Below are 57671 nucleotides of genomic sequence, written 5' to 3' on the forward strand. Positions count from 1 at the left end.
CCCACCCGGGCCGGTCCGCGCGGCGCGGCCGTACGGCTGCGGGGCGGCGGACATCGGATACCTCCGGAAGGGTCGTGGTTGCACCCGACGCCACGAACGAGACACCGGACCGCGAGCCCGACGCGGCAAGGGCAAACCGCGCCGGATCCGGTGTACCGCACGATGCGAAGGGGGCAATCCTGCGGCGCCGGGTGCTACTTCCAAGCGTGCGCGCTCGCGGCGGCCCGGTCACTGCCCTTTCAGTGGCCTTCCGATGCCCCTGGGGCGTCAGCCCCTGTCCGCCATGGGAACTATCGCCAGGTCACGGCCGTGACGACGAGAATCAGATACAACACCAGTACGAATACCACAGCCGGGATGACGGGATACGCCCGGGTGGCAGAATCCGACTCCCTGCCCGATTCACCGGGCGACGCCGGACCGGCTCGGACAGGTTCGCGCGGCGACGGCGAGACCGATGTCCGGGTGAGGAACGATCCCGCCGCGAGGGCCGGAAGTATCAACAGTCCCACCGGTATCCACAGCAGCAGCGCCCACGGCAGCGGATGGTCCCACGGTCGGCTCAGCAACACATCGGCACCGACCGCGAGGGCCGCGAAACCCACGGTCGCGACGACGCTCCCCCGCACTCCCAGCACATTCGAGTAGTACCACTGCCCCGGCCTGACGTCGGCCACCGTCTTGCGCGCGAATTCGAAGTGCAGGAAGGCGCCCGCGAAGATCAGTGCGACCCAGGCTGTCCGCCAACCGTTTTCGACCTGCCCGGTATCGATCGCCGAGCGCACGAGGTAGGCGATGATCCACAACTGCACCGGGTAGGTCACGGCCAGGTTCAGCAGCAGGTCGCGGTGTATCCGCGCCGACACGCTTTCCAGCCCCCACAGCGCGAGGCCGTACCCCATCGCGGCGACGACGAGGGCCGCGGACCACCACGACAGCAGCGACGACACCACGGTCAGCGCCACCGCGATCACCCCGATCGCGACCCATAGTTCGCCGACACCTACCGCCCCCGTGACCAGCGGCCGTTCCGGATTGTGCACGCGGTCGTAGTCGAGGTCCTTGATCTCGTCCACCATGCGCAGATACAGCAGCAGTACCGCGACGACGACGATGCGCACCGCCGTCGCCCATCCCGGGCGCCATGCGGAGTCCGGATGCGACACCACCGCCGCGGTGCCCTCCACAGCGGCGACGAACAGGACCGCGTAGAGCAGATGATGCGTTTCGTAGCGCACGACGGTGAACCGCGCGATCCGCGCGAGGGCCGATCCGGACGCTCGATATCGGTTCGCGGCCGCCGCCTGCTCCGACCGGCCGGCGGGCGCGGCGGAACCGCTCAGCATTCCGCCTCGTCGGTGTCGTAGCGCAGGCCGATGCGCGCGGCCACCCCACCGCATTGGTGGATTTCGCAATCGATCTGTCCCGGAACGGAATCCGAGGCGCGCGCCACGCATTCGGCGCGGTGGTCCAGTTCCACGAACCGCTCGAAGGAACTGGAGACCCCGATCAGCCGGCCCGGCTCCGACACCGCCCTCGCGGCGACCGTCTGACGTGCCGCCTCGAGCAGCACACTGCCGGGCACGTGATCCACCGGGTGGTCGAACAGAATCGGATGGCCGGTATCGATCACCAGCTCGGCGCCCGCGGCCGCGCCCACCCGTCGCAGCGGGCCGATCACCACATTGCGCGCGTTGGCCCGGCCCACGTCGATCGCCGCGGCCGACTGCCCCGGTGGCAGCGCGGCGGCGATGTCGCCGAGCCCCAGTGCGGTGCGCAAACCGCCGCGCAGCGCCTCCCAGCGCGACGGCGACACCCAGGTGAAGGATCCGTCCACGATCATCAGCGGCGCTCCGCCGCATTCGATGTCGAGCACCATATCCACCCCCTGCAGCACCTCGCCGCGCCGATGGCGGCGCGAAATCTGCACCGACATCACCAGATCCGCGGGCGCGGGCCCGATCGCCCAGTTGTCGCTCTCGGCCACCGCACCGTTGAAGGTGCGCACGACGAAGCCGAAATCCTGTGGAACGCCGAAGTATTCGTGCGTGAGCGCGATCGCCGCCTGGCGGGCGGCCTCCATCACCAGCAGGGGGTCGTAGGTGCCGTCCCACGGTGCCAGGTGGTCGCCGTAGAAGGCGTGCATGCGGGGTAGCTGGGCGCCGACCACGAATTCGTCGGACCGCGCGGCGTGCAGGGAGGTGACGAATACCTCCGATACCGCGCAGCGGTGGGCGAGATGGCGGGAGATGGTGTGCACATGGCTCGCGGTCGGGATGGTCGCGGTGTCGATCGTCATGGTCGTGCCTCCAACCAGTCGTGTGCGGATACCGGGGGCAGGGTCTGGCGCCGCCCGCCGTTGCGCATGGGAAGTACCTGGGAGCCGAGGACGATGGCCGACCACGGATCGATCGCGCGGCCCGTGGCCCAGGCGCGCCGCAACAGCAGCGCACAGTCCTCGTCACGATCGGGATCGAAGTCCGCCGGAACGTCGCCGAGGTCGGCGAGCAGACGCGCGGTGGCGGCGGAACGCGTGAAAACCCTTGCGGGAGTGCGGGAGTACAGCTTCACGGCGCAGGCGGCGGCTTCGGCACCGCGCTCCTCCCCGGTCGCGATCTCACGCAGCACCCGCGCGCGGGCGTCGGTGTCGAAGTAGATCGCGAACTCCCGCAGCACATCGGCCGGATCGTCCGGCGAATGCACCAGATTCAGCAGATAGCTGTATCTGCCCAGAACATAACGTAATTCGCCCGGCTGCCGCTTGCCCGGATCGGTCGGTCCCTTGGCCGCCGTGAGCCGCACCGAGGTCGGCAGCGCCTCCGGTTCGCCGGAGACGACGAGGACCAGCGCGTCGGAGATCTCGGTCAGCAGATCGGCCAGTCGCCGCCGCTCCGGCGAGGCGATATTCCACGCGAAATACCACAGCGCGCGCACCAGATGCCGGTCGACCGCGCAGATGTGGGCCGCCACGACCCGGAAGTCGTTGTCCCGCAACCACTGCAGGGTCGGTTCGACCGCCCGGGCCACGATCGCATCCGGTTTCAGCAGCAGCAGTGAGTATCGGCGGGAGAATTCGGCCGCGTCGAGTCCGGCCTCACCGAGGTGGTCGACGGTCTCCTGGACGTAGGTGTCCTCGGCATAGGCGGCCGCCTTGTCCGGCAACGGCGTCGACGCCGCCAGCAGTTGCGCCAGGTTCATCGGCTGCCTCCCGCCTTCGCGCCCCAGGTGAAGCGCGCCAGCACCTCCGGTACCGAGGGCAGCGGATCGCCGAGGTAGCCGCTCTCCAGGCAGTGGTCCAGGAGCAATCGCAGATACGGCTTGCCGGTCGCGGGACAATCCCGTCCGAGCAGGGCGTGGGTCGCGGTGGTGTCGAACAGCGGGCGGCGTGCGAAGTAGCTCGTATAGAGCGCGCCGATACGCTGGAAGTATTCGCGTTCCAGCGGCTCCAGGTCGTCCACCGAGAAGGTGGCTTCGGGAACGAAGGTCGCGACGTGGAAGGACGGATATTCGGCGAGGACGTCCGAAATATCGCGCAGCGACAGCGCATCGGCGCCGACGGCGTGAAAGGTCTGTCCCACAGCGGATTCGAAGTCGATGGCGGCGGCCGTGATCACATCGGCGACGAAGTCGACCGGGGCGGGTGCGATCGTGGCGTCGTAGCGGCCGGGCAGCGAGCGCAGTTTGCCCTCGACGATCAACTTCACCACGGTGTAGAGGTTCTTGTAGTCACGGATCACGCCGGTGCCGGCGGCGCCGGTGACCACACCGGGGCGCACGACCGCCCAGCGCAGTCCCGGTGTGCAGCGCACCTGGCGTTCGGCGCGGAACTTACTGTCCTCGTAGCCGTTTCCGAACGCTTGCCCGACGTCGAGTTCCGCCTCGGCGACGACACCCGTCCGCATCCCGCAGACATAGGCGGTGCTCACGTACACCAGCGGCACGTCCCAGCGCAGCGCCAGCTCGATCGCGTGCGCGGTGCCGCGCACGTTCAGTTCCTCGTAGTCGCCGGCGGTGGCATCGAAAGCGGTGGTCGCGGCGGCGTGCACGATCATGCCGACGCGGGAACCGAGTTCGGCGGCGTCGTGCCGGGACAGGCCGAACCCCAGCCGCCGGATATCGCCGCGCACCGCCTCGATGCCGTCCAGCTGCGAACCGTCGTTGCCGACGATCCGTGAATTGCTGTGCAGCACACCGACAACGGGCCGTCCCGCCGCACCGAGGCGCGCCACCACCTCGGCGCCGACCAGGCCACCCGCACCGGTCACCAATACGGCGTCGTGGCCGGTCACAATCCCACCCCCTCGATCAGGGTCACCACGTCCCCGATGCGGCGCACGCCGGCCAGCTGTTCGGGGCGGTAGCGCGGTAGGCCGAAGGCCTGTTCGAGGACCAGCGTCAGCTCCATCAAGCGCAGCGAGTCGAAGCCGAGATCCTCGATCAGCCGCAACCGGTCACCCGGTTCGGCGGGCGGCGCCGGCGCCATCGCGACGACGAGTTGGCGAACCCGTTCCGCCACTGGGCTGTCCACATTCGTCATCACTGTCCTCCGTCGTGCTGGTGGGGTTGCCGCCCGCCCGAGCCGAGCAGGTCGCGGGCCTCGTCGAGGGGCAGTTCGGTGTCGAGGTAGGCGGCCGGGCGCAGCCAGTCGTAGCTGATGTCGAGGGTGCGCCGCCATTGCTCTCGCGAATCGAACGACGCCGGGAACTGCGCGCCACCGGCGATCTCTCGCACGGCCGCCGCGAGTTCGTCCAGCACGGCCAGTTCGTCCAGGCCGCTCCCACCCGATCCGAGGACCGCGGAGAAGCGCAGTGCCGACGCGCGGTCGACCAGCTCCCGCAGCGATCCCGCGTCCGGCACCAGCGCGGTCACCGTCGGACCGGGCGCGACATCCGCGGGCAGCGGGTGAATACCGTAGGTGGACAGCGCCATTCGCACACACATGGCGATCGCGCGATGCGCCGCGATATCGGCAACCGCACCCTGGCCCGCCTTGACCGCGCCCATCAGGTCCTCGCGCGCGTTCTCCAGGACCACGTTCGACCAGACCACCTCCATCGCACAGGCGACGAAGCGCTGGGCCGGCAGCGGTGACAGGGTCGCGATATCACCGTCCGCGCCGCCGCCGGCGAGTCCGAGCGCGGGCATCCGCGTGGACGGAATCGGCGTGACGGGGCGTAGCGGTTTGCACATGGCGAGCGCGAGACGCAGTGTCTCGCCGCCGCGCAGGGCCAGTCCGACGAAGCCCAAGCGGACGAATTCGGCGAGTTCGGTACCGATCGGCGACCGGCGCAGGATGTCGGCGACCGATTTGCGGGCGACGACGGCACGCCAGGCCGCGGCACCGCGAGCCGAGAGCGCGAAGACATCGGTGTCGTCGCGCAGGACATGGATCCGGTCCCCGATGGGCCAGGTGGTCACGCCGTCGATCCGGGCCAGCAGAATCCGGTCGGGATCATCGGCGACGTCCGCGATGCCGAATCGCCGAGCCAGTGCGAGCAGCTCGTCGAGTGTCGCGGTGTCCGGGACAGCACGGTAGGCGTCGATCAGCTCGGCGGCGTCCGGATCGACCGACGCGATTCGATCGAGCTGTCGCGGAAGCCATTTCGTCTCGATATAGGTTTCCCCGCGCGGCGCGCCCCACGATTTGACGGCTTGGAGCAGGCCGTCGCGGGCCCACCCGTCGGCTTCCGCGTCGGCGCCCATCGCGTGCAACGCGACCGCGAACCACAGCGCGTGCCGGCTGCGCCGAGCCCACCAGTCGGACACGGTCGCCGCGAAGGTGCCGGCGGGCAGCAGCGCCGACAACCCGTCCAGATCCACGGCCGCGCTCGACCGCACCACCGTCGCGTTCCGGAACCGCTGACACCGGTTCAGCACGTCCTCGTCGAGGTCGCCGGCGCCGTCCGCACCGGCCACCCGAGCCAGTTGCGCCCGCAGTTGCGCCTCGGACCGGGTGCGGATCTCGATGCGGCGGCCGTCGGCGAACACCACGGTCGGTAGCGTCGGCATCTCCTCGGCACCGGGTGCCACGATCAGGAAGTCGATATCGGAACCCTCGTTGCCGAATCCCTCCGCCAGCGACCCCTCGAACAGGGCGGCGGAATTCGGCGGGATCGAGACCGTTTCCAGTGCGGCGGCCAGCAGCCGCTCGGCACGATCGAGCGGCAGCGCGGGCTCGGTGGACAGACCGGTCGTGGTGGTGTCGGTGGCGGGGTGTTCGGTGGCGCCCGCCAAACGCTCCTCGGTATACAGCTGCCACATGTGGCGGCGGCGCGGTTTGCCGCTCGAGGTGCGGCGGATGAAGCCGCGCGGTCCGGTGACCACGCCCACGGTGCCCGCGGGACCCAGTTCGCCACGCACCACGGTCCGGGCTCGGGCAATCCACTCCCCCGGCGCCGTTTCGACGAACAGCACGATGCCGGGTGCGGCGCCGCCGGTCAGCGAGACCGCCGCGAGCTTGCCCTTGGTGATACCGGTTTCGCGGGCCACCCGCGATTCGATGTCCTCCATGAACACCGAACGTCCCCGGACCTTCAGGCTCGTGCCCATCCGGCCCAGCACGAAAACCTCGTCGTGATAACGGAATCCGGCGTCGCCGGTGTAGAGCCGGCCGTCGGCGATGCGCGTTGCGCCGCCGGCGCCGTCGGTATAACCGAGTGCGACCGAATCGCCGATCACCACCATCTCCCCGAGCACCCCGTCGGGCAGTTCGCGGCCGTCCTCGTCCACCACCACGACGGTGGATTCGGGAGTGGAGAAGCCCAAGCCCGTGATCCAGCCCGGGCCGCTCACCCACCGATCGTCGGCGAGTGCGACCTCAGCGACGACTCGCACCCGCTCACCGGGCCGCAGGGTCGCGGTATCGACCCGCAAGGCCGTCAGCGGCCGGTCGCGCGCCGAGGAGGTGACCATCAGCGTGGCCTCGGCCAAACCGTAGGCGAGGGTGTAGGCCCGAGCGGAAAAGCCGCGGGCGCCGGTGAGTTCGGCGAACGACCGCAGATCCTCGACTTCGACCGGTTCGGAACCGACCGCGAGCGTCCGCCATCCCGACAGGTCCAGATCGGCGATGTCGTCCGGGGAAACGCGGTGTGCGACATAGCCGAGGGCGAACGACGGCGACGGCGAATGCTGGGCGTGCGCCATCGCCCGCAACCAGCGCGCGGGGTCGCGTACGAACTGATCGGGCCGCATCAGATACAGGTCCCCCTGATTGGCGACCGTGGTGAGGAATGCGCCGACCAGGCCCATATCGTGGTAGAGCGGCAGCCAGGAGACCATCGCCTCGCCGGGCCGCCAGTCGATCAGCCGGCTGATCATCCGGATGTTGTTGGCCAGGTTGTGCCACGACACGCGCACGCCGCGCGGGGTTCCGGTCGACCCGGAGGTGAATTGCAGCAGTGCCGTCTCGGCCACGGGCGCGAGCGTCCGTTCGGCGGGCGTCCCGGTTTCGGCCACGACGACCGGTTCGTCGGCACGCCCGGCCGCGGTCATCGCCTGCCGGACCAGTGCTTCCAGTTCCACCGAGGTGACGACCACGCGAGGCGCGGCTTGGTCGAGTATCGCCGCGACATGCGCGATGTACTGCTCCACATCGGCGAACATCGGCGGCGCGATGGGCGTGAACACCCCGCCGCAGGCCCAGACGGCGTAAAACGCTGCGACACAGGGGAATCCGGTCGGCATGACGACGCAGACGCCGGCCTCGTCATCGCCCCCGAGCCCCCGTTCGCGGAGCCGGCCCGCGACCGACCAGGTCAGCTCGGCGAGCTCCGCGTAGCTGCGGAACTGCCAGCCGTCCGCTTCGTCGGCGAGGTGGATGCCGGTGGCGGTGGCGGGATTCACCAGCCAGCCGCGCACCAATTCCTGGTCGTCGCCGGTCGTCGGCAGTTCACTGGGCATCGCTTGCCTCCCCTTGGTCGAGCACGGTGACGGTTCCGCTGCTGCCGTCGACCCGCAACGGCATACCGGTACGAACGGATCTGGTGACGCCCGGAATCTGCACCACCGTCGGCACACCGAGCTCGCGCGCGACGATGGCGACGTGGGTGAGCGGGCTGCCGCGCTCGACGACCAGTGCCGTCGCCGACGGCAGTACCGCCACCCAGCCGGGGTCGGTTCGATAGGTGACGAGCACACCGCCCGCCACATCGCGCGGTTCGTCGACCACCACCGCCGGTCCCGTCCCGATACCGCCGCCCGACGGCGTCCCGGTGAAGACCGAGCCCGCCGTCGCCGCCGGAGTGTCGGTGATCGGCACCCAGCCGACCGCCGCGAGTTCGGCCGGACCGAAACCACCGCCGTGGGTGACGAAGCGGGCCGGCGCGACCAGGCGAGCGTCGGCGGCGCGCTGCTGTTTGCGGGCGGCGACCACCGCGCGCAGACCGGCCGTCTCGCCGCTCTCGTAGCAGCTCCGCAGTTGCGGCAGCGTCAGGTAGAACACATCGGAGAATTCGTCGATGATATTGCGCCGCACCAGGTCTCGTCCCATGATTCGGATTGTTCGCTTGACCATGCCGAAGGCGCGGGTACGGCAGAAGCGCAGACTCTCCCGATGCGCGGCACAGCGAGCCACCTTGCGCCGCAAGCGTTCATAGATCGCACGGCGCCAACCACGCAGGTGCGCATCGAGATATCGTTGCGCATCGTCGGCGGCGCGGTCCTGCTGTTCCGGTAGCGCGGCCAGCACCATGACGAACAGGCCCGACGGATCCTCCCGCAGATCCGGCGTCTCGAGCTTCAGTTCGTCGAGGCTGCGATAGCCGTAGCGGTCGATGTATTCGTCGACGCGCGCCCGGAACTCGTCGTGGCCCGCCGTCACCAGCGCGTCGTACACACCTTCCGGGGCAGTGCTTTCCAGTAGTTTGCGCAGTTCGGCGTTCTCGCGGACGGTGGCGGCGAGGGCGGACATGGCGCGGGCCGGCTCGGCGGATTCGACGTCGGCCCCGGGCCCCGCGACGGCGTAGAGGAACCACTCCGGCGCCTTCGGCAGGAATAGCCGGGTGAGCACATACAACAGGCCGGTGAGGGTCAGCAGCATCGCGTCCAGAACCATCATCGGACCCCAGCGATGCACCAGCTCCCGATCGAGTTCGCGATAGCGGGCGTAGGCCTGGGCGCCGGTGTCGGCGCTGTCGTCGTGGGACTCGAAATCGTCGTAGACGCGGTAGAAATCGTCGAGGAACCGCCGCATCATGGCGTCGATCCCGGCGATGCGGCGCAGATAGATCGCGGTGGTGCGCGTCCGGGACAGCGCTCGCCGCACCGGATTGCCGAAAGTGAACGGGCGCAGCGTCTTCGCGATGTCGTCGGGAAGTGGTTCGGCCACGCCGAGCGCGGCCTCGAGGACACGGCGGTTGAGCGGATAGCCGGGCGCGATGCCGACCATCCGGTACCAGTGCAGCAGGTTGTAATAGACGCGGCCGTGGAAGTAACCGAGCAGCACCGGAGTCCAGCTGTCGGTCTGCGCTACCTGCGCCCTCGGCACGCCCAGGGATTCGGCGTATCCGCGATACACCCGGCCGTAGATATCGGCCGCGGTGGTGAAGGTGAGCGGTGAGGTGATGCCGCTGAAACTCTCGATGATGTTGGAGTTGTCCCAGATTCGCAGGTCGCCGTCCGGCACCGCCTCCCCGGCGCCGCGCAACGAATCTCCGACCGCGGTGGTCACCGGGCGCGCTTGCAGCACCCAGAGCCGGCCTTCCGCATCGAAGGCCCATTCGACGTCCTGCGGGACGCCGGTCGCGCTCTCGATCCGACGGCCGACCTCGATCAGCCGGGTCACCTGATCCGGGGTGAGCGCCGGGCACGAACGCAGCGCGGGATCGACCTCCACCGCGATGCAGCCCTGGTCGCCGTCGGGACGGTAGCGAGTCGCCTTCTCTCCCAGAGTCGTATCGATCACTTCGCCCGAAAACTTGTCCGCGACATAGGTATCGGCGTCCACCGCACCGGAGACCAGCCCTTCGCCCAGTCCGTAGACGGCACTGATCAGCATCCGGTCCGTAGCGCCGGTGCTCGGATCGCAGGTGAACAGCACACCGCTGGCCTCCGCCGCGATCAAGCGTTGCACGATGACCGCCGGCATCTCCGGAAGCGCCAGTCCGTGCGCGAAACAGTAGGTGATCACCCGCGGCGACAACGCCGAGGCCCAGCAGGCCGTCACCACGGAGGCGATCGCCTCGGCGCCGGAGACGTTCAGGAACGAATCGAATTGCCCGGCAAACGAATACGTGGTTCCGTCCTCCGCCGCGGCCGACGACCGGACCGCCACCGGACCACGGCCCAGGCGACGCCACACCTCGTCCATCGCGCCCACGAGAGCATCCGGGGGTGTGGCGGTCATGATGCTCGCGCGCAGCCGGGCGCCGCGGATAAGCGCCTCGTCGAGGTCGGTGGCGGCCACGAAATCCGCTGCCGCCGCGACGATCTCGGACGGCATGTGCTCGAACAGCGACGGCTCGACGACCAGCCAATCCGGCACCGGCAACGCCGCATCGCGCAACCGACGCAGCCCGGCCGCCTTCCCGCCCGCCTCCGCGGCTTCGGCAAGGCTCGCTTCGGATTCGTGCACCAGGTCTCCTGTCATCGCGGACCGTGCGCCTGCCCAGCGGTCGCTCGCAGAGTTCGTAACGATATATCTGAAGTGTCGACGTTTCGGAATACCGGTGATCACGGATCCGGCATGCCGCGATGCACAGGCGGTCACCACGGCGTTGTCTCGATATACCGGCCGCGCTCACCGGTGTTAACCGAATTCCGAACAAGATCGGCTGGCCGCCCGCCGGGCGCGCGGCTACGCTACGTTGAGGCTCGTGACGATCGGTGGAGGGTGTAATTCGGCGTGAGTTGGACATTCACACCGGACGAGTTCGCGCACATCTGGCGCGAGACCGACCTCGATCGCCATCCCTTCCCGCTTCGCATCCTCGAGTCACCCCGCACCGAGGACGAGGCGGCCACCTTGCGCAAGGCCCTCGAGGTACGGCTGCCGCTCGGCGCGGACCCCGACCTGTCCGCATGTCTGCGCATCCTGGCCGCGCCGCATACCCGCGTGGTCGCGATCGGGGGCGCACACAGCGCGGGAACCGAGATCCGGGCGGTGGCGGCGGCGATCTACGACCACGCCGTACTCGCGATCCAGGAACCGGGACGCACACCCGGATTCGGCGGGTCCATCCGCTTGTCGATCGGTCACACCGCCAAACTGGGCGCCCGCATCGCCGCCCTGCTGCCCGAGTGCCCGGCCGGAAGCGAACCCGCACGCTCGGCGCCGAGCGAAGCGGTGCGTGACGACGACTGCCCCCGGCCGTCCTCGCCGCCGGCGCCGCGCATACGCCGCCTGCTGCTGAAACCGCATACCGCCGAAGGACATATCCGCATCGAATCCGGATTGGACCGGGCCACACCACCCGCACCGCTGTACTACACCTGGATCGACGTCGCCGACGACGGGCGCTATCTCATCAAGGCGGGCGACGAAGTCCATATCGTGCCCGCGAGCCGGCAGCAGATCGGCACTCATCTGCAAAAACGCATTCCGCGATGACTGTGGCATGCACGGATTCGGGCAACTCGGGCTGACCGGACATCGCCGGAACCAGTAAGCTGGGTCGACCTGCAGCCTCATCGGGAAGCCGTCTCGGCCATCCCCATCGGGCTGTGTGATTACAGCCCAATGGGGAGCCCTACGTGGTAACGCTCCGCTGCCGCCTCCGGGCGTTCCCCATTAGGCTGATCGGACCGACCGATCTCAGGGGTGCGCATGACGATCGAGACCAGCCAGGCCGATATCACCCGTTTCTTGCAGGCCGCGCGCGGGGGAACCGTCACCTTCGATCCGGCGGCCGCGCGTGGGTGCGCGGAGATCTATCAGCAGCAGGCCGACCGGCTTCGGGAACTACAGCAGCGCCTCGATTCGGTGTCGCAGCTCAGCGGCTTCGGAGGCTTCTTTTCCGCGCAGCAGCTGCAGGCCGGCTTCGGCCGCAAGGCGCGCGATGCGGCCGAACTGCTCGACCAGTACATCGCCGCCGCCTACCGCATGAAAGAGGCCTTTCTGACCAGCGCCGGGCTCTATGAGGAGGCCGATTCCGCGCATGCGGCCGCGCTGCGGGCGATCTCGTCCGGGCTGTCGCGATGAGCGCCGAATTCCGTTACGGGCCGGCCGCTTCGCGCACCGATCCCCAATACGTCAGCGCCATGGAACATTTCGAGTCGATGACGCATGAGCAGATCCACGCCGGAACCGAGAAGATCGAGGCCGGTGAGATTCTGCAGGCGTCGCTGATCTGGTTGGAGGCGGCCGCCACGCTGACCGGGTCCATGCCCGCCACCCGATCGCAGGCCGAACGAATCATGGATCACGCCGGATGGCAGGGCCCGGCCGCCGAGGCGGCCGCCGCGAGCGCGCACAGCTTCGCCGCCTCCGTCGACGAGTTGGCCGCTGTCTTCGGTGAGGTCGGTGCTCGGCTCGGGGCGGTCGCCGGAGCCGCGGAAGCGGTCAAGATGGCGGTACCGCCGCCGGGCGATTCCGGACCGGTGGGCGCCATCGCCCGGGTGCTGGAGGCCGCGCATGTGATCGATGCGCGCATCGCCCAGGAGGTCATGCGTCAAGAGGCGATTCTGACGATGAACATGATCTACAAACCGGCCTACTCCGCCGCGGGCACCGCGGTCCCGGCCCTGCCCGAACCCCCAGCGCAAGCCGACCCCGGCGGACCGCGTCCCAGCGCTCCCGCACGCCCGGACGGCGACCGGCCGCAATCGCACCAAAGCCCCACCGCCCCACCGTCTTCCGAGTCGGAGCCCTCGACGCCGGATCAGGCACCGGACTCGACCTCTGCCCCCGGCACACCCACGCCGCCGTCGCCGTCTCCACCCACGCCGCAGTCGCCATCCGCACCCGCACCCGCACCCGCACCCGCACCCGCACCCGCACCCGCACCCGCACCCGCACCCGAGAGCCCAGCTCCCGCACCTTCGCAGACGCAACCCGCGCCCGCGCCCGGCGACCCGGCACCGAGTCCCTCGGCGCCGCCCCCCGCCGCTCCGACACACGATCCGGGCCCGGCGCCGACCCCGGCGCCCCCGACCTCCTCCACTCCCCCCTCGCCCGACCCGACGCAGGCACCGGCACCGTCCGGTCCGGACGGTTCGATGCCGCCGGGTCCACCGCCGCCCGATCCGAATGCCGCGCCGCCGGCCACCACAGCACCGGCTCCCGCGCCACCCTCCGGCACCCCCGCACCGCACTCACCCGACCCGTCGGCATCCACTCCGCCACCCCAATCCCCCACGCCCGCACCACCTCCGGCCCCGCAGCCACCTGACCCGTCGGCGCCCCCGCTCACCGACCAAGAAGGCCAGCCAGGTATCACCGGCCCCATCCCCAACACCGATACACCGACGACTCCCGACCAACCCGGGATCTCGCCACCGGGCTGATCGATAGTCGGAGACGTGAGATTTCGGCAGTCCAGCTATGTGTGGACACATCACCAGCGCCCAACCCAGGTGAGCCGGCCGACCACCGCGACTCAGTGCGAACAGCTCCTGTCGAGAACGTTGTCGCCGACGCACACACGTAGCCCTCATCCCCAACACCGACACACCGGCGACTCCCGACCACCGGTGTATCCCCCGGGCTGATCGATAGTCGGCCGCGCGAGAGATTTCGGCGGCCGCCGACAGACCGGGCGGAACGCGCCCCGCCCGGTCCTGGCACCGCTGTTGATCATCGTGGCGCGGCGGTAGGAGCTCCGTCGAGAATGCTGTCTCCGACCGACACGGCGGCATCGACCGCGACGGTGACGACGGGCCTTCGCATCGAACGGCTCGGCAGCGGAGCTGGAACGTACAGAGGCCGAGTGGCTTTCGCGCTGCGGGTATGACTCTCGATCCGGAGCCGAGATGCCTACAGCTTCACCAGATCGTCGGCGTGAATGACGGGGCGCTGCATACCTTCCGGCAGTTCGGAGGTGGAGTGGCCGGCCATGGCTTGCAGTTCGGTGCTGTCGTATTCGACGACGCCGCGCGCTACGGTGCGGCCGTCGGGAGCGAGCAGGTCGACCACATCACCGCCGTAGAAGCGGCCCTTGACGCCGGTGATGCCGGCGGCGAGGAGCGACCGGCGCGAATGCGCGACGGCCCTGACGGCGCCGGCGTCGAGGTGGATGGCGCCGCGGCTGTCGGCGGCGTGGCGGACCCAGAACTTGCGGGCCGACAACCGGACCGGGCGCGCGGCGAAGGCCGTGCCCACCGAGGCGTCGCGCAGCGCCGGCGCCGCATCGGAGGCGGCGGCCAACAGGACGGGCACGCCGGCGTCGGCGGCGAGGCGGGCGGCCGAGAGCTTCGACGCCATACCGCCGGTGCCGAGTGCGCCACCGCTACCGGCGATCACACCGTCGAGGTCGGCGCTACTGCGCACCTCGGGAATGAATGTGGCGGCGCCCTTGCGGGGGTCGCCGTCGTAGAGTCCGTCCACATCCGACAGCAGAACCAGCGCATCCGCACCGACCAGATGCGCCACCAGCGCGGCCAGCCGGTCGTTGTCACCGAAGCGGATCTCCTCGGTGGCGATGGTGTCGTTCTCGTTGACCACCGCGACCGCGTGCAGGGCACGCAAACGGTCGAGGGTGCGCTGCGCGTTGCGGTGGTGTTCGCGCCGGGCGAAGTCACCCGCGGTGAGCAACACCTGCCCCACAACCCGGTCGAATCGGGCGAACGAGGTGCCCCAGGCGTGGGCCAGCGCCAACTGGCCGACGCTCGCCGCGGCCTGCTTCGTCGCGAGATCCCTTGGGCGGGCGGCCAATCCGAGCGGGGCTATGCCGGCGCCGATCGCACCGGAGGACACCACCACCACATCCGATCCCGCGCGCATACGGGCCTCGATCGCCTCGGCGAGCTTATCCAGGCGCGCGTTGTCGAGTCCGCCCTCGAGGCTGGTCAGCGCCGACGAGCCGATCTTGACCACCACGCTGCGCGCGGTCCGGATCGACTGCCGAGTAGTTACCGCTCCCTTATCGGAATCCACCTGTGTCACAACAACACTCACTCACTTGACGCGCCACCACCGTGACGCACGACGACTACCGGACCGGCACGCCCGCACACACCGGCGAAACCGGCGTGGCGGGCGATCACGGTTGGTCCTCGTCCTCCGAGACCAGGCCGCGGCGCACCCGGGAGGCATGCTTGCGCTCGGCGGCGGAGATGCGGTCGGTCTGGTCCAGGCGGGGGTCGGTCCCGCGCCCGGTCATCACCATATCGACCCCGGCCGAGATCTGCGGCTCCCACTCGAAGCTCACATCGCCGATGGTGACCTCGGCGCCGGGGACCGCACCCTGGCGGACCAGCTCGTCCTCGACGCCGAGGCGCGCGAGCCGGTCGGCCAGGTAGCCGACGGCCTCGTCGTTGTCGAACTGCGTTTGGCGCACCCATCTTTCGGGGCGCTCGCCGCGGACGATGAAGCCGCCCTCGACCTCCGGATCGGGTTCGACGGTGAAGCCGGTCTCCCCGGCCACCACCGGCCGGATCACCGGACGCTTCGGCGCCGCCTTCGGATGCGCCTCGCGATACTCGCGGACCATATCGGCCAGCGCGAAGGTCAACGGCCGCAAACCTTCCCGGCTCACCGCGGAAATCGTGAACACCGGCCAGCCGCGCTCGGTGAACTCGGACGTCACCATCTCGGCCAATTCGGCGGCGTCGGGGATATCGGCCTTGTTGAGGATGACCACGCGCGGCCGATCGGCCAGATCGCCCAGGCCGGCGTCGGCCTGCAGGGCGGGGCGGTAGGCGGCCAGTTCGGCCTCCAGCGCGTCGACGTCGGAGATCGGGTCGCGGCCGGGTTCCAGTGTGGCGCAATCGACTACGTGAGCCAGCACCGCGCATCGCTCGAGATGCCGCAGGAAGTCCAGCCCCAGGCCGCGTCCGTCGCTGGCGCCGGGGATCAGGCCCGGCACATCGGCGACGGTGAAGGTGGTGTCCCCGCTGGACACCACGCCGAGATTCGGCACCAGCGTCGTGAAGGGGTAATCGGCGATCTTGGGCTTGGCCGCCGAGAGCACCGAGACGAGCGAGGACTTTCCGGCCGACGGGAAACCGACCAGGCCGACATCGGCCACGGATTTCAGTTCGAGAACGAGATCGCGCTCCTCGCCCTCCTCACCCAGCAGAGCGAAGCCGGGCGCCTTGCGGGCGCGCGACACCAGCGCCGCATTGCCGAGTCCCCCGCGGCCACCGCGCGCCGCCACGAATCGGGTGCCCGCGCCGACCAGATCGGCCACGACCTCCCCGTCGTCGCCGATGACGACCGTGCCGTCGGGCACCTTCAGCAGCAGCTCCGAACCCTGTTTGCCGTCGCGGTTACCGCCCTCACCGGGTTTACCGTTGCCGGCCTTGGCGTGCGGGTGGAAGTGGAAGTCCAGCAGCGTGTGCACGTTGGGGTCGACTTCGAGAATCACGTCCCCGCCGTTGCCGCCGTTGCCACCGTCGGGTCCGCCGAGCGGCTTGTACTTCTCCCGATGCACCGAGGCACAGCCGTGGCCGCCCTTACCGGCGCGGACGTGCAGCACCACACGATCGATGAATTTGGACATGCCAGCTGGACCTCTATGTTTCGGTGGACGGTGGTGGTGAGCCTCCCGGAACGGCGAACGGGCCAGGGTTTATCTGCTAAACCCTGGCCCGCTTCGAAGAATGTGTGGAGAAGGCTCCGGCGCGGCTCAGGCCTGCACCGGCTCCGGTACCACGATGTTGACGGTCTTGCGGCCCCGCTTGGTGCCGAACTGGACCGCGCCCGCCTCGAGGGCGAACAGCGTGTCGTCGCCGCCGCGGCCGACATTGACGCCGGGGTGGAAGTGGGTTCCGCGCTGGCGAACCAGGATCTCGCCGGCCTTGACGGCCTGGCCTCCGAAGCGCTTCACGCCGAGTCGCTTGGAGTTGGAATCGCGACCGTTGCGAGAGCTGGACGCACCCTTCTTATGTGCCATGGCTGAAAACTCCTCGATTCGAAACCGGGTGGTTCCGCTAGGTCGAAATTACTTGATGCCGGTGACCTTCAGGACCGTCAGCTTCTGACGGTGGCCCTGACGCTTGTGGTAGCCGGTCTTGTTCTTGAACTTGTGGATCCGGATCTTCGGGCCCTTGGTCTGCTCGACCACCTCGGCGGACACCGAAACCTTGGCCAGCTTGTCGGCATCGGTAGTCAGCTCGGCGCCGTCAACCACCAGCACCGGCGACAGCGATACGGCCGTGCCCGGTTCACCCTCGATCTTCTCGACCTTCACCAGGTCACCGACCGCGACCTTGTACTGCTTTCCGCCGGTCTTGACGATCGCGTACGTTGCCATCGGTCGGCTGCCCTCTTTCCTCAACTAGTGCTCGGCACTCTGCTCACACGGCCGCCTGCCGGTGGACACCGGAAACCGCCGTACGACTGGTCTGATAGTCACCGCCGCCTCGGTACTTCTTCCGCACCGGAGGGCTCGTTTTCGAGCCGGATCTCATGACAGCGCAGCGTTTTCTCAACACAACACGGTGCTGTCACCGGGCAGCGACTGTCCAAGATTACAGGACTGCCACCCCCCGCACCAAACCGGGTCGCCACCACTCCGAACGCGATCCGCGGCGGCGCCCCGCCCACCGTGCGGGCGGGGCCTGTGCTGCGAGTTCTCCGGTTCGACGCCCCGGATCAGTTCGGCGATTCCGGCGCGCCCGCGGCTCGCCCGGCGGCCCGGCGACGGGTCCGCTGCCGCGGGGTCACCTCGGCCGGAGCCAGCTCGTCGAGCGAGAACTTCGGCGCGCTGTCCTGATCGGCGTCGGTCAGGACGAAGACCGCGCCCCGGCTGTCGGTCGACGGAGCCGACGCGGTGCGAGCCACCCGACGGCGGCCACGACGGGCGCCTGCCTCCGGAGCCTGCTCGTCCGGCTTCGTCTCGACCGGCTTCGTCTCCGCCGAAGCGGGAGTGGACGCGGGCTCGGCCTGCGCCGACTGTGCTCCGATGCGGCCGGTCACCGCGGGCTCCCGTTCGGCAGCGGGCTCCTGTGCGGGCCGCTCGGGCTCCGCGACCGGCTCGGAGCCGTCTCGACCGGCGGCGACCACGGATTCGGCTGCTTCCGCGTGCACGGGTTCCGCTCGTACGGCTTCGGCTTCAGCGGATTCGGTGACCTCCGCCGCTGCCGCCCTCGCACGTCCCCGGCGCGAATCCCGCGAGCCCTTGGCCTGCGGGCTCGGTTCCGCCTTCGCCTCGACCGGCGCGGCGGCCTCGGCCACCTCGTCGTCGGTGTGATGCGCGGCCATCGCGAGCGCGACCGGATGAGCGCGCTTGGCGGCCGCCTCCTCCTCGGGATGCGAATCCGCGGTCTCGGGCGCGGCGGTGCTCGGCTGCTTGGTGTCCTTGTCGCGGTCCTTGTCCTTGCGGCGGCGACGGCCTTCGCGGCGGCCGGACCCTTCCTCGGCGGGCGCGGTCTCGACCGGGTAGTTGTGCACGATGATGCCGCGGCCGTGGCAGTGCTCACAGGTGGTGGAGAACGCCTCGACCAGTCCGGTGCCCAGCTTCTTGCGGGTCATCTGGACCAGGCCGAGTGAGGTGACCTCCGACACCTGATGGCGAGTACGGTCGCGTCCGAGCGCCTCGGTGAGGCGACGCAGCACCAGATCGCGGTTGGATTCCAGCACCATGTCGATGAAGTCGACGACGATCATGCCGCCGATATCGCGCAACCGCATCTGGCGCACGATCTCCTCGGCGGCCTCCAGGTTGTTGCGGGTGACCGTTTCTTCCAGGTTGCTGCCGCCGGAACCGGTGAACTTGCCGGTGTTGACGTCGATCACGGTCATCGCCTCGGTGCGGTCGATGACCAGGGTGCCGCCGGACGGCAGCCACACCTTGCGGTCGAGGGCCTTCGCCAGCTGCTCGTCGATGCGCAGGCTGCCGAAGACGTCCACGCCGTTGTTCTCGTAGCGCTCGACCCGGGCCAGCATGTCCGGTGCGACGGTGCGGACGTAGTTCTCGACCGTCGTCCACGCCCGGTCACCCTCGATGACCAGCTTGGAGAAGTCCTCGTTGAACAGGTCGCGGACCACCTTGACCAGCAGGTCCGGCTCTTCGTACAGGGTCTTCGGCGCGCCCGACCCGTTCTCGGCCTGCTTCTCGATGGTCTTCCAGGTGGCCTGCAGCCGCTCGACGTCGCGGGCGAGTTCGGTCTCGCTCACCCCCTCGGACGCGGTGCGGATGATCACTCCGGCGTCCTGCGGGACGATATCGCGCAGGATCTCCTTGAGCCGCTTGCGCTCGGTGTCGGGCAGTTTGCGGCTGATACCGGTCGAGGTCCCGCCCGGGACGTAGACCAGGAAGCGACCGGCCAGGCTGATCTGCGTGGTCAGCCGGGCGCCCTTGTGCCCCACCGGATCCTTGCTGACCTGCACCAGGACGGTGTCGCCGGGTTTGAGAGCCTGCTCGATCTTGCGTTCCTTGCCGCCGAGCCCGGCGGCCTCCCAGTTCACCTCACCGGCGTAGAGCACGCCGTTGCGGCCGCGGCCGATATCCACGAACGCCGCCTCCATGCTGGGCAGCACGTTCTGCACCTTGCCCAGGTAGACGTTGCCGACCATGGACGCCGTGCCGGTGTTGGTGACGAAATGCTCGACCAGGATGTTGTCCTCGAGCACCGCCACCTGGGTGGTCGCGCCGACATGCGAATGTTCACCGGCCGGGAACGACTTCTCGCGGACCACCATGACCCGGTCGACCGCCTCGCGACGGGCCAGGAACTCCGATTCGGTGAGGATCGGCGGGCGGCGGCGACCGGCCTCGCGACCGTCGCGACGACGCTGCCGCTTGGCCTCCAGCCGGGTCGACCCGCTGATGCCCTGCACCTCGTCGACCGTGCGGCGCTTGTTGCGCGGTTCCCGCTCGTGCACGACGGTGTTCGGCGGATCGTCGTCGGCAGGCTCGGATTCGTTGTCCTCACCGGCCTTGCGACGACGGCGACGGCGACGACGGCGGGTGGAACCCTCCGGCGTCGAACCCGATTCTTCGTCGCTCTCCTCGCCGGTCTGCTCGGCGGCCGCCTCCTCGGCGGATTCGTCGGACTCGGCGTCCTCGTCGTCGGATTCGTCGTCGGACTCGTGATCGGCGTGCTGTTCACCCCGGCCCCGGCCGCGACCGCGCCGGCCACGGCGGCGACGACGCGAGCGACCGCCGTCCTCCTGCTCGTCACGCGACTGCTCGTCGTCCCAGTCGCCGCCGGCTTCGGTCTCGGGCTCGGCTGCCGCGACGGACTCGGGCTCCGCCGGAGTTTCTTCCGGCGCGGCGTCGGTGGCCTTTTCGCCGGCTTTCTCGGCGGCCTTTTCAGCGGCTTTCTCGGCGGCCTTTTCAGCGGCCTTGGCCTCGCGTTCAGCGCGCCGGCGGCGGCGCATCTCCTCGGCCGCCGCGGCATCCGGCGGCAGGAACAGCGGCGCGGCCGCGATACTCGCCGGCTCGAAGACGACCGGCTCCTCGGGCTGCGCGGCGGGCTGCTGGAACGGGCTGGTGAACAGCGAAGTGTGGGGTGCCGATTCGGGCTCGGCGGGGGTCGCCGGCGACTCGGATGTCACCGCGGAGTTCGCCGCGCCGGCGGTCTCGGCGACGCCCGCGGCCTGCACGGTATCGGCGACCTCGGTTTCGGCGACCGCGGTGGATGCGCCGGACTCGCTCGGCACGGGCTCGCCGGCCGTATCCGGCGCGGTGGCGGTCTGCGCGGTATCGGCCGCGGCGGTGGATGTGGTCACCGGAGACGCACTCTCGGCGGGCGCCGGAGCAGGCGTCTCGGCCTGTTCGGTCGCGGGCTCGGCCACCGGTTGCTCGGCGCCGGCCTGTGGGGGAACGAGCGCGTCGCGCACGGATTCGGCGACGGTCCGGTCCAGGCTGGATTGGGCGCTGCGGGCGTCCGCACCCAGTTCGGTCAGGTGGGCAAGGATGCGCTTGCTGGTGGTTCCCAGAAGTTTCGCCAGCGCGTGCACCCGGATACGTTCGGGCAACTGCGCTGCCTCCCCTACCCCGGCCACCTCGGTCGAGGTGGATTCACCATTGCTCTGCGATGTTCCTTGCGGCTCTTGATCGGCCACGAAATCTCCTCGGGCCCCCGGGCGCGTCCCACTCGTACGAGAGTGACGCGGCCGACGCGGGGGCGCTGTCCGTTCGCCTCACGCCTGTGGCGCAAGGTCTGATGGTCTCGCCCCGCGTGCCCGGTTATCACCTGTCGTACGTCGTTCGGGCTAACTGGTCACGCGGCGCCTGGCTGTTGGCTTTCACACCTGAGCTCGAGCGCTCATCCAGCGTGCCGCCGAACAGCGAGTCTTGTAACCGTCCGGGGCAGCGATGATCGGCGTCGAGCCGCGGTGCCATTCGGTTGCGTTCGCCACCTGCCCCGATAGGTAGGCGTCGATCACATCCGCTTCCAGTATCCCACACAGCGACCCAGTGGTACGCCATCGGAGCACGACCGCACCGTTTCCGTGGCCCGACCTGCGGCCCTTTCCTACAGCTGAGTAGGTCTTTCCCGACCGACGTCGATCACCGGCTGGAGTGTCGCCGCGACCCCCGAGCAAACCTGCTCACCCGGCCCGGAGCGATTCCTACGAGCGACCGTTCGCGGCCGGCTCGCCGTCGGGTGCCCGAACGGCGAGCCCGGAGACCGCGAACCCGCCGGTGCGAATCGGAGGCCGAAAGACAGAACTAGAACCAGAGTGCGATTTCGCGCTTCGCGGATTCGGGCGAGTCGGAGCCGTGCACGAGGTTGAACTGGGTTTCCAGGGCGTAGTCGCCACGGATGCTGCCGGGAACGGCCTTTTCGACCGGGTCGGTGCCGCCGGCGAGCTGGCGGAAGGCGGCGATGGCGCGCGGGCCTTCGAGGATGGCCGCGACGACCGGTCCGGAGGTGATGAATTCGATCAGCGAGCCGTAGAACGGCTTGTCGGCATGTTCGGCGTAGTGGGCGGCGGCAAGTTCTTCGGAAACCTGCTCGAGCTTGAGGGCCGCGATCTTCAGGCCTTTGCGTTCGATGCGGGTGATGATCTCACCAACCAGGCCTCGGGCCACGCCGTCCGGCTTGATGAGTACCAACGTCTGCTCAGTCACGGCGCCACTCTAACCGGCGCTGCCACAGGATTCCGAACCGAGCCCTCAGGACGAGCCCTGCATCCGCTGGCTGGGCAGTAAACCCTGGTCCATGCGGCGTTTGACGTCGGAGCGCAGGACCAGAATGAACACCCACACGGCCGCGAACACGACGCCGATGATGCCGATCGACAGATGGATGAATCCGCCGGCCAGCACCAGCACCTGCAGGCCGAGATTGAACGGCACGGCCCACGAGCGGCGCTGCATTCCGGAGCCGACGAACATCAATAGGGCCAGGCCGACCAGGTAGGTCACCGACCACCAGCTCAGTCCGCCGCCGACGGCCCCGACCACCGGCAGTGCCAGCAGCACGGTGATGGCCTCGAGTACCAGCGCACCGGCCATCACACCGCGGAAACCCTTCCACGGGTCGGTCGCGGGCGCGGGTACACCCGGCTTCGGTGCGCCGGCCTCGCCGCGCACATCGTCCTCGCTACCCACGTTGCCTCCTCCGCGCCGCACCGCCGATGCCCTCGACACCAGCTTCCCACTGCACCCTGCATCCACGTTCCGCCGGGCCTGCGTGGTGACGCGAGCTGCCGCCTCCGGCCCACCGCTTCACGCTGTATCCGATGCCGCGTTCCGCCGGGCCTGCGTGGTGACGCGAGCTGCCGCCTCCGGCCCACCGCTTCACGCGGGGTCCTTCCCGAACAGCGAGCGCGCCGTACCCGCGGTGACCACCGAGCCGGTGACCACGATGCCCGCGCCGGATACCGGTTCGCCGGCATCGCCCGCTTCCTCGGCGATGGCGATCGCGGTTTCCACCGCATCGGCGAGACTGTTCGCGGTGACGACTCGCTCATCACCGAAACGCTGGACGGCCAGATCGGCGAGTTCGTCGACGCCGAGCGCCCGCGGTGATCCGTTGGTGGTGACAACGATCTCGTCCAGCACCGGCTCCAGCGCGGCGAGAATGCCGGCCGCATCCTTGTCCGAGAGCACCGCGACCACGCCCACCAACTTACGGAAGTCGAATTCCTCGGTGAGGGTCGCGGCCAGCGCCCGCGCACCGGCGGGATTGTGCGCGGCGTCGATGAAGATGGTCGGCGCGCTGCGCATCCGTTCCATCCGGCCCGGACTGGCCGCCGCCGCGAATCCGGCGCGCACCGCGTCGATGTCGAGTTGTTTCTGCGCGCCGGCGCCGAAGAACGCCTCGACCGCGGCGAGCGCCAGCGCCGCGTTGTGCGCCTGGTGTTCGCCGTGCAGCGGCAGGAAGATCTCGTCGTAGACGCCACCGAGCCCCTGGATCTCCAGTACCTGACCACCGATCGCGACGCGGCGCGACAGCACCCGGAACTCGGACCCGGCCCGGGCCACCGCGGCATCGGCCTCCACCGCGCGCCGCAGCAGCACCTCCATCGCCTCGGGATCCTGTTCGGCGATGATGGCGACGGTGTCGCGCGGAACCAGCAGATCCTGCGGCGACTTCTTGATGATCCCGGCCTTCTCACCGGCGATCGAGGCCAGATCCGGCCCCAGATAATCGGTGTGGTCCAGGCCGATCGGCGTGATCACCGCGACCTGCCCGTCGATGACGTTGGTCGCGTCCCAGGTGCCGCCCATCCCGGTCTCGACGACCGCGACATCGACCGGCGCCTCGGCGAACGCCGCGTACGCCATCGCGACGAGGACCTCGAATTTGCTCATCCGCGGTCCCGGTCCGTCGCCGAGGGCGCCGTCGGTCGATCGCGCGTCGATCATCTCGACGTAGGGCAGCAGTTCCCGATAGATCTCGACGTAGCGGGCCGGGCTGATCGGCGCGTTGTCGATGGCGATCCGTTCGGTCGCCAGTTGCAGATGCGGGCTGGTGAACCGCCCGGTGCGCCGGTGCAGCGCGGTGAGCAGCGCGTCGACCATCCGGGTGACCGAGGTCTTGCCGTTGGTGCCCGCGATGTGGATGGCGGGATAGCTCTGCTGCGGGGAGCCGAGCAGGTCCATCAGCGTCGCGATCCGGGTCAGCGACGGCTCGATCTTGGTTTCACCCCAGCGCTGGTCGAGTTCGGCCTCGACCAGCGCCATTTCGGCGAGGTCCACCGGCGAGGGACCGGTGCGCAGCCGGTCCGCACCGCCGGCGAGCGGTTCGCGGTCGAATCCTTCGCCGCCGCTCACTTCTTCGCCGCCGGCTCCGTGATCTGCGCCAGCCGCGCCCCGATCCGGGTCACCTCGGATTCGGCGACCTCGCGGCGGGTGCGGATCTTGGCGACCACCTCGTCGGGCGCCTTGGCCAGGAAGGCCTCGTTGCCGAGTTTGGCGCTGGTGGCGGCGAGGTCCTTCTGCGCGGCCGCGAGATCCTTCTCCAGCCGGCGGCGTTCGGCGTCGAGGTCGACCGAGCCGGAGGTGTCCAGTTCGACGGTGACGGTGGCGCCGGACAGGCGCACCTCCACGGCGGCGGTCGCGGAGAAGTCGGCGTCCGGAGCGGTGAGCCGGGCCAGGCTGGCGATCTCCGCGTGCAGCCCGGTGAGGTCGGCGGTATCGATGCCGATCAGTTTCGCGGCGACCTTCTGCTTGTCGGTCAGGCCCTGATCGCTGCGGAACCGGCGGATCTCGGTGACGAGCTTCTGCAGATCCGCGATGCGCTGCGCCGCAACGGTATCGGTGGCGACCCCGGAGGACTGCGGCCACGCGGCGATCACCAGCGAGTCGTCATCGCCGGCCTCGGTGAGGGCCTGCCACAGCGTTTCGGTGACGAACGGGATGGCCGGGTGCAGCAGGCGCAGCACCGAATCCAGCACGTTGCCGAGAACGATGCGCGTGCTCGCGGCTCGCTCCTCCGACTCGGCGAACTGCACCTTGGCCAATTCCAGGTACCAGTCACACAGTTCGTCCCAGGCGAAGTGGTACAGCGCCTCACAGGCCTTGCCGAATTCGTAGCGGTCGAAGGCCGCGTCCACCTCGGCGCGCACCTCGTCCAGCCGGTCGAGGATCCACCGATCGGTGTCGGTGAGGGTGGCGCGTTCGGGCAGTTCGCCCGGCGCGGCCCCGTTCATGAGCGCGAACTTGCTGGCGTTGAACAGCTTCGTGATGAAATTGCGCGAAGCCTGCACGTGCGGCGGACCGACCGACAGGTCGCTGCCCGGCTGGGCGCCCCGGGCCAGGGTGAAACGTGTTGCGTCCGCTCCGAACTCGTCGATCCACACCAGCGGGTCGACACCGATGCCCTTGGACTTGGAGTATTTGCGGCCGAATTCGTCGCGGATGAGGCCGTGCAGGAAGACGTCGTCGAACGGAACCTGTTGCCGCCCGGAGTCCTTACCGGCGGCGATGACCGGATCGTCGGAGACGAACATGCCGAACATCATCATCCGGGCCACCCAGAAGAACAGGATGTCGTAGCCGGTGACCAGCACACTGGTGGGATAGAACTTCGCCAGTTCCGGGGTGGCGTCCGGCCAGCCCATCGTGGAGAAGGGCCACAGGCCGGAGGAGAACCAGGTGTCGAGGACATCCGGGTCCTGCACCCAGCCCTCGGGCGCCTGCTCGTCGGGGCCGACACACGCGATCTCGCCCTCGGGGCCGTACCAGATCGGGATGCGGTGGCCCCACCACAGCTGCCGCGAGATGCACCAGTCGTGCATGTTGTCGACCCATTCGAACCAGCGCGGTTCCTGGCTCGCCGGGTAGATCTTCACCGCGCCGTTGCGTACGGCGTCACCGGCCGCCTTGGCCAGCGATTCGACCTTCACCCACCACTGCATCGACAGGCGCGGTTCGATCGGTTCGCCGGAGCGCTCGGAGTGTCCGACGCTGTGCACGTACGGACGCTTCTCAGCGACGATGCGTCCTTCGTCGGCCAGCCGCTCGCGAATCTTGACGCGCGCCTCGAACCGGTCCATCCCGTCGAATTCGGTTCCGGTGTCGGCGATCTTGCCGGTCTTGTCCATGATGGTCGGCATCGGCAGGTTGTGCCGCAGGCCGATCTCGAAGTCGTTGGGGTCGTGCGCGGGGGTGATCTTCACTGCGCCGGAGCCGAATTCGGGGTCGACGTAGTCGTCGGCGACGATCGGGATCTGGCGACCGGTGATCGGGTGGTAGACGGTGGTGCCGATCAGCGCCCGGTATCGCTCGTCGTCCGGATGCACCGCGACCGCGGTATCGCCGAGCATGGTCTCCACCCGGGTGGTGGCCACGATGACGTGCGGTTCGTCGTCGTTCAGCGAGCCGTAGCGCAGCGAGACGAGCTCGCCCTCGACGTCCTCGTATTTCACCTCGACGTCGGAGATGGCGGTCTCGAGCGAGGGCGACCAGTTCACCAGGCGCTCGGCCCGGTAGATCAGCCCGGCGTCGTAGAGGCGCTTGAAGATGGTCTGCACCGCGCGGGACAGGCCGTCGTCCATGGTGAAGCGGTCGCGGCTCCAGTCGATGCCGTCGCCGAGGCGGCGCATCTGGCCCTGGATGGCGCCGCCGGATTCGCGCTTCCAATCCCAGACCTTGTCGACGAACAGTTCGCGGCCGAAGTCTTCCTTGGTCTTGCCGTCGACGGCGAGCTGCTTCTCGACCACGGTCTGGGTGGCGATACCGGCGTGGTCCATACCGGGCAGCCACAGCACCTCGTAGCCCTGCATCCGCTTGCGGCGGGTGAGCAGGTCCATCAGGGTGTGGTCGAAGGCGTGGCCCATGTGCAGGTTGCCGGTGACGTTCGGCGGCGGCAGCACGATCGAATAGGGCGGCTTGTCGCTCGCCGGGTCGGCGGTGAAGTAACCGGCCGCTACCCAGCGCTCGTACAGGTCGGCCTCTACATCGCTGGGGTTCCAGCTCTTGGGGAGGGCGTCGGCACGATTTCGCGAGTTATCAGGGGCTGCGCTGGTCACCGTGCGATTCTACGGAGTTGAGCAGGAGCACTCGACAGGGCCCTGCACACGGCACCGGAGAAAGATATAGGGCGGGGGTTTCGGCGGATGAGGGACACCGAAACCCCCGCCCACGTCTTCGAGACTACCGCCCGGATCGGCGCAATACACCAATCCATATGCAATTCTCAGCTTTTGCCCGAATCCGTTGTGCAGGTGCGGGTTTGCCACTCAGCATGCTCGCAGATTCGCCGCCGAGATGCGGAGGCCGCGCCCCGCCTGCGCGCGGCGGGTCACGGCACGAGTATCGCCAGCGCTCCGGGTTCGGCGCGGAAGGTAGCTGGTAGCAGTCCCGCCGGGTCGCCGTCGGCGGTCGCCGGTACCGCGGCGGTGAGGGTGATGGTCCGGGCCCGATAGTGCCCGACCGCCGGATGATCGACGCGCTTGCCGGCGGCCAGCGCCGGGAGCAGCCGGACCATCTGCAGCCGCGACATGTCGCCGACCACGGTCAGGTCGAGCAGGCCGTCGTCGACGATCGCGTCGGGGCAGATGAGCATGCCCCCGCCGTAGGTCCGGGTGTTGCCGACCGCCACCATCACGGCCTCGGTCTCGAAGACGCGATCACCGGCCGAACCCGGCTCGCCGGACAATTCGATGCGGTAGGGCACCCCGAGTTGCCCGAGCAGTTCCGGCACGGCGGCGAAGGAGTACCGCAGCGAGCCCTTCGGCCGGCGCATGCTGTTGGCGCGCAACGTCACTCGCGCGTCGAAGCCGGTGCCGGCGACGGTGGCGAATCGCATGGGCCGATGCGCGACCGCGGGTTCGATGCCGGCCGCCCACCCCTGGGCGTGCTCGGGGTCGGGCCGGGATTCGATCGCGCCGAGGTCGATGGTGCGCACGGAACCGCCGAGCACGATATCGGCCGCGGCGCGCGGATCGTCGTCGGGCACCCCCAGCTCCCGGGCCAGGTCGTTCCCGGTCCCACCGGGCAGCAGCCCCAGCGGCACCCCGGTCGAGGCGATGGCCTGCAGCGTGACGCAGACCAGTCCGTCACCGCCCGCGCAGACGACGGCGTCGGGACACTCTGGTCCCCGCACCGAATCCCGGAGCAGGCGAACGGTTTCCGCGGCGTCGGCACCGCGGATCTCGCGCACCCGCACACCGCGTTCGGCGAAGCGGGCGGCGGCCGCGGCGGCCGCGGCCAGTCCCCGGCCGTGGCCGGAATGCGGGTTGGTCACCAGCGCGACCGATCGGATGGCGGTCATGGAATCAGCTTGCCCGGGTTGAGGATTCCCGCCGGGTCGACGGCATCCTTGACCGCGCGCAGGATGCGCGCGCCGAGGTCGCCGATCTCGGCCGACATCCACGGCCGGTGGTCGGCGCCGACGGCGTGGTGGTGGGTGATGGTGCCACCGTTTCCGGCGATGGCGTCACCGACGGCGCGTTTGGCCTGCGCCCACTGCGCCAGCGGATCGTCGGCCTGTTTGGCGACGACGGTGAAATACAGCGAGGCGCCGGTCGGGTAGGTATGCGAGATATGACACATCACCAGCGCGGGAGTGCCCTGCTCTCCGAGCGATTCGGTGAGTGCGGTGGTGACCGCCGCCTTGAGCCGCTCGACATTCGACCAACTGGTCGCCGTTTCGAGCGTTTCGCACAGCACGCCGATGTCGAGCAGCGCATCGCGCAGATACGGCGCGGCGAAACGGCCGTGTTCCCATTCCCGCGCCGGCTGCTCACCGAGTGCGGTGCCGCCGGCCGCGGCGAGCAGTGCCGAGGCCTCGGCACTCCGCGCGGCCACATGGGCCGCGGTGCCCTCGAACGTGGTGACGGCCAGGCAGCCACCGACCGACGCCCCGCCGATATCACCGGAACGGGCCAGATTGAGCCCGGTCTCGGCCTCGTCGGACAACCGCAGCACGGTCGGCGCCGCGCCGTTCTGTACCACGGTGCGCAGCGCGGCGGCGCCGGTGACGAAGTCCGGGAACGACCACGCCTGATACGCGGTGGTCTCCGGAATCGGATGCACCCGCAGCGTCACCTCGGTGATGACGCCGAGCGTGCCCTCGGATCCGGCGAACAACTCGCGCAGATCGGGTCCGGCGGCCGAGGCTGGTGCGCGGCCGAGATCGACTGTGCCCGTGGGTGTTGCGACCTTCAGGCGCATGATCATGTCGTCGAAGCGGCCGTAGCCGGCCGAGGCCTGGCCCGAGGATCGGGTGGCCGCGAAGCCGCCGATGCTCGCGTATTCGAAGCTCTGCGGGAAATGCCCGAGCGACAGGCCGTGGCCGGCGAGCAGTTTCTCCGCCTGCGGCCCGGTCAGCCCGGCCCCCAGGGTCGCGGTGCCGCTCACCGGGTCGACGTCGGACAGTCCGTCGAGGCGCCGCAGATCCAGGGCGATCACGGTGGCGAAGCGACCCCGCGCGGGTTCCACCCCGCCCACCACACTGGTGCCGCCGCCGAAGGGGACGACCGCGACGGCCTGTTCGGCGCAGTAGGCCAGAACGGCCAGCACCTGGTCGTGGTCGGCGGGAAAGACGACGGCGTCGGGTGCGTCCTGCGGCTCTTCGGCGCGCCGGCGCAGCAGGTCGGGGGTGCTCTTGCCGCCCGCGTGCAACAACCGGTCGCGGTGGCCGGTCGACACTTGGTCCGCACCGACCACCGCCGACAGCCCCGCTCGATGCGCGGCCGTCAAGCCGGATTCCCGCAGCGGCACGTCGCCCTCATCACGACGGGCCACCGGGTCCCCGGACACTCCGAACACCTGCGCCACCAGGGTCCGGATCCGGTCCGGAAGCGGCGCATGCGCCGAGGCGATGCCCCAGGCATCCCAGACCATACTCGGGCGATCGGACGACTCGCCCGGCGTCGAGTTTTCCGGTTGTACTGCCGATGTGTCCTGTCGCGTGTCGACCATGCGTTACAGTCTGACATAGACTGTCAAGCAGTAACGAACATGAACGTAATTGACGAATACGGATCGATTGGTGAGTTGTTGATGGAGCCCAACGAATCCCCCGGCCCCGACGGCGAAGTGCCGGCCATCGACCTGGCGATCCTGGAGGCGGGACGCGCCTGTGTCGAGGAATTCGGCGTACGCCGGACCACGCTGAGTGAAGTCGCCCGGCGCGCCGGCGTCAGTCGCCCGACGGTGTACCGGCGCTGGCCCGACACCCGGTCGCTGATCGCCGAGCTGCTGGTCCGGGAGCTCAGCGAGATCGTGGCGGCGAGCATTCCCACCGAAGGCCCGGCCCGCGCGCGCCTGGTGGAGGGCATCGTCTCGGGCGCGGCCGAGATCCGCTCGAACCCGTTGTTCGCCAAGATCTTCCGCATCGACACCGATCTGATGCTGACCTACGTGTTCGGCCGGCTCGGCCGCAACCAGCGGCAATTGATCCAGGTGTTCTCGACCGCTGTGCGCGAGGGACAACGCGACGGTTCCATCCGCGCCGGCGATCCCGACCACCTGGCCACCATGCTGCTGCTGATCGGCCAGTCCACCGTGCAGTCGGCGAGCACGGTCAGCCATCTGCTCGACGACGCCGGGCTCGATGTCGAGCTCGCCCGCGTCGTCGACCGTTACCTGCGTCCCGATACCGACTAGTCCGAAAACAGAGAGCGAGACAGCGCATGCTCGACGAGAGCGCATCGACGGCGGGCCACGGGCTCGGCGACACCGCGGGAGATTCGGCACTCAACGCCGCCCGCCGCGGCCGTGAACTGCGGGCGCTCGGCGACGCGGACCGCATCGACGTCCTGGTCGTCGGCGGCGGTGTCACCGGTGCGGGGGTGGCGTTGGACGCGGCCGCTCGCGGCTTGCGAACCGTCCTGGTGGAGGCCCACGATCTGGCCTTCGGGACCAGCCGGTGGAGTTCGAAACTCGTCCACGGCGGATTGCGCTATCTGGCCTCCGGCGGGGTCGGAATCGCCCACGAGAGCGCGGTGGAACGCGACATCCTGCTCACCACAACCGCACCTCACCTGACTCGCTCGATTCCGCAGCTGGTCCCGTCGTTCTCGGGCGGTTCCCTGCCGCAGCGACTGCTGGTCCGCGCGGGCTTCCTGGCCGGAGATGTGCTGCGGCGCAGCGCCGGAACCTCGCCGAGGGTATTGCCGCGATCGCGCCGGGTCGCCGCGGCCGAAGCGCTGCGGCTGGCGCCGACACTGCGCCGCGCCGGGTTGCGCGGCGGGATGACGGCCTGGGACGGCCAGCTCGTCGACGACGCGCGACTGGTGGTGACGATCGCGCGCACCGCCGCGGCGCACGGCGCGACCGTGCTCACCCGGGTACGCGCCGAGCAGGTGACCGGTGAGTCCGCGGTCCTGCACGATGTGCTGACCGGTGAAACCCTGTCCGTACGAGCACGTTCGGTGATCAACGCGGCCGGGGTGTGGGCCGACCAGGTCGATCCGAGCATCGAGTTGCGGCCCAGCCGCGGCACCCACCTGGTCTTCGACGCCGCGGCCTTCGGCGGGCTCACCGCCTCGCTGACCGTGCCGATTCCCGGCAGCACCAGCCGTTTCGTCTTCGCCTTCCCGGCCGCGCACGGCCGCGTCTATCTGGGGCTGACCGACGAGGACGCACCCGGCCCGGTTCCGGACGAACCGAAGCCCACCGACTCCGAGGTCGATTTCCTGCTCGACACGGTGAACACCGTGCTGCGGGAACCGTTGCGGCGCAGCGATATCCGCGGGTCGTTCGCCGGCCTGCGGCCACTGCTGCGCACCGCCGACGACTCCACCGCCGACATCTCCCGGGAGCACGCGGTCCTGCACTCCCCCGGCGGCCCGGTCACCATCGTCGGCGGCAAGCTGACCACCTACCGGCAGATGGCCGAGGATGCGGTCGATGCCGCCGTAGCCGCCGCCGGCCTGTCCGCCGGCCCCTGCCGGACCAAGCGAATTCCGTTGGTAGGAGCGGTGTCCGGACGCTCGCGCGACCGGATCGCGGCACCCGGGGTGCTGGTCGAACGGTACGGGGATCAGGCCACCCAGGTGCTCGCCGCACTGCGGGACAACCCGGGCCTCGCCGAACCGGTCGCACCCGGTATCGACGTGCTGCGCGCCGAATTCGCTTATGCGACAACTCATGAGGGCGCGCTGAACGAGAGCGACCTACTGGATCGACGCACCCGGATCGGCCTCGTCGACAGTGACCGAGCCGCAGCCCTCCCGGCCGCACAGGAGGCACTCGCCGCCAGCCGGGCCTGAACGACCTCAGCCCGCCATGACGTCGTACCGGGACGGCTACGCGCCCGCGACCCCGAGGCGGATCGCATTCCGAGCCGCTCACCGCGGAACCGGTTCGCGACGTCGGCGCTGCGGGTCAAGACCCTGGAACGCCGACTATCCCCACAGATCGGCGATCCGCGCCGCCGCCGACTCCCCCTGCACCCGACCGGCATGCGCCGACGGCACGCGGGAGGCGGTGTCGAGCGGATTCGCCCCGAAGGCGGCGATCGCGGCCTCGTCGGGGACGATCGATTCCACCCGCGCGCCCCGTTCGATCAGTTCCGCGATCTCACCGTCCAGCGCCGGATCGGGCAGCGGCGCGATGATCAGCACCCGGTCGAATCCGGCCGCCAGATCGGCATTGACACTGGTCCGCACGCCACCGTCGGTATAGCGCACGCCGTCGACGGTGTGCGGCGGCCAGACCAGCGGCACCGCCGAACTGGCGGTTACCGCGTCGACCAGCGCGACCCTGGAGTCGCGATCGAAGACGCGCGGTTCACCCGTGCCGGCGTCGACGGCGGTGATCAGCAGCCGCTGCCGGGGCCATTCGTGCACCGGCAGCCGCGATGCGATCACCGCGCGCCGGGCGGATTCCGGCACGGTCTCGGTCGCCAGGGCGAGGTTGCCGAGTCGCCGCCGCGCCACGGCCATATCCCCGTCGCTCTCGGTGATGATCTGGTTGATCGTCTCCCACACCCCCTCGAGCGGATTGCCCTCCGGCACGATCTCGGCGCTCTGCAGCGCCGGGTCGATCTGGCGGCGGAACAGCTCCTCCGGGGGCAGCCCGCTGGTCAGCTGTGCCGCCACATTGGCGCCCGCCGACGTGCCGATGTACACATCGGCGGCAGTGAGATCGATGCCCGCATCGGCCAACCCGGCGATCACGCCGTTCGCCCAGGCGATACCCGCCACCCCACCGCCGCCGATCACCAGCGCCCGCTCGTCCGACATCATCGCTCCCACATCTCGTACCGCGTTCCCGACCGCTCGGGACAACCTCGACGGTAGCGACGACCATTCCCCCGGCGCGATTACCGGACGGGTAATGAAATGTCAGGACGCGTTACCACCCACGCTGAACGCGACACCGCTCGGATCGCGCAGCGCGGCCAACCGCCCGTACGGCGTGTTCTCGGGCTCGGATTCGACCGAACCCCCCAGGCTCACCGCCTGCTTCACCGTCGCATCGACGTCCTCGGCGCCGATGTAGACGCGCCACCCGCCGGGAGATCCCGCGGGCAGATACGCCGCCGAGTCCATCACGCCACCGAGCATCGGCGTCGCGGAATGAATTGTCGTGTAACGGAACTCGGGTGAATCACCGACGGTGAAGGGATCGCGCCAGCCGAACACCTCGCGGTAGAACGTCAACGCCTCCGCATAGGCCGGTGTGTGCAGTTCGAACCACGACGGGTACCCGACGTGCCCGCTCCAGTGGCCGCCACCGGCGACGCCGAAGGAACCGAAGCCGCGATGGACGCCGGGCTGCCACGCACCGACGCCCGCACCGGACGGATCGGCGAGTACGGCCATACTGCCCACGTCGCCGATGGCCATCGGCTCCACCACGACCCGGCCGCCGTGGTCGGCGGCGGAGGCGGCGGTGGCATGGACATCGACGCTGGTCAGATACACGGTCCATTGATCGGGCGCACCGTCGGTGCCGTCGTTGCGCATCCCTCCGGCGACGGCATTGCCGTCCTTGCGGAAGGTGATGTACCCGCCGTACTGCTCATCGCTCTCGGCGGTCCAGCCGAACAGCTCGCCGTAGAAATCGATGGCTCGAGCGGTGTCGGCGGTGAACAGCTCGATCCAGCACGGATCTCCGGGTTCGAAGGTGTAGGACATGATCGCTCCTCTGGATGGGATTGCGTTCTCTCACCGGTACGACGGCGCCGGACGGACAAACTCATCGGCACCGGTTCAAGCCTGGCACCACGCAGCGGCAGTCGGCCCGATTTGTGGGTAGCGTTTGTGAACTAACTCTTCTACGCTGCTCCCATGACCGACTGGCATCCGACGGCATGCATCCTGTGCGAGTGCAATTGCGGCATCCAGGTGCTGCTGGGCGCCGACGGCCGCAGCTTCGACAAGATTCGCGGCGACAAGCTGCATCCCTCCTCAGCGGGCTACACCTGCAACAAGGCCCTGCAACTGGATCGGTACCAGAACGGGCGCACCGGCCGCCTCGCCGCGCCGCTGCGCCGCAACGCCGACGGATCGTTCACCGAAATCGATTGGGACACCGCTATTTCGGAGATCTCCGCGCGTCTGCGCGAGATCGGCGCCGAATACGGCGGCGAATCGATCTTCTACTACGGTGGCGGCGGCCAGGGCAATCATCTCGGCGGCGCCTACGCTCCGGCCACCATGGCCGCCTACGGCATGCGATATCGATCCAGCGCGCTGGCCCAGGAGAAGACCGGCGACTTCTGGGTCGGCGCGCGGATGACCGGCCACCCGGTCCGCTCGGACGTCGAACATGCCGAGGTGGCGCTGTTCATCGGTAAGAATCCCTATCAATCCCACGGTTTCCCGCGCGCCCGCTCGGTACTGAAGGAGATCGCGCGCGATCCGCAGCGCTCGATCATCGTGCTCGACCCGGTCCGCACCGAGACCGCCGAACTGGCCGATTTCCATCTGCAACTGCGCCCCGGCACCGACATCTATCTGCTGGCGGCGATGGCGGCGATCCTGATCCGCGACGACCTGGTCGACCACGACTGGCTGGCCGCGCGCACCGAAGGTTTCGACGAGGTGGCGGCGGTGCTGCGCACCGTGCCGATCGAGGAGTACTGCGCCCTGGCCGATGTCGAGATCGGCCTGGTCACCGCCGCGACTCACCGCCTGGCAGCGGCGGACTCGGTCGCCGCGCTCGAGGATCTCGGCGTCCAGATGAACCGCCACTCGACACTGGTCAGCTACGTCGAGAAACTGCTCTGGCTGCTCACCGGAAACCTCGGCAAGCCCGGGACGCAGTACGCCTTTTCCGGAATGGCGGCGATCGGGCACGATCGCGGCCATCCCGCCGACGCCGGGCCGCGCAGCCCGGTCGTGGGCGCGCGCATCATCAGCGGACTGGTGCCGTGCAATGTGATCACCGAGGAGATTCTGACCGACCATCCCGCCCGCTATCGGGCGATGATCGTCGAGAGCGCCAATCCCGTTCACTCACTGGCGGATTCGGCCCGGATGCGCGACGCACTCGCGGCGCTGGAACTGGTGGTCGTCATCGACGTGGCGATGACCGAAACCGCCCGCGCGGCCGACTACGTCCTGCCCGCGCCGACCCAGTTCGAGAAGTACGAGGCGACCTTCTTCAACTTCGAATTCCCGCGCAACATCTTCCATCTCCGGCATCCGGTGCTTGCGGCTCCGGCCGGCGTGCTCGCCGAACCCGAGATCCACGCCCGGCTCGTCGAGGCCGCCGGCGTGCTGACCGACGACGATTACCGGCCGCTGCGCGCGGCGCTCGACCAGGGCCGCGAGGCCTTCGCCATGGCATTTCTCGCCGTCCTCGCCGATCCGGCGAAAGCGAAGCTGGCTCCGATCCTGCTCTACCGCACCCTCGGCCCGACACTGCCCGACGGCGCCGCTGCCGCCGCGGTGTTGTGGGGCGCCGCGTACACCTGCGCCCGGAAGAACCCGGCCGGCGTGGAGCGAGCCGGCTACGGCACCGGCCTCGCTGCCGGGGAGCGGCTGTTCGAGGCGATCCTCACCGGCGAACACGGCGTCGTCATCACCGACGACGAGGTCGACGAGACCTGGAACCGGGTGCGCGGCGGCAAAGTCCGGCTCGCCGTTCCAGAACTGCTGTCGGCACTGGCCGCGCTTCCCGTACCGGACGAGGAACACGATTGGCCGTTCGTCCTGGCCGCCGGGGAGCGGCGCGCCTTCACCGCCAACACCATCATGCGCGATCCGGCCTGGCGCAAACGCGACCCCGCCGGCGCGCTGCGCATCAGCACCGCCGATGCCCTCCGGCTGGGCCTGACCTCCGGCGACGAGGTGCGGCTCACCACCCGCAACGGCAGTGCGCAGGTGACCGTCGAGCCGACCGACCGCATGCGCAGCGGACATCTGGCGCTGCCCAACGGCCTGGGCCTGTCCGTCGTCGAGGCGGGCGAGGTCCTCACCAGCGGGGCCGCACCCAACGAGTTGACGGCGTTCGACGATCGCGACGAATGGGTCGGCACCCCGTGGCACAAGTACGTGCCCGCCCGGATCGATACGGTGGGTACATGAAGCGCACCACCTTCGCCACCTGGCCCTGTTCGGTCGCCCGCACGGTCGATCTGATCGGTGACTGGTGGACGCCGCTGGTGTTGCGCGAAGCGTTCTACGGCACAACGCGTTTCGACGATTTCGAACGCACGCTGGGCCTGAGCCGCAATGTCCTCACCCAGCGCCTGACGCGGCTGGTCGAGGAGGGGATGCTGGCGAAGGTCCCCTATCAGGATCGTCCGGTCCGCTACGAGTACCGCCTCACCGACAAGGGACGCGATTTCTTCCCGGTGCTCACGGCCATGATGCGCTGGGGTGACCGCTGGCTCGCCCCGGAGGCCGGACCGCCGGTGGTCGTCCACCACGACACCTGCGGGCACGACACCCACGCCGAAGTGGTGTGCGCACAGTGCGGAGAACCGCTGCGGCACGCCGAAGTATCGGCTCGGCTGGGTCCGGGCTTTCCGCCGCAGCACCGCGAAAGCGCGCTGCGCAGCGGACGATTCGCTTCCTGAGAGCAGTGCCGCCGCGGCGCTAATCCGCGTTCTCGAGTTTCGGAACCAGACGTTCCAGCAACTCCCGCAGCACCTCTTCGTCCTCCGGCGCCAATTCGGCCAGCGCCTTGTACGCGCGCACCTGTGAGCCGCGGATCTGCGCGGCCAGCTCACGGCCGGCATCGGTGGACACCAGGTATTTGACGCGCCGATCAGCGGGATTCACCGTGCGCTGGACCAGGCCGCGCGATTCCATGCGATCGGCGACACCGGTCAGATTCGACGGGTCGCACGCCATCCGGTCGGCCAGCACCCGCATGGGTAGCTCGGCGGGCGGTTCGTTGAGCGCCAGCAGCAGCTTGGCCTGCGTCAGTGTGAGCCCGTGCCCCTCGGCCGCGGTCAGGAAATCCTGCAGATAGGCCGAGACGAAGCGCGCGATCAGCAATGCCAGCGGGCTCTGCGCTGTGTCCGGTGACATAGCTTCGATGCTACCCAAACGATTGACAACGGCTATCGTCGACTCCTTAAATACTTGAGGTCTTCAAACATATAGGTCTTCAATTTTCTGGAGGTGGCTGTGGAGCGCAGAGGTTCGCTGCTGACCGGCGTATTGGCCTTCGCGGCGATGATCGTCACGGTCATGCAGACCCAGGCCGTGCCGATTCTGGGCCTGATCGCGACGAAGTTGCAGGTCTCGACCACATCGGTGAGCTGGGTGACCACCGCGACCCTGCTGTCGGCCGCGGTCTTCACACCACTGCTGGGCCGCATCGGCGACCTCTACGGCAAGAAGCCCACCCTGCTGGGCGTGCTCGCGGTGGCCACGGCCGGTTCCGCGGTCTCGGCACTGGCGAATTCGCTGGGCGTGCTGCTGGTCGGCCGGGTGCTGCAGGGTGTCGCGACGGCGATCTTCCCGCTGGCCCTGGCCGTCCTCCGGGAGGAGATTCCGGCGCGACGCCTGCATCACGCGATGGCGATCGTCAGCGGCACACTCGGTTTCGGCGGCGGCCTCGGCCTGGTGTCGACCGGTCTGCTGACCAAGGGGGCCGACCCGGACTATCACATCGTGTTCTGGTTCACCGCGGTGCTGTCGGTGGTGGCGCTGGCCGCGGCCGCGGTGGCCGTGCCGGCCACGGGTAAGCGGCATCCGGGCAGTGTCGACCTGCCCGGCGCGGTCACGCTCGGTGGCTTCCTGGTCCTGCTGCTGTTGCCCATTTCCCAAGGGCACGAATGGGGTTGGACCTCCGCGAGCACGATCGCCTGCTTCGCCGGCGCGGTCGCGACGGCGGTGGCGTGGGTGGCGACCGAGCGTCGTGTGCGTACCCCGCTGGTCGATCTGCGGATGTTCACCCACCGGCCGGTGCTGTTCACCAACCTGTCCGGCATGTTCATCGGATTCGCGATGTTCATGCAGTTCATGGGCGTGTCATATCTTGCCCAGATGCCGTCACGGGTGGCCGGTTACGGATTCGGCGCCTCGATCCTGCGCGCCTCGGTCGAATATCTGCTGCCCGCGACACTCTCGTCGATGCTGGCGGCACCGGCCGGCGGAATCCTGGTCGGCCGGCTGGGCGGGCGTCGCGTGCTGGCCCTGTCGGGCGCGATCGGTGCGGCCGGATTCGGCGGGCTGGCACTGGCACACGACGCGACCGGTTCGGTGATCGCCGCGAGCGTGGTAATCGGCGTCGCGATCAGCTTCGCCTACGCGGCGATGCCCGCGCTGATCGCGGCGAGCGTCCCGCACCACCAGAGCGGAATCGCCAACGGCATCAATTCGATCTCCCGCACCGTCGGCAGTTCACTGGCCAGCGCCATCATCACCACCCTGCTGACGGCGAAACTGCTGCCGCATCTGCCGCTGCCGCAGGAGAGTCAGTTCACCGTCGCCTTCTGGGTCGGCGCCACCGCGTGTGCGGCGACCGTGCTGGCCGCCCTGTTCGGCTTGCGGCCGGAAGGCCGCGACGCCGGTGCCGACGAGGTCGAACTCGGCGCGAACGAAAGTGCCGGCGGCACAGCATCGTTCGAGCGGCACGAGCTTCCCAGCAGGGTCGGCTGAGATCACCACGGACGACCGCCGGCGTCAGATCCTCACCCTCACCGACCACGGGCGCGCATTGCTCGCCGCGACCGAGGAGCGGGCGCGGCGGCTCGACCGCGAATTCACCGGGTCCATGACGGCCGCACCGCGCACCGCACTGCAGTCGGCCCTGGCCGTCCTCGCCGCCGACGCGGGGCTACCGGGCGCGGGCGGAGTTCGTTCGCCCGGGTGAGCCTTAACCGCCGGCGACCAGGCAGGAATACCCGAGGTGGATGCCGGTGCCGACCGGAAGAACGAGCGTCGCCGCCGGCATCTGCACCGGCTGGCCGGCCTGCACCGCGCTGAGCGTGTGCTGCCCCGGAACCGCCGGAACCCACGTGATGAGCGCATACGCGCCGCCGGGCGGCGCCACTCCGATGGGAGCTCCGTTGTCGTAGAAGGTGACCGGCGCGACCGGATCGGTGACATTCGCCTGCAGCGTGTAACTGCATCCGCTGCCGTAATTGGTGGCGATGCCGAAGTTCATGTCGGGGGTGGCGCCGAGTCTGGTCACCGCGGCATTCGCCGTCTGCGGGATCGCCACTGCGAACACCGCCGCGGCGCCGAGGATGCCGCCGGCCACTATCGTGGCGGCCCGACGGCGCACCCGCTGCCGGGGCGGCCCGCTGATCGTCGTCTCGTGCATGATGCCGTCCTCGTCGTAGGCGCCGCAGCGCGAACCGAGACCGTCTGTCGTGCGCGAACATCCCCCGACGGCGCCGCACGGTCTGTCGGCACGATACCCCGTAGGCTCGGCCGCGCGGCCCGGTTCGCGGTGTCGATGTCGAGCGATCGGCGGGCCGCGGACGGCGCCCGCACCCGCAGGAGGACGATGGGGCTATGCACCGCAAACCGCCGACTCGCGATATCGATGAAGCCAAGCTGGCGGTGACCCCGCCGAAAGAACAGGCCGCCGGCGTCACGGCCGTCGCGGTCGCCCTCGACCGGGCCGTCGAGGAGATGGGCATCGTTCGCACGGCTCGCACCCTCACCCGGGTCAATCAGCGCCACGGCTTCGACTGCCCCGGCTGCGCATGGCCCGAACCCACCGGCCACCGCCGCCCGGCCGAATTCTGCGAGAACGGGGCCAAGGCCGTCGCCGAGGAGGCGACCCTGCGCACGGTCACGCCGGAGTTCTTCGCCACTCACTCGATGGACGATCTCGCCGGCAAGACCGGGTACTGGCTGGGGCAGCAGGGACGCCTGACCCATCCGATGGTGTTGCGGCCCGGCGACACCCACTACTCCCCTATCGCGTGGGAGCAGGCCTATCGGCTGATCGCGGACACCCTGCGCGGCCTGGCGTCCCCGGACGAGGCCGTGTTCTACACCTCCGGGCGCACCGCCAACGAGACGGCCTTTCTCTACCAGCTGCTGGTGCGCAGCTTCGGCACGAACAATCTGCCCGACTGTTCGAACATGTGTCACGAATCCTCCGGCGCGGCGCTCACCCGGTCGATCGGCATCGGCAAGGGGTCGGTGTCGATCGACGACTTCGCCGCCGCCGATCTGATCATCGTGGCGGGACAGAATCCCGGCACCAACCATCCGCGCATGCTGTCGGCGCTGAGCACCGCGAAAGCGCACGGCGCCGCGGTGATCGCGGTGAATCCGCTGCCGGAGACCGGACTGATCGGCTTCCGTGATCCGCAGACGGTGAAGGGTTTCACCTCCGGCGTCACCATCGCCGACGATTTCCTGCAGATCCGCCTCGGCGGCGATATGGCCCTGTTCCAGGGCCTGGCGAAACTGCTGTTCGACGCGGAGGATCGCGCACCCGGCACGGTGGTGGACCGGGTCTTCGTCGACGCGCACACCGCCGGATTCGCCGAATACGAAAAGCATATGCGCGCGGTCGATCTCGACGAGGTCGTCGAGGCGACGGGTCTGACCCGCGAACAGCTCGACCGCACGGCCGGGCTGCTGGCCCGCTCGAAGTCCACCATCATCTGCTGGGCGATGGGTCTGACACAGCAGCGCCACGGTGTCGCCACCATCGAGGAGGCGACGAATCTGCTGTTGCTGCGCGGCATGATCGGCAAACCGGGCGCGGGCGTCTGCCCGGTACGCGGGCATTCCAACGTGCAGGGCGACCGGACCATGGGCATCTGGGAGAAGATGCCCGAGAGCTTCCTCGACGCGTTGGATTCCGAATTCGGTATCGCCGCGCCGCGCGAACACGGCTGGGACACGGTCGATTCCATCCGCGCCATGCGCGACGGGCGCGCCCGGGTGTTCATCGGCATGGGCGGCAACTTCGTCTCGGCGACGCCGGATACCGAGGTCACCGAGGCGGCTCTGCGCGCGTGCGAGCTGACCGTGCAGATTTCGACCAAACTCAACCGCAGCCACGTCGTGCACGGCCGGACCGCCCTGATTCTGCCGACCCTCGGCCGCACCGATCTCGATCTGCAGGACGGGACCAGACAGCAGGTGTCGGTGGAGGATTCGATGTCGATGGTGCATCTGTCCACCGGCCGGCTGCAGCCGGTGAGCGACGATCTGCGCAGTGAGGTCGCGATCGTCTGCGAGCTGGCCGCCGAGTTGTTCGGCCCCGATCACCCCGTGCCGTGGGAGCGGTTCCGACGCGACTACGACCACATTCGCGACGCCATCGCCCGGGTGGTGCCCGGCTGCGCCGATTACAACCGGAAGGTGCGTGGCCGCAACGGTTTCCAGCTGCCACATCCGCCCCGCGACAACCGCGAGTTCCGTACCGCCTCCGGGAAGGCCAACTTCGCGGTCAACGACCTGCACTGGCCGCGGATCCCGCAGGGGCGGCTGTTGTTGCAGACGCTGCGCAGCCACGACCAGTACAACACCACGATCTACGGCCTCGACGACCGCTATCGGGGCATTCACAACGCCCGCCGCGTCGTGCTGGCGCATCCGGACGATATCGCCGAATTCGGTTTCGCCGACGGCGATCTCGTGGATCTGATCTCCGAATTCAGCGACGGCGTCGAGCGCCGGGTCACCGGTTTCCGGATCGTCGGCTACGCCACGCCACGCGGCAACGCCGCGGCCTATTACCCCGAAACCAACCCTCTGGTCCCGCTCGACCACGTCGCCGAGCGCTCCAACACCCCGGTGTCCAAGGCGGTCGTGATCCGGCTGGAGCCGCACCGCCACATCACCGCGTGACCGCACGGCGGCACCGACCAGAACTGCGAGGCAGCTTGTGAGCAGAGTAACCGCGCGCAGACCCACCCGGCGCATCACACCCGCGGGCATCGTCTCCCGGCCCGATACGCTGGCCGTGGAGGAGCCGCTGGAACTGCGCGTCGACGGGACGGCGCTGACCGTCACCATGCGCACCCCCGGCCACGACATCGACCTGCTGCACGGATTCCTGTTCAGCGAGAACATCATCGAGTCGGCCGACGACATCGTATCGGCGAGGTACTGCGCGGGCACCGACGACAACGGCCGCAACACATACAACGTGCTCGATATCCAATTGCGCCGTGCGGTTACCGTCCAGCCCCGCGGATTCGTGACCAACAGTTCCTGCGGGTTGTGCGGCACCACCGCGCTCGATCAGGTGCGCACGCGCAGCCGCTTCCGGCCGCCGGCCGACGCGCCGCGCGTCGATCCGAGGCTGCTGGCCACCCTGCCCGGTGAGTTACGTTCGCGTCAGGCGGTTTTCGATGCGACCGGCGGACTGCACGCGGCCGGGCTGTTCACCCCCGACGGCACCGCACTGGTCGTGCGCGAGGACATCGGCCGGCACAACGCGGTGGACAAGGTGGTCGGCTGGGCGCTGCGCGAAGGGCGCGTACCGGCTCACGACACACTGCTGATCGTCAGCGGCCGGGCCTCGTTCGAGCTCGTCCAGAAGGCCGTCATAGCGGGCATTCCGGTCCTCGGCGCGGTCTCGGCGCCCAGTTCGCTGGCCGTCGACCTGGCCGCCGACAACGGGCTCACCCTGGCCGGCTTCCTGCGCGGCGACACGATGAACATCTACAGCGGGGCCGACCGGCTCGAGACCACGCCCGCGGCGGCCACCGGCACCTGAGCCGCGAACCGGCGACCGGATCGACGCAACCCTGCTACCCTGCCAACTAGAACACGTTTCAATTTCCTGGGAGTTCACATGGCAGCGCAGCAGATCCGCGAAACGGCCGAACGCTACGTGCAGTTGGTGGCCACCGGACCGACCTCGGAGATCCTGTCGCTCTACGCGCCCGACGCCGTCGTCGAGGATCCGATCGGCAGCGACCCGCGCCACGGTCACGAGGCCATCGGCCAGCTCTATCAGGCGCTGGAGTCGATGGAGCGCAAGACCGAGCTGCACGCCGCCCGTATCGTGGGCAATCACGCCGCCGTCTCGTTCACCCTCGTCGGCGAGGCCGGCGGCCACCGGATGACGCTCTCGGCGATCGACGCCATGGAATTCGACGAGCAGGGCCGGATCACGAGCATGCGGGCCTACTGGGGCCCCGACGACCTGATCAGCGAACAGATCTGAGGCCCGCGACCACATCGCTGCCGCGGGAGGCGTTCCACCTCTTGTCCATCCGTTTTGCCCGGCTTACCGTAAGGCGACAACCGGCGGACGGGAGGGCGCGCGATGCGGATTTCGGTACACGGCACGGGTGAGGGGGTCCGGGTGCGCATGCGCCTGGACGTCAACCGCCGCCGCTGGTTGATCACCAGAATCTCGTTGTGGCTGTTGGCGATCAACGGCGTCGTGGTCGGACTCTGGGCGCTACTGCTGCCGGAACCGTGGTTTCGCAGTTTCCCCGGCTTCGGGCTGAACTGGGTGGGCACGGACGGCCCCTACAACCACCACCTGGCCACCGACGTCGGGGCATTCTTCCTCGGCTTCGGCGCGGTCAGCCTGGCGGCGCTGTACTACCGCGACAGTGTGGTGGCCCGAGTCGCCGGGATCGGCTGGCTGGTCTTCGGAATCCCCCACCTCATCTACCACGCCGCGCACAAGCCGGAACAGATGAGCGGCGGCAACTACGCCCTCAGCCTGATCGCCGCCGTGCTGCTGCCGGCACTCGCCGCCGCCGTCGTCGTGGCCGCACCCCGGGAGCGCGTGCAACTGCGCGATCCGGCGCCGATGAATATCCGGTTCCCGCGCCGTCGTAGTAGGTGAAGCTACCGCCCAGCCGTCGGGAAAGGCCCTCCGAACAGCAGTAACGGGGCGGCTCCCGCCGACGATGAGCAAGCATCGGAGAAAAGGTTCAACGGCGAACCACGGAAGGTCAACGGCGATCTTCGGCAACGGGCGCGACGGGGCAACCGGTCGTCACCGCCTCCGACCAGCTCCACTCGCTACCGCCACAACTCGATACTTCTACTGCGAATCCGCGCCGGCATCGACGATGTCGGCGCGCGGAACCACCGCAAGCGCCATCAGGGCGTTGAGGAATCCAGCCCGGTCCGCCGCATCCAGGCGGTCGAGCAGCGCTTCTTCCTTGGCCTGGATATCGGCCTGTGCCGCCTGCACCAGGGCCCGCCCCGCCTCGGTCACGGCCAGCAGGCGGGCTCGCCGGTCGGCCGGATCCGGATACCGCTCGATCAGCCCGCGCTCCTGCAGATCGTCGAGGACGGCGATGATGCGGGTCTTGTCGGCGCCGATCTCCTCCGCGAGCACGCCCTGCCCTCGCGCCGGCCCCCGGCCCAGCGCCAGCAGCACCGAATACGCCCACATCGTCAGCCCGTGCGATTCGAGTACCGGCCGCTCGGCCGCCATCAGGGCACGTCCGAGCGGCACGATCATCGCCGCCAGATCGGGTCGCTGCGCATCCGCCATGCCGAACAAGATACGTGCTCGCCGGTCCGCTTCCGCCGGGGTCCGGCCGACTTCACCGGCGCCGCCGGGAGCTCGGGCGCCGGGATGCGCAATTCCATTGGGCGAACGCCTATTTCGCCCCTGCCGGCCACGACGGCGATCGGCCCAGCAGGCTGAGGATCCGAGCGAGCGGATCGGAGGGGTCGGTATTCGGCACCGCGGGCGCGAACGCCGAACCCGGCTGCAAGCGAAAGTCTCCGTCGGGCACCGCCTCGGCGATCCGCAGCGCGGGCTCCGCCAGTTCCGGATCCAGCTCGTAGGGCAGACCGATCGTCCGGGCCACATCCCACCCGTGCACGACGTAGTCGATGAGATGGAAGCCGATGGCCTGACCGCCCGCAGCGGTGAACCCGGGGCCGAATTCGGGAAGCGCGAAATCCCTTACCAGCACACCGGTTTCGGAGAAGGCCGCCGTCACATCGGCAGCGACCTCGCGATACACCGCCACCGGATCCGCCGGCGGATCCAGCTGCCAGACGGCCGGATCGCCACCGTGGCCACGCGCGGCGGCCGCGAAGCCGCGGTGCTGCGCGGCCATATGGGTGAGCAGTTGGGTCAGATCCCATTCGCCACAGGGTGTGGGCCGGTGCAGATCGGCACGGGCCACCTTCGACACGATCGTCACGCTGTAGTCGACCGCCTTGCGATCGAGTTCGGAAATACTAGTCATGGACTTATCGTATGCTGATGCTGATCATATGTCTACGCTTATTACTTTCTGGCTCACCGCGACTACGCTCAGGATGGATGAGACCGGCATCACATTTCCGCCCCGTCACATCGAGGGACGGCGTCTCGTCCAAGGGGTGAACCGTCTTCCGAAGGGAGAATCATGAGTGCCACCCGCATCCCCCCGGTGCCGCCGCAGCAGGCGGGCCCACTGACCCGGTTTATGTACCGCGTCAGCAAGCGCAGGTTCGGCGAGGTGCCCGAGCCGATGGCCGTGCTCGCCAATCATCCGAAAATGCTCACGGCGTACGCGGCCCACGAGTCTTTGGTCGGCCGCGCCACCTCCGTCGTTCCCGACGATGTTCTCGAGATCGCGGTCTACCGGGTGGCCTGGACGATCGGCTGTTCCTGGTGCGTCGATTTCGGCACGATGCTCATGCGGCTGAGCCACCTCGATATCGACAAGCTGAAGCAGATCGCGGACTACCAGACCTCGGCGGCCTACAGCGCGGACGAGCGCGCCGCGATCGCCTACGCCGACGCGATGACCGCCACTCCCACCACGGTCACCGATGAGCAGATCGAGGACCTGCGGGCCCGCTTCGGCGACGCGGGCGTGGTGGAGTTGAGTTATCAGATCGCGCTGGAGAATTCCCGCGCCCGAACGTATTCGGCGCTCGGCATCACCGCGCAGGGCTTCAGCACCGATTCCTGTCGAGTGCCCTGGGCACAGGACTGAGCGAGAAGCGATTCCGGATCGCGGGCACGAAAAAGGGGCGGGAGGTTCAGACCTCCCGCCCCTTTCGCAGCTTTCGGAAATGCTCTGGCGATCAGGCCGACTTCTCGCGGCGTTCGGCCGCCTGGCGCTTGCGCGGCACGATGGTCGGCAGCACGTTGTCGTTGACCGTATCGGCGTTGATGACCACCTTGGCCACATCGTCGCGGCTGGGGATGTCGTACATCACCGGCAGCAGCACTTCTTCCATGATGGCGCGCAGACCGCGAGCGCCGGTGCCGCGCAGGATGGCTTGATCGGCCACGGCCTCCAGCGCGTCCTTGGTGAACTCCAGGTCCACACCGTCCATCTCGAACAGCCGGACGTACTGCTTCACCAGAGCGTTCTTCGGCTCGGACAGGATGCGGACCAGCGACTCCTTGTCGAGGTTGGTCACCGAGGCGACCATCGGCAGGCGGCCGATGAATTCGGGAATCAGGCCGAACTTGATCAGATCCTCCGGCATGACCTCGGCGAAGTGATCCGCGGTGTCGATCTCGGCCTTGGACCGGACCTCGGCGCCGAAACCGATGCCGCGCTTGCCGACCCGGTCCTGCACGATCTTCTCCAGTCCGGCGAAGGCGCCGGCCACGATGAACAACACGTTCGTCGTGTCGATCTGGATGAACTCCTGATGCGGGTGCTTGCGCCCGCCCTGCGGCGGCACGCTCGCCTGGGTGCCCTCCAGGATCTTCAGCAGCGCCTGCTGCACGCCCTCACCGGAGACGTCGCGGGTGATCGACGGGTTCTCGCTCTTGCGGGCGATCTTGTCGACCTCGTCGATGTAGATGATGCCGGTCTCGGCCCGCTTGACGTCGTAATCGGCGGCCTGGATCAGCTTGAGCAGAATGTTCTCGACGTCCTCGCCGACATAGCCGGCCTCGGTCAGCGCGGTGGCGTCCGCGATGGCGAAGGGGACGTTGAGCATCTTGGCCAGCGTCTGCGCGAGGTAGGTCTTGCCGCAGCCGGTGGGGCCGAGCATGAGAATGTTCGACTTCATCAGCTCGACCGGCTCGCCGCGGCTGTCGCGGCCCTTGTCACCGGCCTGGATGCGCTTGTAGTGGTTGTAGACGGCCACCGCCAGCGTGCGCTTGGCCGAATCCTGGCCGATCACGTACTGCTCGAGGAATTCCCGGATCTCGGCCGGCTTGGGCAGCTCGTCGAGTTTGACCTCACTCGACTCCGCCAGCTCCTCTTCGATGATCTCGTTGCAGAGGTCGATGCACTCGTCGCAGATGTACACCCCTGGTCCCGCAATGAGCTTCTTGACCTGCTTCTGACTCTTTCCGCAGAACGAGCATTTCAGCAGATCGCCGCCATCACCGATGCGCGCCATCTCGTGGGTCCCTACTTCCTTGTCCGCGTGCAACCGTCTGTCCCGGATGCCGACAAGCCGCCTTCGAACAACGCTACCCGCCGTGCATCCGATCAGTGTCGCGCGTCGATCGGATTCTCGCACTTCGGCGTATGTCGTCCGGGTCGGTCGTTCGTGCCGACACCCCATGAGCCAAGGTCCCTAGACCGACCGTACCCGGTCGACGCGACGGAGGTCGACAACTCGAGGATGTTTCTCGCGGAGAGAGTGTCGGAAAGCTCACCCGACACGCTCGCCACGACCCATCCCGGCTGCCGATCCGGGCGGTGCCGACCTCGCTCCGCCGCCCGGACCAGCGTCCGCGGAGCCCGCACGCGAGCTCCGCGGCGGGATCACTTCTTCTGGGCGCTCAGCTTGCGGTAGTCGAACACCGTGTCGATGATCCCGTAGTCCTTGGCCTCGTCGGCGGTCAGGATCTTGTCGCGATCGGTGTCCTTGCGGATGGTGTCGGCATCCTTGCCGGTGTGCCGGGCCAGCGTGGTCTCCATCAACCGGCGCATGCGCTCGATCTCGGCGGCCTGGATCTCCAGATCGGAGACCTGGCCCTGGATGCCACCCTCCAGCGACGGCTGGTGGATCAGCACGCGCGCGTTGGGCAGGCAAGCCCGCTTACCCGGAGTACCGGCCGCCAGCAGCACCGCCGCCGCCGAGGCCGCCTGGCCCAGGCACACCGTCGCGACATCGGCACGCACGTACTGCATGGTGTCGTAGATGGCCATCAGCGAGGTGAAGGAACCACCGGGCGAGTTGATGTACATCGTGATGTCGCGGTCGGGATCCAGCGACTCCAGCACCAGCAGTTGCGCCATGACGTCGTTGGCCGAGGCGTCGTCCACCTGCACGCCGAGGAAGATGATGCGCTCCTCGAACAGCTTGTTGTAGGGGTTGGACTCCTTGACGCCGAAGCTCGAGTGCTCGATGAACGACGGCAGAATGTACCGGGCCTGCGGGCTCGCCGGTGCGATACCGGACAGACCGGCACGCGGATCGATCAGGGTCATCTTCTTCTCCAAAGTCGATGGGGGATGAGCGGTTTCGCGCTCAGTTACCGGCGCCGTTCGCCTGGCGGGCATTGGTGATCACGTGGTCGATGAAGCCGTACTCCAGGGCCTGGGCCGCGGTGAACCAGCGGTCGCGGTCGGCGTCGGCGGTGACCTGCTCCACGGACTGGCCGGTGTGCAGCGCCTGCAGCTCGTTCAGCTCCCGCTTGGTGTGGGCGAGCTGTTCGGCGTAGATCGAGATGTCGGCCGCGCTGCCGCCGATGCCGGCGGAGGGCTGGTGCATCATGATCCGGGTGTGCGGCAGCGCGTAACGCTTGCCCTTGGTGCCCGCGGTGAGCAGGAACTGACCCATCGAGGCCGCCAGGCCGAACGAGATGGTCGCGATATCGCATTCGGCGAACTGCATGGTGTCGTAGATGGCCATACCCGCGGTGACCGACCCACCGGGCGAGTTGATGTAGAGCGAGATGTCGCGGTTCGGGTCCTCGGCCGTGAGCAGCAGGATCTGCGCGCACAGCTTGTTGGCGATGTCGTCGTCGACCTGGGTGCCCAGGAAGATGATGCGGTCGCGGAGCAAACGCTCGTACACCGAATCACTGAGATTGAGCCCAGCAGTCGCGGATGTCATGACCGGCCCCGACTTCAAAGGTGCCACAGCCTGATTGATTGTCACGGATACCTGCCCTCTCTCGCCGGCACGATGCCTGCCGGCACAGCCTCTGTCCAATATGCGGTCTTCCGGGGCCCTTCGTGGTTACGCAAGCTACCGCCTCCGTCCCCGACGCTCGACCGCGGCCTGATTCGGTTGACACAAACACTAACGAAACAAGGCGGCACCGAACTCCCGGTACCGCCTTGCTTCGCTTACAGCTGACTCATATGTCGCCGATGGCTACTCGGCGGCGTTCTCGGCGCCCTCGGAATCGGACACCGCCTCGGCGGGCTCACCGAACATCTCGGCGGTGTCGACCGTGTTGCCCTCGGTGTCGGTGACCTTGGCCTTGATCACCACGCCGGCCAGCGCCTTACCGCGGCGCACGTCGGCGAAGATCGCGCCGAGCTGCCCGGCCTGCTGGATCTGCTGGATGAACTGTTCCGGCGCCATGCCGTAGCGCTGCGACTGGAACAGGATCCGCTCGGTCAGCTCCTGCTGGCCGACCTCGGTGTTCTCGGCTTCGGCGACCGCGTCCAGCAGCAGCTGGGTCTTCACCGACTTCTCGGCGGCCTCCTTGGAGTCCTTGTCGAACTCCTCGCGGGTGCTGCCCTGGGCCTCGAGCGCCTCGGCGAACTTCGCCTCGTCGTGGTCGAAGCCGTGCACCGCGTCGTGCAGCACGGCGTCGACCTCGGCCTGCACCGCGGCCTCGGGCAGCGGCACCTCGGTCTTGTCCAGCAGCGCCTCGAGCACCTTGTCCCGGATCTCGCCGGCCTGCTGCACCTTCTTGCTCTGCTCGACCCGCTTGCGCAGGTCTTCCTTCAGCTCGTCGATGGTGTCGAATTCGCTTGCCATCTGGGCGAATTCGTCGTCGGCCTCGGGCAGCTCGCGCTCCTTGACCGAGTTCACCTTCACGGTGATGACGGCTTCCTTACCGGCGTGCTCGCCGGCCACCAGGGTGGAGGTGAAGTCCTTGGACTCCTCCGCCTTCAGGCCGACGAGGGTGTCGTCGAGGCCCTCGATCAGCTGGCCGGAACCGACCTCGTGCGACAGCCCGGAGGTGGTCGCCTCGGAGACCTCTTCGCCGTCCACGGTGGCCGACAGATCGATGGAGACGAAATCACCCTCCTGCACGGCGCGCTCGACGCTCTTCAGGGTGCCGAAGCGCTGGCGCAGCGACAGCAGCTGCTGCTCGATGTCCTCGTCGCCGATGCTCAGCGGATCGACGGTGACCTCGATGCTCTCGAAGTCGGGCAGCGCGATCTCGGGACGGACGTCGACCTCGGCGGTGAAGGCCAGTTCGTCGCCGTCCTCGATCTTGGTGATCTCGATTTCCGGCTGGCCGAGCACCTTCACCTCGGAGGCGGTGACGGCCTCGCTGTAACGCGCCGGCAGCGCGTCGTTGACGACCTGCTCCAGGATGGCGCCGCGACCGAGGCGGGCCTCGAGCAGCTTGGCCGGGGCCTTGCCCGGGCGGAAGCCGGGAATGCGAACCTGCTGCGCCAGCGCCCGGTACGCCTTGTCGAAGTCCGGCTTCAGCTCCTCGAAGGGCACCTCGACATTGATGCGGACCCGGGTCGGGCTCAGCTGCTCGACGGTGCTCTTCACGGACATGCTCCTTGTTCGTTGTTCACTGGTCTGTGTGGCCGCCGGACGGAGGTGTGATCCGCCGGCGACGATGTTCGGGTGCCGTGTGACGACGGCGTCGTTTCCCCCGAAATCGCATCCCGATCAGGGTAGCAGCGCCGCCTCCCCGGGCCTCTGCGTGCCGTTGGGAGCCGGAAGCGTCCCTGCCCGGGCTTACGTCGGGTGCGGAAAACGTCCTGGGCGTACCCGGTGAGTTACCGATGTACGTGCGAAACCCGTTGTCCGGTTTCGGACAACCTCGCAATCCTACGATGCCCCGCCGACCTTGACCGCGTCGGTGACGAACACCAGGGTCTCGTTCGGCTTCACGCCCTGCCCGCCCTGGCCGTAGCCGAGGTCCGGCGGGATGATCAGCAGGCGGCGGCCGCCCTGTTTGATGCCGATCAGACCCTGGTCCCAGCCCTGGATGACCTCACCGGTGCCGAGGGTGAGCGGGAAGGTCTGGCCGCGATCGAAGGAACTGTCCAGCTTCTTCTTGTCCGACCAGGTGACCAGCGAGTAGTTCATCTCCACCGGCTGGCCGCTCGCCGCCGCCGGGCCGGTGCCCTCGACGAGATCCTTGGTGACCAGTTGCTTCGGCGGATCGCAGTTGTCGGGAATGGTGATGGTCGGCGCCTGGCCGAAGCCACCGGTGACGCCGATGTCGTCGGCGGTGCATTCGCGGCCGTGGCTCGCCGTCGGAGCCGCGGCGGCCGAGGTCGCGGCCGGGGCCGGGGTGCCGGGCGCGGTGGTCGACGGGTTCGCCGAGTTGTTGTCGTTGCCCCCGCAGGCGGTGAGGGCGACCGCGGCCACCGCGACGGCGGCCGAGCCGATGATCCTGGCCAAAGTCTGCATGCGCGGCACCCTAATCGGTGCGCACGGCGCTCTCGCGGTGGGCCCGGTAGCCTGGCCTCGAGTCTCCATCCGAAGCGGTTAGCGAACACCCCAGTGTGAGGAGCACGATCGTGACCGACTTGGCGAGTTCGGAAGGACGGGTCCCGGCCACCGATCCGACCGGAGCCGATACGGCGGCCGACAATATCGGCGGCAGTGGTGGCGCCACGATCGCGCCCGAGCCGTATCGGCTGGCCGAGGTTCCCGGCCCACTGTCACCGGACGAACTCACCGATCTGGACGCGTGGTGGCGCGCGGCGAACTATCTCGCGGTGGGCCAGATCTATCTGACGGACAATCCCCTGCTGCGCACCCCGCTGACGGCCGAGCACATCAAACCGCGGCTGCTGGGGCACTTCGGAACCGTGCCGGGACTGAATCTGGTGTGGGCACATGCCAATCGGGCGATCCGGGCCCGCGATCTGGACGCGGTCTTCGTCGCCGGACCCGGCCACGGCGGCCCCGGACCCAACGCATGTGCCTGGCTGGAAGGCACGTATTCCGAGCTGTACAGCAATATTTCGCGCGACGCGACAGGAATGGGCGCGCTGTTCGCGCAGTTCTCCTATCCCGGCGGCGTACCCAGCCACTGCGCGCCGGAGACGCCGGGCTCCTTCCACGAGGGCGGCGAACTCGGCTACTCCCTGTTGCACGCCTACGGCGCCGCGCTCGATCACCCCGACCTGACCGTGTTCTGCGTGGTCGGCGACGGCGAGGCCGAAACCGGGCCGCTGGCGACCAGCTGGCACGCGAACAAATTCCTCAATCCGGCGCGCGACGGCGCGGTACTGCCGATTCTGGCGCTCAACGAATACAAGATCGCGAATCCGACCCTGCTGGCCCGCATTCCGGAAGCCGAACTGCTCTCGCTGCTGCACGGTTACGGCTACGACCCGATCATCGTCGCCGGGCACGACCCGGCGGCCGTTCACCAGGCGATGGCCGCGGCGCTGGATCGCAGCCTGGACCGCATCGCCGAATTCCAGCGCGCCGCACGCGAGAGCGCCGACGGCACGCGTCCCCGCTGGCCGATGATCGTGCTGCGCACGCCGAAGGGCTGGACGTGCCCGCCGGTGGTCGACGGCGACCGCGTCGAGGGCACCTTCCGCGCCCATCAGGTCCCGCTCCCGGCCGCGCGTTCCGACGACGATCACCGCCGCGTGCTCGGGCAGTGGCTGCAGTCGTATCGCCCCGCGGAACTCTTCGACGAGGACGGCCGGCCGTATCCACAGTTGCTGCGCCAGGTTCCCCCGGGGCCGCGGCGGATGAGCGCCAATCCGGTGGCCAACGGCGGCGCCACGATGCAGGATCTGCGACTACCCGACTGGCGCCGCTACGGCGTCGAGGTTCCCGCGCCGGGCGCCACCTCGCACGAGGCCACCCAGGTGCTGGGCACCTGGCTGCGCGATGTCACCGACGCCAATCGCGACAATTTCCTGATCTTCGCACCCGACGAATTGGCCAGTAACCGGCTTCAGGACGTGCTCACCGTCACCGGCCGCAATTGGCAGGCCGAAATCGGTGAATTCGACGTGAAATTGGACCGCCGCGGCCGCGTGATCGAGGTGCTCTCGGAACATATGTGCCAGGGCCTGCTGGAGGGATATCTGCTCACCGGACGGCACGGCGTCTTCACCTGTTACGAGGCGTTCATCCACATCGTCGACGCGATGTTCAACCAGCACGCGAAATGGCTGGACGCCAGTGGCGCGGTGCCGTGGCGCCGACCCATTCCGAGCCTCAATTATCTGCTGACCTCTCATGTGTGGCGGCAGGATCACAACGGATTCACCCATCAGGACCCGGGTTTCCTCGATGTGGTGATGAACAAGCAGCCGTCGATCGTGCGCGTCTATCTGCCGCCGGACGCCAATACGCTGCTGTCGACCTACGACCATTGCCTGCGCTCCCGCCATTACGTGAACGTGGTGGTGGCCGGCAAACAGCCGCAGGCGGATTGGCTGTCGATCGAAGAGGCGAGGCTGCATTGTGCCCGCGGCGCCGGAATCTGGGAATGGGCCGGCCACAACGACGAGTCGGGCACGACACCCGACGTGGTGCTGGCCTGCGCCGGTGACGTACCGACTCTGGAGACGCTGGCGGCCGCCGCCATTCTGCGAGAACGGCTGCCGCAGTTGCGCATTCGCGTGGTGAACGTGGTCGATCTGATGCGGCTGCTGCCGGCGGACGAACATCCGCACGGCCTGCCCGATCGCGAATTCGACACCCTGTTCACCCGGGATCGGCCGATCATCTTCGCCTTCCACGGCTATCCCTGGCTGATCCACCGGCTCACCTATCGGCGCACCAACCACTCCGAGTTGCACGTGCGCGGATACAAGGAGAAGGGCACCACCACGACTCCGTTCGACATGGTGATGCTCAACGACCTCGACCGCTATCACCTGGTGATGGACGTGATCGACCGGGTTCCGGGGCTGGGCACCCAGGCGGCCGGCCTGCGCCAGGAAATGGCCGACGCCCGGTTGGCCGCGCGCATCTGGACGCGCGAGCACGGCGCCGATATTCCGGAGGTGGCCGACTGGCGCTGGCCGTACGGCCGATAACCCTCGTCGTACCCGTCGAACAGCGCGGGCGGCCGTTCGGAGTTAGGCTCCGCATGTGCCCGCCGGGACGGGGGTGCGAACGAGGAACGGAAATACCGCATGGAACTGCGCTCTACCCCCGCGGTGGTCCCCGCCGTGCCGCCTGTCGATCCGACGCCCGCGGGCACGGCATCGTTCACCCTGCATTTCACGGGTTATCTCTATGCCGTCGGATTGCGCGACGCCTTCGCCGATCTGATCGCACGCCACGAACAGTTGCGGACCGTATATCCGATGCCCGGCTCGAGTGCCGCGCCCCGAGTTTTGTCCGCGACCACCGCGGTGTTGCCGCGACTGGTGCCGACGCCGGTGCCCGCGGCCGAATTATCGGCGGCGATCACCGAATTCGTGGAGACGGAAACGGCGGCGCCACTGTCGGTTCCGGTGCGGGCGAGAACTTTCCGGCCGCTCGGCGACGTCGAGGAGATTCCGCAACATTTGCTGGTGGTGATTCTGCGGCGGGCCGCGGTCGACCGCGTATCGCCGGCCCGGCTGGCGCGCGATCTCATGACCGCCTACGCCGCCCGCCGCCGTAATCTCATCCCGGCCTGGGACACGGGGCGACCCGCGCATCGGCTGACCGTCCACGAACTCCAGGGCGTGCGGCTCATCGAAGCCGGCGGCGAGCGCTTCGCGGACACCTACCGCTGAACCTCAGCCGACGGCGAGTACCTCGGTGAGCCGGTCCAGAAACGGCCGCTGACCGGCGACGATCTTCTCGCGAGCGAGTTCCGGTTCGAGCCATTCGACCCGATCGATCTCCGGGAACGTCTGCATCCGACCGGATCTCGGCGGCCACTGCATCTCGAAGGTGCCGGGGACCACCTGCTCCGGATCCAGGTCGCCGGCCACGGCCCACACGGTGACCTGCTTGCGGGAGCGACCGCTGCCGTACTGCGACTCCCCCAGCGCGATCCACTCGCCCTCGGGCACGGGCAGGCCCAGTTCCTCGGTGAACTCCCGCGCCGCAGCGGTCCGGGCATCCTCGGAATCCGGTTCGTACTCCCCCTTCGGCACCGACCAGGCGCCGGCATCCTTGCGCGCCCAGTACGGACCACCCATATGTCCGAGCAGGACCTGCAGCCGCGGGGCCTGCCGGAACAGCAGAACGCCCGCACTGTATTTCGACGCCGTGGCCATGGTCGCAGTCTGCCGTACCGGACCGGGGCGGTGGCGGCACAGGGCCGCCACCGCCCTGTGCCGCCCGGATTACCGGGGCGGCGCCGTCAGGTCGTACACCTTGGTGCCGCCGACATCGGTGGCCGCGTAGGTACTCTCCACCCACTGGGCGATCCGGCTCGCCTCCGACGTCGCACCCGATCCGGGGCCGCTGCGCTCGGAACCGACGAAGTAGTGGATCCGCCCCTCTGCGACATCGGCACGGAACCGATCGAGGGTCGGGGACGGATCGCCGCCCCCGAAACCGCCGATCGGCATGACCGCGTAGCCCGAATCGAGCTGCAGGTCCGCGGCACCCATCGAGCTGATGGCCGCGGCCGCCCACGTGTAGCCGGCGCCGTTGTTCTTCAGCAGATCGATCAGCTGCTGATTCGTCCGCTGCCCCATGCCGGGACCGGCCGGACGATCGGCGGCACCCCGTTCCGTGGCACCGGGTCCGTCGGCCGCCGGGTCGCCCGGCCGCGACGTCCGGCCCGGTTGTGCGGGAGATCGGTTATCGCCGGCCGAATCAGAGCCGTCGTCCGCCGGCCCGCCGCTGGGCCCCGCCGGGGCACATCCGTCCGGCCCAGCGGGACCGCACGCGCCTGCTGGGCCGCCCGGTCCGAAACCGAATCCGAAGCCACCGCTGGTCTTCGGTCCGGCGAGGACGATGCCGCCGTTGTGGGCGGAGGCGACGGTCTGGATCGAATAGGCCACCGGTGCGGCGATCGCGACGAGCACCGCGAGAACGGCCGTCCAGGTGGCCGTCCGGCGCGGCTGCGGTATCACCAGCGCGACGGTCGCGACCGCGCCCGCCACGCCGACGATCCACCGCAACCACGGCACGAAATCCGGAGTGCGATCGAGCACGATCACCGCGGTGACCGTGGTCAGCGCGGTAGCCGCGGCCAGCACGACGCGGACGCCGAGTCGATCGCGCTGCCGCCACAGCACCACCGCCCCGATCGCGGCCGCGCCGGCGATACCGGGTGCCAGGGCGACGGTGTAGTACTGGTGGAAGATTCCCTTCATGAAGCTGAACACCAGGGCGGTGACCAGCGCCCAGCCGCCCCACAGCAGCAGTGCGGCGCGCCGGGTATCGGTGCGGGACGCGTTGCCGCACAGCACGACAGCCGCGACGCACAGGATCAGCGCTGCCGGAATCAACCAGGCGATCTGACCGCCGACCGTCTCGCTGAACAGTCGCGTGATCCCGGCCTCCGAACCGAACGACGGTCCGTGGCCGCGGCCGCCGGGTCCGGGCGGACCGCCGAACCCACCGCCGGAATCCACCCCGAGTCGCTGCAGTCCGTTGTAGCCGAGGGTCAGCTCGATGATCGAATTGTGCTTCGAACCACCGAAGTACGGCCGTGAATCGGCCGGCCACAACTGCGCGACCAGCACCCACCAGCCGGCGCCGACCACCACCGCGGCTCCGGCGGCCAGCAGCTGCAGCAGGCGCTTACCCAGCCGGGGCGGCCCGGCGAACAGATAGGTCAGCGCCAGGGCGGGCACGACCAGCAGCACCTGCAACTGCTTGGCCAGGAATCCGAGTCCGACGAAGCCGCCGCACAGCAGCAGCCAGCGCCACCGGCCGTCCTCCAGCGCACGCGTCATCGCCCATACGGCGGCGATCATCAGCAGAACCAGCAGCGCGTCCGGGTTGTTGTAGCGGAACATCAGCGTGGCCACCGGCGTCACCGCCAGCGCGAGCCCGCCGAGCAACCCGGCGCCGGGGCCGAAGGTCCGGCGTAGCGTCGACCAGAGCAGGGCGACCGCGGCGACAGCGATCACCACCTGCGGGATCAGCATGCTCCAGCTGTTCATCCCGAAGAGTCGGGCCGAGATCTCCATCGGCCACAACGACGCCGGCGTCTTGTCGACGGTGATCGAATTGCCCCAGTCCGAGGAACCGAAGAAGAACGCCTTCCACGATTTCGCCCCGGACTGCACCGCGGCGGCATAGAAGGAGTTGGCCCAGCCGTTCGCGCTCAGATTCCACAGATAGGCGATCGCGGTGCCGCCCAGCAGCGCGGCGAGTCCCAGGTACTCCCACGGCAGGCTCCGGGTGCCGCCCCGGCCGGGCGTCGCCACCCCGTCCGCGGGGCGGCCGGGCGCGATAGCAGTTTCGG

47 protein-coding genes (1 of these 47 running past the window's edge) are annotated in these 57671 nt (G+C 68.8%); 16 read left to right on the forward strand and 31 right to left on the reverse strand.

Annotated elements, in window-relative coordinates; translation table 11 throughout:
* Positions 1–290: 290 nt before the first annotated feature.
* From NE2_RS24710 to NE2_RS24740, 7 genes are read right to left on the reverse strand one after another with little or no spacing between them, the layout of a single operon-like run.
* Positions 291–1346 (reverse strand): UbiA prenyltransferase family protein, encoded by a 1056-nt coding sequence (locus tag NE2_RS24710; RefSeq protein ID WP_106958606.1) that lies wholly within the window; start codon positions 1344–1346, stop codon positions 291–293.
* Entirely contained in the window at positions 1340–2299 is a 960-nt protein-coding gene (locus tag NE2_RS24715) for a ScbA/BarX family gamma-butyrolactone biosynthesis protein (RefSeq protein WP_063029880.1), read from the reverse strand. The genes NE2_RS24710 and NE2_RS24715 overlap by 7 nt, the downstream gene beginning before the upstream one ends.
* Entirely contained in the window at positions 2296–3198 is a 903-nt protein-coding gene (locus NE2_RS24720) for a nucleoside-diphosphate kinase (protein WP_063029882.1), read from the reverse strand. Before NE2_RS24720 ends, NE2_RS24715 begins: the two co-directional genes overlap by 4 nt.
* A complete protein-coding gene (locus tag NE2_RS24725; RefSeq protein WP_063029884.1) occupies positions 3195–4289 on the reverse strand; it encodes an SDR family oxidoreductase in 1095 nt (364 codons plus the stop codon). The genes NE2_RS24720 and NE2_RS24725 overlap by 4 nt, the downstream gene beginning before the upstream one ends.
* Complete coding sequence (locus NE2_RS24730) at positions 4286–4537, reverse strand: acyl carrier protein (RefSeq protein ID WP_063029886.1); 252 nt, start codon at positions 4535–4537, stop codon at positions 4286–4288. The genes NE2_RS24725 and NE2_RS24730 overlap by 4 nt, the downstream gene beginning before the upstream one ends.
* A complete protein-coding gene (locus NE2_RS24735) occupies positions 4537–7899 on the reverse strand; it encodes an AMP-binding protein (protein WP_063029888.1) in 3363 nt (1120 codons plus the stop codon). The genes NE2_RS24730 and NE2_RS24735 overlap by 1 nt, the downstream gene beginning before the upstream one ends.
* Positions 7889–10570, reverse strand: a complete 2682-nt coding sequence (locus tag NE2_RS24740) for a phosphoenolpyruvate synthase (protein WP_233429871.1) — start codon at positions 10568–10570, stop codon at positions 7889–7891. The genes NE2_RS24735 and NE2_RS24740 overlap by 11 nt, the downstream gene beginning before the upstream one ends.
* A 270-nt stretch (positions 10571–10840) precedes the next feature.
* Between NE2_RS24740 and NE2_RS24745 the strand changes: the two genes are divergently transcribed.
* From NE2_RS24745 to NE2_RS24755, 3 genes are all read left to right on the forward strand, one after another.
* Positions 10841–11545: an ESX secretion-associated protein EspG gene (locus NE2_RS24745; RefSeq protein WP_063029892.1), complete on the forward strand. Its 705-nt coding sequence runs from the start codon at positions 10841–10843 to the stop codon at positions 11543–11545.
* A 216-nt stretch (positions 11546–11761) separates the two neighbouring features.
* On the forward strand, positions 11762–12136 hold the full coding sequence (locus NE2_RS24750; protein WP_030512751.1) for a hypothetical protein: 375 nt from the start codon (positions 11762–11764) through the stop codon (positions 12134–12136).
* The gene (locus NE2_RS24755) at positions 12133–13440 is read left to right on the forward strand and encodes a hypothetical protein (protein WP_063029894.1); all 1308 of its coding nucleotides are present in this window, start codon (positions 12133–12135) and stop codon (positions 13438–13440) included. The genes NE2_RS24750 and NE2_RS24755 overlap by 4 nt, the downstream gene beginning before the upstream one ends.
* Positions 13441–13909: 469 nt before the next feature.
* On the opposite strand, the gene proB is transcribed toward NE2_RS24755, so the two are convergent.
* The 11 genes from proB to NE2_RS24810 all read right to left on the reverse strand — a co-directional run bounded on the left by proB (position 13910) and on the right by NE2_RS24810 (position 29786).
* Positions 13910–15028 (reverse strand): glutamate 5-kinase, encoded by a 1119-nt coding sequence (gene proB / locus NE2_RS24760; RefSeq protein WP_063029959.1) that lies wholly within the window; start codon positions 15026–15028, stop codon positions 13910–13912.
* A 106-nt stretch (positions 15029–15134) separates the two neighbouring features.
* A complete protein-coding gene (gene obgE, locus NE2_RS24765; RefSeq protein WP_063029896.1) occupies positions 15135–16595 on the reverse strand; it encodes a GTPase ObgE in 1461 nt (486 codons plus the stop codon).
* Between the two features lie 126 nt (positions 16596–16721).
* Positions 16722–16988 (reverse strand): 50S ribosomal protein L27, encoded by a 267-nt coding sequence (gene rpmA / locus NE2_RS24770; RefSeq protein WP_030512747.1) that lies wholly within the window; start codon positions 16986–16988, stop codon positions 16722–16724.
* Positions 16989–17036: 48 nt separating this feature from the next.
* Positions 17037–17348, reverse strand: a complete 312-nt coding sequence (rplU, locus tag NE2_RS24775; protein ID WP_030512746.1) for a 50S ribosomal protein L21 — start codon at positions 17346–17348, stop codon at positions 17037–17039.
* Between the two features lie 341 nt (positions 17349–17689).
* Positions 17690–21106 (reverse strand): translation initiation factor IF-2 N-terminal domain-containing protein, encoded by a 3417-nt coding sequence (locus NE2_RS24780; protein ID WP_063029901.1) that lies wholly within the window; start codon positions 21104–21106, stop codon positions 17690–17692.
* 610 nt (positions 21107–21716) lie between these two features.
* On the reverse strand, positions 21717–22118 hold the full coding sequence (gene ndk / locus NE2_RS24785) for a nucleoside-diphosphate kinase (protein WP_030512744.1): 402 nt from the start codon (positions 22116–22118) through the stop codon (positions 21717–21719).
* 45 nt (positions 22119–22163) lie between these two features.
* Positions 22164–22601: a DUF4233 domain-containing protein gene (locus tag NE2_RS24790; protein WP_373862282.1), complete on the reverse strand. Its 438-nt coding sequence runs from the start codon at positions 22599–22601 to the stop codon at positions 22164–22166.
* A gap of 189 nt (positions 22602–22790) precedes the next feature.
* Positions 22791–24215, reverse strand: coding sequence for a bifunctional tetrahydrofolate synthase/dihydrofolate synthase (folC, locus tag NE2_RS24795; protein WP_411157682.1), 1425 nt, complete (start codon positions 24213–24215; stop codon positions 22791–22793).
* A 50-nt stretch (positions 24216–24265) separates the two neighbouring features.
* A complete protein-coding gene (locus tag NE2_RS24800) occupies positions 24266–26968 on the reverse strand; it encodes a valine--tRNA ligase (RefSeq protein ID WP_063029902.1) in 2703 nt (900 codons plus the stop codon).
* A 272-nt stretch (positions 26969–27240) separates the two neighbouring features.
* A complete protein-coding gene (locus tag NE2_RS24805; protein ID WP_063029903.1) occupies positions 27241–28212 on the reverse strand; it encodes a diacylglycerol kinase family protein in 972 nt (323 codons plus the stop codon).
* Positions 28209–29786, reverse strand: a complete 1578-nt coding sequence (locus NE2_RS24810; protein WP_063029965.1) for an FAD-binding oxidoreductase — start codon at positions 29784–29786, stop codon at positions 28209–28211. The genes NE2_RS24805 and NE2_RS24810 overlap by 4 nt, the downstream gene beginning before the upstream one ends.
* Positions 29787–29945: 159 nt before the next feature.
* Here NE2_RS24810 and NE2_RS24815 point away from each other — a divergent pair, with 159 nt between their 5' ends.
* Positions 29946–30551, forward strand: a complete 606-nt coding sequence (locus NE2_RS24815; RefSeq protein WP_063029904.1) for a TetR/AcrR family transcriptional regulator — start codon at positions 29946–29948, stop codon at positions 30549–30551.
* Between the two features lie 26 nt (positions 30552–30577).
* Entirely contained in the window at positions 30578–32158 is a 1581-nt protein-coding gene (locus tag NE2_RS24820) for a glycerol-3-phosphate dehydrogenase/oxidase (protein ID WP_063029905.1), read from the forward strand.
* A gap of 135 nt (positions 32159–32293) precedes the next feature.
* On the opposite strand, the gene NE2_RS24825 is transcribed toward NE2_RS24820, so the two are convergent.
* A complete protein-coding gene (locus NE2_RS24825) occupies positions 32294–33136 on the reverse strand; it encodes a patatin-like phospholipase family protein (RefSeq protein WP_228817941.1) in 843 nt (280 codons plus the stop codon).
* Positions 33137–33235: 99 nt separating this feature from the next.
* A complete protein-coding gene (locus tag NE2_RS24830) occupies positions 33236–34030 on the reverse strand; it encodes a VOC family protein (protein WP_063029906.1) in 795 nt (264 codons plus the stop codon).
* Positions 34031–34183: 153 nt separating this feature from the next.
* Here NE2_RS24830 and NE2_RS24835 point away from each other — a divergent pair, with 153 nt between their 5' ends.
* A complete protein-coding gene (locus tag NE2_RS24835; protein ID WP_063029908.1) occupies positions 34184–36427 on the forward strand; it encodes a molybdopterin-dependent oxidoreductase in 2244 nt (747 codons plus the stop codon).
* Positions 36424–36921, forward strand: a complete 498-nt coding sequence (locus tag NE2_RS24840; protein ID WP_063029910.1) for a winged helix-turn-helix transcriptional regulator — start codon at positions 36424–36426, stop codon at positions 36919–36921. The genes NE2_RS24835 and NE2_RS24840 overlap by 4 nt, the downstream gene beginning before the upstream one ends.
* A 19-nt stretch (positions 36922–36940) precedes the next feature.
* Here the strand turns inward: NE2_RS24840 and NE2_RS24845 are convergent, their stop codons facing one another.
* Positions 36941–37378, reverse strand: a complete 438-nt coding sequence (locus NE2_RS24845) for a MarR family winged helix-turn-helix transcriptional regulator (RefSeq protein WP_030512732.1) — start codon at positions 37376–37378, stop codon at positions 36941–36943.
* Between the two features lie 99 nt (positions 37379–37477).
* Here NE2_RS24845 and NE2_RS24850 point away from each other — a divergent pair, with 99 nt between their 5' ends.
* Both NE2_RS24850 and NE2_RS35935 read left to right on the forward strand, forming a co-directional pair.
* A complete protein-coding gene (locus tag NE2_RS24850) occupies positions 37478–38956 on the forward strand; it encodes an MFS transporter (RefSeq protein ID WP_233429872.1) in 1479 nt (492 codons plus the stop codon).
* Between the two features lie 58 nt (positions 38957–39014).
* Complete coding sequence (locus tag NE2_RS35935; RefSeq protein ID WP_157110965.1) at positions 39015–39170, forward strand: hypothetical protein; 156 nt, start codon at positions 39015–39017, stop codon at positions 39168–39170.
* A gap of 3 nt (positions 39171–39173) precedes the next feature.
* Here the strand turns inward: NE2_RS35935 and NE2_RS24855 are convergent, their stop codons facing one another.
* The gene (locus tag NE2_RS24855) at positions 39174–39623 is read right to left on the reverse strand and encodes a hypothetical protein (protein WP_063029912.1); all 450 of its coding nucleotides are present in this window, start codon (positions 39621–39623) and stop codon (positions 39174–39176) included.
* A 194-nt stretch (positions 39624–39817) separates the two neighbouring features.
* Here NE2_RS24855 and NE2_RS24860 point away from each other — a divergent pair, with 194 nt between their 5' ends.
* From NE2_RS24860 to NE2_RS24875, 4 genes are all read left to right on the forward strand, one after another.
* Positions 39818–42121, forward strand: coding sequence for an FdhF/YdeP family oxidoreductase (locus tag NE2_RS24860; RefSeq protein WP_063029914.1), 2304 nt, complete (start codon positions 39818–39820; stop codon positions 42119–42121).
* Positions 42122–42158: 37 nt separating this feature from the next.
* Positions 42159–42995: a formate dehydrogenase accessory sulfurtransferase FdhD gene (gene fdhD, locus NE2_RS24865; RefSeq protein WP_063029916.1), complete on the forward strand. Its 837-nt coding sequence runs from the start codon at positions 42159–42161 to the stop codon at positions 42993–42995.
* Between the two features lie 78 nt (positions 42996–43073).
* Complete coding sequence (locus NE2_RS24870; protein ID WP_030512726.1) at positions 43074–43448, forward strand: nuclear transport factor 2 family protein; 375 nt, start codon at positions 43074–43076, stop codon at positions 43446–43448.
* Positions 43449–43550: 102 nt separating this feature from the next.
* Positions 43551–44084: a hypothetical protein gene (locus NE2_RS24875; protein WP_063029918.1), complete on the forward strand. Its 534-nt coding sequence runs from the start codon at positions 43551–43553 to the stop codon at positions 44082–44084.
* Between the two features lie 201 nt (positions 44085–44285).
* Here the strand turns inward: NE2_RS24875 and NE2_RS24880 are convergent, their stop codons facing one another.
* On the reverse strand, positions 44286–44744 hold the full coding sequence (locus NE2_RS24880) for a MarR family winged helix-turn-helix transcriptional regulator (protein WP_063029920.1): 459 nt from the start codon (positions 44742–44744) through the stop codon (positions 44286–44288).
* A 109-nt stretch (positions 44745–44853) separates the two neighbouring features.
* Positions 44854–45453: a TIGR03086 family metal-binding protein gene (locus NE2_RS24885; RefSeq protein ID WP_063029922.1), complete on the reverse strand. Its 600-nt coding sequence runs from the start codon at positions 45451–45453 to the stop codon at positions 44854–44856.
* 162 nt (positions 45454–45615) lie between these two features.
* Between NE2_RS24885 and NE2_RS24890 the strand changes: the two genes are divergently transcribed.
* The gene (locus tag NE2_RS24890; RefSeq protein WP_030512722.1) at positions 45616–46191 is read left to right on the forward strand and encodes a carboxymuconolactone decarboxylase family protein; all 576 of its coding nucleotides are present in this window, start codon (positions 45616–45618) and stop codon (positions 46189–46191) included.
* Between the two features lie 91 nt (positions 46192–46282).
* Here the strand turns inward: NE2_RS24890 and clpX are convergent, their stop codons facing one another.
* The 5 genes from clpX to NE2_RS24915 all read right to left on the reverse strand — a co-directional run bounded on the left by clpX (position 46283) and on the right by NE2_RS24915 (position 51736).
* Positions 46283–47563, reverse strand: coding sequence for an ATP-dependent Clp protease ATP-binding subunit ClpX (gene clpX, locus NE2_RS24895; protein ID WP_030512721.1), 1281 nt, complete (start codon positions 47561–47563; stop codon positions 46283–46285).
* A 371-nt stretch (positions 47564–47934) separates the two neighbouring features.
* Entirely contained in the window at positions 47935–48603 is a 669-nt protein-coding gene (locus NE2_RS24900; protein ID WP_063029924.1) for an ATP-dependent Clp protease proteolytic subunit, read from the reverse strand.
* Between the two features lie 40 nt (positions 48604–48643).
* The gene (locus NE2_RS24905) at positions 48644–49231 is read right to left on the reverse strand and encodes an ATP-dependent Clp protease proteolytic subunit (protein ID WP_062962776.1); all 588 of its coding nucleotides are present in this window, start codon (positions 49229–49231) and stop codon (positions 48644–48646) included.
* A gap of 264 nt (positions 49232–49495) precedes the next feature.
* The gene (gene tig / locus NE2_RS24910) at positions 49496–50863 is read right to left on the reverse strand and encodes a trigger factor (protein WP_063029969.1); all 1368 of its coding nucleotides are present in this window, start codon (positions 50861–50863) and stop codon (positions 49496–49498) included.
* 285 nt (positions 50864–51148) lie between these two features.
* A complete protein-coding gene (locus tag NE2_RS24915; RefSeq protein WP_063029926.1) occupies positions 51149–51736 on the reverse strand; it encodes an FKBP-type peptidyl-prolyl cis-trans isomerase in 588 nt (195 codons plus the stop codon).
* 110 nt (positions 51737–51846) lie between these two features.
* On the opposite strand from NE2_RS24915, the gene NE2_RS24920 reads away from it, so the two are divergent.
* On the forward strand, positions 51847–54342 hold the full coding sequence (locus NE2_RS24920; protein WP_373862283.1) for a phosphoketolase family protein: 2496 nt from the start codon (positions 51847–51849) through the stop codon (positions 54340–54342).
* Between the two features lie 99 nt (positions 54343–54441).
* On the forward strand, positions 54442–55032 hold the full coding sequence (locus NE2_RS24925) for a condensation domain-containing protein (RefSeq protein ID WP_063029928.1): 591 nt from the start codon (positions 54442–54444) through the stop codon (positions 55030–55032).
* A 3-nt stretch (positions 55033–55035) separates the two neighbouring features.
* On the opposite strand, the gene NE2_RS24930 is transcribed toward NE2_RS24925, so the two are convergent.
* Entirely contained in the window at positions 55036–55521 is a 486-nt protein-coding gene (locus NE2_RS24930; protein ID WP_063029930.1) for an NUDIX hydrolase, read from the reverse strand.
* Positions 55522–55590: 69 nt separating this feature from the next.
* Positions 55591–57671, reverse strand: the 3' portion of a protein-coding gene (locus NE2_RS24935; RefSeq protein WP_084494307.1) for a glycosyltransferase family 39 protein. Its footprint extends 4 nt past the window's final position; the window shows 2081 of its 2085 coding nt (coding positions 5–2085); the start codon falls outside the window, past its right edge — the gene reads right to left on this strand; the stop codon is at positions 55591–55593.

The organism is Nocardia elegans NBRC 108235 (genome assembly GCF_001612845.1).
In the GTDB taxonomy this organism is placed as follows: Bacteria; Actinomycetota; Actinomycetes; order Mycobacteriales; family Mycobacteriaceae; genus Nocardia; species Nocardia nova.

Coding starts and splice junctions, on each gene's coding strand:
- NE2_RS24715 (WP_063029880.1), bottom strand. CDS start 2,299: ATGACGATCGACACCGCGACCATCCCGACCGCGAGCCATGTGCACACC.
- NE2_RS24815 (WP_063029904.1), top strand. CDS start 29,946: ATGGAGCCCAACGAATCCCCCGGCCCCGACGGCGAAGTGCCGGCCATC.
- NE2_RS24730 (WP_063029886.1), bottom strand. CDS start 4,537: ATGACGAATGTGGACAGCCCAGTGGCGGAACGGGTTCGCCAACTCGTC.
- NE2_RS24735 (WP_063029888.1), bottom strand. CDS start 7,899: ATGCCCAGTGAACTGCCGACGACCGGCGACGACCAGGAATTGGTGCGC.
- NE2_RS24905 (WP_062962776.1), bottom strand. CDS start 49,231: ATGACATCCGCGACTGCTGGGCTCAATCTCAGTGATTCGGTGTACGAG.
- NE2_RS24835 (WP_063029908.1), top strand. CDS start 34,184: ATGACCGACTGGCATCCGACGGCATGCATCCTGTGCGAGTGCAATTGC.
- NE2_RS24805 (WP_063029903.1), bottom strand. CDS start 28,212: ATGACCGCCATCCGATCGGTCGCGCTGGTGACCAACCCGCATTCCGGC.
- NE2_RS24855 (WP_063029912.1), bottom strand. CDS start 39,623: ATGCACGAGACGACGATCAGCGGGCCGCCCCGGCAGCGGGTGCGCCGT.
- NE2_RS24915 (WP_063029926.1), bottom strand. CDS start 51,736: ATGCAGACTTTGGCCAGGATCATCGGCTCGGCCGCCGTCGCGGTGGCC.
- rplU (WP_030512746.1), bottom strand. CDS start 17,348: ATGGCAACGTACGCGATCGTCAAGACCGGCGGAAAGCAGTACAAGGTC.
- NE2_RS24830 (WP_063029906.1), bottom strand. CDS start 34,030: ATGTCCTACACCTTCGAACCCGGAGATCCGTGCTGGATCGAGCTGTTC.
- obgE (WP_063029896.1), bottom strand. CDS start 16,595: ATGTCCAAATTCATCGATCGTGTGGTGCTGCACGTCCGCGCCGGTAAG.
- NE2_RS24870 (WP_030512726.1), top strand. CDS start 43,074: ATGGCAGCGCAGCAGATCCGCGAAACGGCCGAACGCTACGTGCAGTTG.
- NE2_RS24825 (WP_228817941.1), bottom strand. CDS start 33,136: ATGATGTCGGACGAGCGGGCGCTGGTGATCGGCGGCGGTGGGGTGGCG.
- NE2_RS24820 (WP_063029905.1), top strand. CDS start 30,578: ATGCTCGACGAGAGCGCATCGACGGCGGGCCACGGGCTCGGCGACACC.
- NE2_RS24750 (WP_030512751.1), top strand. CDS start 11,762: ATGACGATCGAGACCAGCCAGGCCGATATCACCCGTTTCTTGCAGGCC.
- NE2_RS24810 (WP_063029965.1), bottom strand. CDS start 29,786: ATGGTCTGGGATGCCTGGGGCATCGCCTCGGCGCATGCGCCGCTTCCG.
- NE2_RS24885 (WP_063029922.1), bottom strand. CDS start 45,453: ATGACTAGTATTTCCGAACTCGATCGCAAGGCGGTCGACTACAGCGTG.
- NE2_RS24710 (WP_106958606.1), bottom strand. CDS start 1,346: ATGCTGAGCGGTTCCGCCGCGCCCGCCGGCCGGTCGGAGCAGGCGGCG.
- NE2_RS24890 (WP_030512722.1), top strand. CDS start 45,616: ATGAGTGCCACCCGCATCCCCCCGGTGCCGCCGCAGCAGGCGGGCCCA.
- NE2_RS24720 (WP_063029882.1), bottom strand. CDS start 3,198: ATGAACCTGGCGCAACTGCTGGCGGCGTCGACGCCGTTGCCGGACAAG.
- NE2_RS24900 (WP_063029924.1), bottom strand. CDS start 48,603: ATGACCCTGATCGATCCGCGTGCCGGTCTGTCCGGTATCGCACCGGCG.
- rpmA (WP_030512747.1), bottom strand. CDS start 16,988: ATGGCACATAAGAAGGGTGCGTCCAGCTCTCGCAACGGTCGCGATTCC.
- NE2_RS24875 (WP_063029918.1), top strand. CDS start 43,551: ATGCGGATTTCGGTACACGGCACGGGTGAGGGGGTCCGGGTGCGCATG.
- clpX (WP_030512721.1), bottom strand. CDS start 47,563: ATGGCGCGCATCGGTGATGGCGGCGATCTGCTGAAATGCTCGTTCTGC.
- NE2_RS24925 (WP_063029928.1), top strand. CDS start 54,442: ATGGAACTGCGCTCTACCCCCGCGGTGGTCCCCGCCGTGCCGCCTGTC.
- NE2_RS24755 (WP_063029894.1), top strand. CDS start 12,133: ATGAGCGCCGAATTCCGTTACGGGCCGGCCGCTTCGCGCACCGATCCC.
- NE2_RS24845 (WP_030512732.1), bottom strand. CDS start 37,378: ATGTCACCGGACACAGCGCAGAGCCCGCTGGCATTGCTGATCGCGCGC.
- NE2_RS24840 (WP_063029910.1), top strand. CDS start 36,424: ATGAAGCGCACCACCTTCGCCACCTGGCCCTGTTCGGTCGCCCGCACG.
- NE2_RS24880 (WP_063029920.1), bottom strand. CDS start 44,744: ATGGCGGATGCGCAGCGACCCGATCTGGCGGCGATGATCGTGCCGCTC.
- NE2_RS24860 (WP_063029914.1), top strand. CDS start 39,818: ATGCACCGCAAACCGCCGACTCGCGATATCGATGAAGCCAAGCTGGCG.
- NE2_RS24930 (WP_063029930.1), bottom strand. CDS start 55,521: ATGGCCACGGCGTCGAAATACAGTGCGGGCGTTCTGCTGTTCCGGCAG.